The organism is Desulfomonile tiedjei DSM 6799 (assembly GCF_000266945.1).
GTDB lineage: Bacteria > Desulfobacterota > Desulfomonilia > Desulfomonilales > Desulfomonilaceae > Desulfomonile > Desulfomonile tiedjei.
In genome coordinates, this window is sequence record NC_018025.1 from 749,730 (window position 1) to 807,400 (window position 57,671).

A 57,671-nucleotide genomic window follows, 5' to 3' on the forward strand; every position below is an offset into this window, starting at 1 on the left:
CGCGAGTATTCCCGAGGCTGTCATCTGGCTCAAGCAAGGAGGAGCCGATTACCTTGCCGTCCCTTTTGCGGCGGACCAGCTCGTCCGAGCAGTGGATGAGGCCCTCCGTGGGCTTCGAGCGTCAGAGGGTCCGCCTAAATCCGACCGTTTGAAGACCAGTACTGCTCTGGACGCAATAATCGCAGCGAGCCGCCCTATCCTCAAGCTGAAGAGGGTTTTGCCCAAAGTGGGCCGCACCGACGCGAGCGTCCTTATCCGCGGCGAGACGGGCACGGGCAAGGAACTCCTTGCAAAAGCAATACATGAGTTGTCCCCGAGACGATCTGCCCTGTTCTTGCCGGTGGACTGTGCAGCCCTGCCTCCGACCCTTTTGGAGAGCGAACTCTTCGGACACGAGAAGGGAGCGTTTACAGGAGCAGACAGATCTCGATTCGGACTCTTTGAAGTTGCCAATCACGGAACAGTTTTCCTCGATGAAATCGGAGAACTCGATGTGGCTACGCAATCCAAGTTGTTCAGGGTCCTCCAGGAAGGGCAGATCCGTCAAATTGGAGGGAGACGGAGCACGCCGATTGACGTTCGAATCATCGCCGCGACCAATCGAGATCTGGAGGGGGGGATTCAGCAGGGGTTGTTTCGTCCCGAACTCTATTTTAGGTTGAACGTAGTCTCGCTCACCATCCCGCCATTGAGACAGAGGAAGGAGGACATCTCCCTGCTTTGTGAACATTTCTTCACGCTATTCAGGCGTACCCACGAGCGACAAGATCTTGCAGGCTGCGATTCAGGCTTTATTGAAGGACTTATGGAGTACACTTGGCCTGGGAACATCCGGGAACTGATGAACGCTGTCGAACAAGCAGTGGTGCTGTCTGATGGCCCCAACCTGACGAGGACAGATCTTCCGGCGGCCTTGTTACAAAATCAGCCTGGTCCCAGCGGTCGCGACAGAGACGTAGACAAAGAGACTCTCGATTATGCGACAGCAAGGGAGCAACTAATTGATGCTTTCGATCAAGAATTCCTCAATCGTCTCCTATCTGTTTGCCAGGGAAATCTTTCGGAGGCAGCTCGAAGATCGGGTCTAGCTCGTAAGACCCTGTATAATAAACTGAAACGCATCGGCGTCCTACCCTTCGACGTCAACGAGATCGATTCAACAAGCGAAGATGTATCCTGACATACACACGTTAGATTATCGCTCTATTTCCCATCCTTGAGAACTCTTCGTTGCTTATTCCTCGTAAGATGTTTCTTCGGTTACACAGTTGTGACGATCGAGACCGCGATGAGAAATCCCTACCAATCAGCTTGGTAAAAACCAAAAGACTAAGCATCACAGCATGTTCATGACCACTGCTTTGCATGGGTCGTTGTTGGCGCGGAACTTGCTAAGGCCCGGATGAGCATTTCTAGATTCATTGTGCCAGTGAGTTTCGCCGTCATGAGTATCCGTGTCAGACTGAACCGCCTCGAAGATTACTCCCTCAAGGTACCTTGCAGGGAGGCATGCCCCGTACACACTGATGCAGGGAGCTACGTCCGTGCTATAGCCCGTGGACGATACGAGGAGGGCTACCGGCTGGCGAGGAACCCTAATCCGCTGGCATCGGTCTGTGCGCGGGTATGCGCCGCTCCGTGTGAGGACAAATGCAGGCGAGGCACCATAGACTCTCCTATAACCATCCGAGCCTTGAAACGGTTTGTCTGTGAGAAACACGAGGCTTCGTTCCCCCCGGAGTTCCATCCGCCTCGACCCGAAGATCGGGCTGCCTTGTCGCATTACAAAGTCGCCGTCATCGGTGCCGGGCCTGCGGGGATGGCCTGCGCGGACACTCTCCTTGACTGGGGCTATCCAGTGACTCTGTTTGAAGCGACCGAAATGGTTGGCGGAGCATTGTGGCAGTTCATCCCTGAGTACAGGTTGCCGCGCTCGGTGTTGGATCTCGAAACACGTGCGCTATTGGAAAAAGGACTCGACCTCCGCCTTGAGGTACCGTTGAACGACAAAGTCACTCTCTCGTCTCTCCGTGAGCAAGGTTACAAGGCTTTCTTCTTGGCCTGCGGCGCCGCGAGGGGACTTGATCTTGCCATTGAAGGTCGGGACGCGGACGGCATCTTCAGAGCTGTCGACTATCTCCTCAACGTGAACAGAGGATACCGGGTAGATCTTGGGAAGAAAGTGGTAGCCATCGGAGGGGGCAGCGTAGCTGTTGACGTTGCACGCACTGCACTGAGACCTGCTTACCGAGAAGGCGCTGAGGTTTTTCCATCGACCGAAGAAGGGCTCACAGGGCTCGATGCCGCGCGGTCAGCATTGCGAGGCGGAGCGGAGTCCGTGACTATGGTGAGCCTGGAGTCACTAGAAGACCTGCCTGCCGCCCGTAGCCAGCAGGGAAAAGAGGAACTCGCCGAAGCTCTCGATGAGGGTGTAAAGCTTGAGGCGGGGTTCGGCCCGAAAAGGATTCTTGTGGAAAACGGTAAAGTTGTCGGTGTCGAATTCCTGCAAGTCGACCGTCTGTTTGACGAGGAAGGGCGCTTTCATCCCTCTTTCAAGCCAGGGACTGAGTCCACTCTGGAAGCCGATGCGGTAATCCTGGCAATCGGTCAGTCGCCAGAACTCTCTTTTCTCAAGGAAGAAGACGCCATAGAGCTTACGTCCAGGGGGACCATCAAAGTTGACCCCGTCACCATGGCCACGACTGCCCCCGGAATATTCGCCGGAGGAGATGTAGCTTTTGGTCCCCGCATTATCATTGATGCGGTCGCGAATGGCAAAAGAGCGGCGAATTCCATTGACAAGTTTCTCCGGGGTGTCTCGATGAGAGAATGCAGGAACGTCGTTGTCGAGGAGCTGAACCCCGATATATTTCGACGCGATCCGCATTATGATGTAATCAACAGGGAGACTCCGCCTCTTGAGTCTTCTGACCGCAGGATAGGAGCTACGGAGGTTGAGAGAGTTTACGACGAGTATACGGCAAGCAATCAGGCTCTCCGATGTTTGGATTGCTACGTCCACACAATCTATGACCCTGAGCTGTGTATTCTCTGTGGTAGGTGCACAAACACGTGCCCCACACGCTGCATCACTTTTGTCTCAGCCGACCTTCTCGAATCAGACCACGAATCTACTCGCGATTTTCTCGCGGCCAAATCAGTAATAGATAAGACAGCGCTCATCAAAGATGACGACTTGTGTATCCGCTGCGGGTTGTGTGCACACGTGTGCCCGACGAATGCCATGACTCTCGAGCGGTTCCAGGTGGAAGAGCAGATTCTTTGTAATCAGGAGGGGACACTTTGAACAACACGAATAAGCCAGGATCCACCAGGCGTTCATTTCTTGCCAGGCTTTCTCTCTGGATCGGTGGCCTGGCAGCCGGAGGCAGCGTTTTCGCCGCAGTGAGATCGCTGATCCCCAACGTGCTGTACGAGCCGTCCAAGAAAGTCAAGATCGGGACGGTTGATTTCATTCCGGAAGGCGTGACCCTTTACAAGGACGCGAAGACGTTCATCTGCAAACACAGCGCTGGAGGGAAGACGAAGATTCACGCCATATCAGCCATCTGTACACATCTGGGCTGCATTGTTCAACATACGGAGAGCGAAGAAGGAAAGGCCGGAATAAGAGACAAATCTACCGTAGGATTTTCCTGCGCATGTCATGGGAGTCAGTTCACCATCGACGGCGATGTGATCAAGGGACCCGCTCCGGAGCCGCTGCCGTGGTTGGGAGTATCGATATCTCCTGATGACGGCCAATTAGTTGTGGACACCAGCAAGATCGTCGAAAGGCAGAAGTCCCTCCTCGTACTGAAGCCCAAAGATTCCAACGTCAGGAAGGTTTGACCATGGAAGTGTTCCAAAGGAGCCGTCGTTTCTTCTGGTCATACTCTCCGCAGTCTGCTCGTGAGGCGTCGGATTCAGTGGTCAGGAATTTTCTGCTCCACGTCTTCCCAGCCTACGTCACAAAGAAAACCCTGAGTCTTGCCACGACCTTCTGGTTGGGGACTATCACGTGGGTCCTGTTTATGATCCTGACGATCACCGGAGTGATCCTCATGTTCGTGTACGTTCCCTCTGTTGAACGGGCGTATCAGAGCATGAAAGACATTGAATTTGTGGTCAGCTATGGATCGATCCTCCGATCTATGCATCGAATGGCTGCTCACGGTATGGTGGCTCTTGCATTCTTACACATGATCAGGATCTGGTACACCAAGGCGTACAGCGGTCCCCGAAAACATGGAAGCAAAAGGGAGATTAACTGGCTGATCGGTCTTATTCTTTTCGTGCTCACCCTGGCATTGTCCTACACAGGGTATCTCCTTCCCTGGGACCAATTGGCGTACTGGGCGCTTGTCATCGGGGCCAACGTCGCGAAGAGCGCTCCTCTCGTGGGCGACAAGATGCGCGAAATCCTCATTGGAGGAACCGAAATCGGCCAAAATACCCTCATCCGATTCTACATTCTCCACTGCGTGGCCCTGCCAATTCTCCTCGTCGTCGTGGGGGCTTATCATATGTGGCGCCTTAGAAGAGATGGAGGGTTGGCAGTCACCGATCGTTTGACCCTGCTCCACGATGCCCAGGGAGAAGAATTGAAGCCGAGTCCCACCAAGACGTACACCTTGCTCGGCATCAAGGAAGGAACGACACTTTCGGTGCGAAGCAGCGCCCTGCCGGATTCTCTGCTGGCCCGAGCTAATCCGGAGTTGACCACACGGCTTCTCATTGTGATTTTGCTAACCCATGTGGTGGTCTTGGGTGTTTCACTATACGTCACGGCCCCGCTGGAGGCGCCTGCCAATCCGTTGGCTCCTCCGAATCCCGCGAAGGCTCCCTGGTATTTCCTTTGGCTGCAAGAACTCATAGCGGACACTACCCTAAAAGTCGGCAACTACGTGATAAACGGGGGCTTCGTAGGAGGAATCCTGATCCCTACGATTGCACTGGTTGTTCTCGCAGTCTGGCCCTTCTTGGACAGGAGTCCGGACGCTGCCATCGGCGTGTGGTTCCACCGGTCCAGGTGGGTGCAAAACGCGATCTTCACTATAGCCGTTATCGCTATCATCGGGCTCATCATCGTGGCTGCGTACCTCAGGGGGCCATTCTGGAACCTCTATTGGTTCGGCGAACCATGGCCGCAGGTCCCCAAATTGTACTGAAATGAGGAACCATGAGAGAACTGCCTTTATATTCTTCCCGCAAGCTTCAGTTGATTGTCTTGATACTGGTTGTGGCCCTCGCAGTACTGGTAGCGCTTCTGATTCGCACCGACTTCATCCAGGGCTGGCGGACCCATCAGGCGAAATTCAAGAGTGTCATAGCGGAAAAATTCGGGCCGGAGAAAGCGGCCGAAGTAGAGACAGGGATTCTCCAAATCTGGGTCCCTGATCTGGAGACTGCTGACCGATGCATCACCTGTCATATGGGAGTGACGTGGAAGGGACTTGAAGACCAATACATACCGTATTCCAGTCACTCACGCCCTGAACTGATGAAGAAACATCCGATTAACAAGTTCGGATGTACAACCTGTCATGGCGGCCAGGGCTATGCTACCGACATGAAGGAAGCGCATGGCTGGGTGGAACATTGGGAGGATCCGAGACCCGATCTTCAGTTGGCCGAGAGCTATTTGCTCAAAGACACCAGCGGATTCATCCAGATGAAGTGCAACTACTGCCACCGGTACGAAGAGAAGGTTCCCGGTATGGAGTTTATCGACCACGCGAAAGAGCTCGTGAAGAAGAAAGGGTGTAAGGCCTGCCATGTAATCAGTGGCACTGGTGGGAACATCGGACCGGATCTCACGTACGAAGGTGACAAAGGTAGAGAAGAATACGATTTTTCCTCCGGGGCCGTCAGCTCTCCTACTATCTTCAACTGGCACATGACCCATTACAAAAATCCGAAAACAGTAGTACCAACGTCGATCATGCCTGAATTCCAGTTTTCGACTCAGGATCTCCAGTCTCTGACCCTTTTGACCCTGAGCTGGAAGAAGAAGAAACTTGCAACACACTATTTACCCCACGTGAAAGCTATTCCTGAGAGAGCACCGGAGGATCTGGCCAAAGAGGAAGCGATGCTCAAGGGCGCGGGAGCCTTTTTCGTGAAAAAAAGATGTTTCATCTGCCACTCAATTTCAAGCCTCGACGTCGATTCCCCAACCAATATCGGTCCTGATTTGGCACTGGCGGTCAAGAATGTCCCTAAGAAGCACCTTATGGAAGTTGATAAATTCCTCTTTGAACCCAAAGGGACTATGGCAGTGATTCTCGCTACCCCTCAGTACAGTTTGACCGACGAAGAGAAGAAACAGGCGACGACACTCCTGAAGGAGGCCTTCGACAAGGCTCCCGAGGAAGTCAAGAAGTGAAGATAAACCGGGATATGTCAGATATCGGATTGAGCTGGCGACCTGTCGTCCGACTCTAGTCTGTGGGAAAAGGAGGTGGAAGGAGAATATTCTGCCGAGGTTTGAGCAACACCGGTATTGGTATCCATCCAAGGCGGACCTTAGGACACTTTGGCAGGGAGTCTGAGGGATTCGACTTGGTAGTGGATGATGTGAACCATGAGACTCTGGAGGTAACACAAAATGAATTGGAAGAGGATGATTTTCTTCGTGGGCCTTGGGATTGCGGCTCTGGCCATGATCGGCCTGACGAGCGATCCCGCATGCGCCCAGCAGCGTCGTGAAAGAGTAAAAGAAGGCGCTCCGGCGAAAGCCGACATAGGGGAGAACGCCCTAAAGGTGTACGTGCCACCGGGAGACCTGGATGAATACTATGCATTCTTGTCAGGAGGTCACAGCGGTCAGCTTTACGTTTTCGGGCTGCCTTCCATGCGTCACATACGAACGATCCCCGTCTTCACCCCGTATCCCGCCACGGGTTACGGTTACGACGATGAGTCGAAAAAGATGTTGGGTGGACTCACCTGGGGTGACACTCATCACCCGGGTCTCTCCGAGACTAAGGGCGAATATGACGGGCGATGGCTGTTCATCAATGACAACGCTCATGGGCGGGTCGCTCGCATCGATTTGAGAGACTTCAAAACCAAACAGATATTCGGCCCTATCCCCAATCTGGCTGGAAATCATGCGTCCGTGTACCTGACCTGGAATACAGAGTACCTCTTTGGGGCAACTCGGTTCTCGATTCCGATTCCCAAAGGGACCGCGGCAGACGTGAAAGATTACAAGGAGAAATATAAGGGAGTCATCTCGGCCATCGCGGTGGATCCCAAGGACGGCACCATGAGCCTTGGCTGGCAGATCGTGATGCCGCCCTGGAATTACGACGTGGCCGATGCCGGCAAGCTCGTCTCCGGTGATTGGTGGTTTGTGACAACGTACAACACCGAAGCCGAATTCATTGACGGCAAACCGCTTGAGATCACCGCGTCGCAAAGAGACAAAGATTATATCATAGCCGTCAACTGGAAGGGAGTGGAAGGCGAAATAAAAAAGGGCAATTTCACGGAGATCGACGGAGCAAAGGTCTTTGATCCCGTCAAGACCCCAGGGTTCGTGTTCGCCGTGCCTTGTGCCAAGTCTCCCCACGGAGTGGACGTTTCGCCTGACGGCAAATGGTTCATTGGAAACGGCAAGCTGTCCCCAACGGTGTCCATCTTCAGTTTCGAAAAACTCCAGAAGGCCATCCAAGAGAAAAACTTCGCTCAGCACGATATGGGAATTCCTGTGGTGAAGTTCGAGGCGGTGACCGAAGCAGACATCCCCGTCGGCCTTGGTCCGCTCCACACAGTATTTGACGACAAGGGTTTCGCATACACATCGCTCTTCGTCGAAAGCGCAGTTGCCAAATGGCAATGGGGTGGCGGCGGACGTGAATGGAAGATGGTGGACAAGATTCCTATCCAGTACAACATCGGCCATATCGCTTCCTGTGAAGGCGACACGGTCTCGCCAAAGGGCAAGTGGGTGTTCGCACTTAACAAGCTCTCCAAGGGCACCCATCTTCCCGTAGGACCGGATCAGCCGGAGAGCGGCCAACTGATTGACATCAGCGGCCCTAAGATGAAGCTGATAGCTCAAGCCTTTCCTGAGCCTGAACCTCACTATGCCCAGATTATCAAAACCGACAAGATCAAGAACGTCATCGAGGTGTACGCCAAGGCGGAAAATAAGAACCCGAACGCTGTCTGGGACCCGAAGGATGCCAAGGTTGTGCGTGAAGGAAATACCGTGAAGGTGTGGATGACGCAGATCAGATCCTCCCTCATGCCGAACGTTGTTCGCTGTAATGAAGGAGACAAAGTAATTATGCACGTCACCAACATCGAAGAGATGCGGGATGAACTGCATGGGTTCGGGATCTGCGGATATGACATCAACGGTGTGCCTTCGCCCGGCGAGACACTCTCCTATGAGTTCATCGCAGACAAACCCGGCGTGTGGCCATACTACTGCACAAACTTCTGCTCGGCTCTCCACCAGGAGATGCAAGGCTATCTGATCGTGAATCCAAAAAAATAGCGATATACGGAGATGATCATGAAACCAGTGGCTGTTGCACGGTTCTTGATTCTGGTCGCGGCTGCGGCGCTCATTATCGTCAGCATGCGTTACCCCATGTGGTACATGTATCTCGATTCCAATAATTTTCCCAATGGCATCGGGATGTCGGTCTGGGCTACTCATCCGGGCGATCCGGAAGACATTGCCCAGTTGGACGGTGGCCTCAAGGAGGTTAACGTTCTCAATCATTTCATTGGAATGAAAGAGATCTCCAAAGAGACCATGCTGATCTTCACTGTCCTGCCCGTCGTGCTGGTGATAGCAGCGATTGCCTGTGTTGCTGCCGCATTGTTTCGGAGGAAGTGGACCAGTCTTGCGGTAGTCATTCTCTTCGCAGCTATCTCTGTTGGCGGAGTGATTGTACTGGTCTATAGTCTCTATTCCTTTGGACACCATCTGGACCCAACAGCCGCTATCAAGATTGACCCCTTCATGCCCGGCATTTACGGAGAGCACCAGTTGGCCCAGTTCACCACCTATTCAAACTTCTACTGGGGGACCTATCTTCTGGTAATCGCGTTCCTTCTCATACTGGCGGCTTGGGTCATCGACATCATTTCCTTTCGCCGCGAGCGTGAAGGGCTCACTGCCCCACCTGGGGAGTGAAAGGAAACACCATGAAAAAGCTTAAGGCTGCAAAATCCGTTCTCGGAATGATTACGGCGTTAATTTTCGTTTTAGTGGCTGGTTCGGTCTGTGCTCAGGAACAGGCCATAAAGATGGAAGACCTCGAAAAACTCGCTAAGGAAGCTCTCGCGAATGCAGAAGGCACCAGGAAGATCGTCGCAGGCGTGATTGAAAAAGTGGAAAAGGAGATGCCCAAAGACGCAAGCAGTCTCCTTAAGGGCGAAGTCGACGGCGCCAAAATGTGGTTCAAGAAAGGCGATGATCTGCTGGCCAAATGTAAGAAACAGATCGAAGAGAAGAAGTTCACGAAAGAACTTGTTATCGATCTCAACCAGGCCTGGCGATGGCTGGTAGAGGCCGGATCGGAAATCGTAAGGGCGTCCATGATGGAATAGCCCATCTAGTATCCATTCAGTTATTCGTGGGTAAAATCCCCCCTGCCCCCCTTTAAAAAAGGGGGGTAAAGAAGCAACTTGCAATTCCCCCCTTAATAAAGGGGGGTTAGGAGGGATTTATAATGTCGGAGGGACCCTGATGCAGGGAAGGTACTCTCTACCCCCTGTAACTAAATAGCTACCTCATCTATCAACAAGCCCTCACTTTCCTTCTCCCGGTTAGCTCGCCGGGAGAAGGCCTACCTGGGCGGGAGCGAACCGGATGCGAGGAGGATACAACTATTCGGGACTCATGAGAGGGTTTGTCATTGCTGCGGTGACTGCTTTTGTCGCGATAGTGGTCTCGCCGCTCTGGGCTGCTGTCATTACTGTCGGCAGACCCGCTGACGGAGAGAGCTTCGACTCCATTCAAGAAGCCCTCGACAAGGCGTCGCCGGGCGACGAGATCCGCGTATATCCCGGTATCTACCACGGTAACATCCAAATCAGAACAAATGGCATCGTCATGGAAGGAATCGACCGGCCGGTGATCCAGGGTGAGAAGACCGGCAACGCCGTCACGCTGGAGGCGGACGGTGTGACCTTCAAAGGCTTCTTGATTCGCGGGGGAGGTCGGGATCTCCTCAAGGACGATGCCGGCATCAAGTTCGTGAAAGCGAAAGAATGCCTCGTAACTGAAAACCGGTTGGAAGACAACCTTTATGGAATGTATCTGTCACAGGCCGAGAAGTGTGTGATCACTCATAATGTCATACGAGGAAGGACCTACGATTTTCAAGAAGACCGAGGCAACGGAATCCACACCTGGGATTCACCCTTCAACAGGATCGAGCACAACGATATCGCCGACGCACGTGACGGCTTTTACATTTCGTTCTCACACTTTTGCACGATTGATCATAACAAGGTTCACAGGACACGCTACGGGCTTCATTACATGTATTCAAACAACAACTCGTTTTCATACAACACACTCATCGACAATGTGGCTGGAGCCGCCGTAATGTATGCGAAGGGATTCAAATTTTCCGGGAACGTGTTCGCTCATAACCGCGGGTTCAGGGCGTATGGTGTCCTGTGGCAGGATGTAAGGCATTCGGACTGCTTCGATAATCTCGTATTTGACAACACGATCGGTTTCTACTTCGATCAAGCCGGGATGTCCAAAGTACACAATAACCTGGTCATATCCAACGACGTTGCCAGTGTCATCCTGGAGAACTCGGAGGATAACGTCATCTTCGAGAACAACTTCGTCAACAACCTTTCTCTCTTAAGATTACGAGGCGCAACTCAGGCAGGTCGAAACAACGTCTTTTATAAAGACGGCAAAGGAAACTATTGGAGCGACTATCGGGGATATGATCTCGACGGGGATGGTGTCGGGGACCGATCGTACAAGCTGGAAGGGATTTTCGATGCTTTGGAAGCTGACATACCAGAGCTTCGGTTATTCTTGTTCAGCCCGTTGACTGCCGCCCTGGAGTTGGCAGAGAGGGCATTCCCTATCATCGAAGTCACAGTTACGGCCGAAGACAAATTCCCTCTCATGAAACCTGTCAAGATCGGTGGACCGCCTCCCGAAGCCATCGCCAAGAGCCGCGTGGGGAGTGCTGAAGCATTCGAACGTGTCTTTGTCGGCCTATTTTCGTCGGTTCTTCTCGGCGTTTGTCTCCTGATGGCAAAGAAAGGACGTGCTGTCGGATGATCACGTTACGCAACCTCCAGAAGAGATTTGGCCCCGTCAAAGCCCTGGACGGTCTCGAATTCGATTGTGACGCTGGAGAAATCGTTGCGTTGGTAGGACCCAATGGCAGCGGTAAATCGACAGCACTGAGGATACTTGCGGGCATTATGGGAGCCAGCGGCGGAGAAGCGCGGATTGGGTCGGATAAGATAGACATGTCATCGGTCAGATTACGCAACAGGTTATCTTATCTGCCACAGCGGATCGAGTTCCCGCGTCAGATTACGGCGAAAGAAGTGCTTACCTTTTTTGCCGGGATCAGGCAGATTTCCGCAGAAAGAGTCGCTCAGTCCATATCCAGGTTCGGATTTCATGGATTCGAGAAGAAGAAGGTTGGAGAGCTCTCTGGCGGTATGCTACAGAGACTGGCCCTTGCCGTGGTGTTCCTCCCTTGTGCTGATGCGTATGTGTTGGACGAACCTACGAACAATCTGGATGCCGAGGGCCTTGCACGCTTCCGAGAACAGACAACCGAAGCCGCAGGCCGCGGGGCATCGGTGATCATGTCAACGCATATTTTAAGAGAGGTCGAACACTTGGCGCACAGAATAGTCGTCATGGCGAACGGGAAGAATTTGTTCACTAAAAGAATTGAACAGTTCTCCAGTGACCTTAGCCAATCCCGGAAGATGTGGCTCACCATAGACAATCTCTCTGAAGCCCATCGGTCCATTGCACTTCAGTCAGGTGCAGAAAAGGTGGTGATGAATTGCAACACCATAACCGTGGAATGTGGGCAAACACTCAGAATTCCCATTCTGAACTCCCTTTTTCAGGCAGGAGCAGCGATAAGGCAGTTCGGGCTGTGCGAGCCTTCCCTTGAAGACATGTACAAGCAAGTCCTGGAGTCTGAGAAGATGGATTCGCATGATCAAGGCTCGTCCTTGCAGCGATTGTCATCTTGCTAACGCAAGGAACCTCTGCATTCCCTGGAGGAATGTGCATCATGCGTAGACTGGTACTGCTCACAATGATATTACTCTTGTGCGGCTCTTCCCCAGCTCTTCCAGGGAACACGGCTAAGGCAGTGAAGATTGTGTTTTTGTCGGCATTCACCGCCGAGGACTCTGTAACGGCAGGTTTGCCCAGACAGGGAGCCGAAACTGCCCTCAAGGATATTAATCCACCCAACGGAACAGGTATATCCGGTAGAATCATCCAAGGCATCTTCGTGCACCTCGATACTGCACAGGAGATACCTACACCGACTTTTGAAGCACTGGCGTCCGGGAAGGATGTTGATCTGATTGTTGCCTTTCTGTCCGAGGATTTCGCCACCGAGGTATCCGGCCTTGCTAAACGGCTGGGGGTTCCCTTGATAATCACCAACTGCCTCAGCAGAGAACTTGCACTGGGGAAATCCAACCGTTACACGTTCAATATCGGATGGAATTCCTGCCAGATTGCGAAGTCGGCGGCCATCACCGCGGCCAATACGGGAAAGAAAAAGTGGACAAGCGTGACTCCCTACAAAGGTACCGGCAGAGAAGTCTGGGATCTTTTCAAGGAATTTATCAAGAGGATATCGCCCACCACCGAAGTCGCCAATGACGACGAAGTCGCATTCATTGAACGCGGCGCAACCGACTGGTCAGGGGCCATATCGCATGTTGCGAAATCAGGAGCGGAGGGTATATTGGTGACCCTTCGGGGAAGCGATCTGACAAGTTTTCTTTCGCGAGCCACCGACATCGGGCTGTTTGGTGAACGTCGCGAAATCGTCATTCCCTTCGGAGGATCCATAGCCGTTCTTGCATCTGCAAGAGCACGCATGCCTGTGGGGGCAAGAATCGGTGCGCCATACTGGTACGAAGCCAAGCCCACGTCCATTAACCAGCAGTTTGTCGAGACTTACATCCAGGAGTTCGGATTTCCTCCGTCGTATGAGGCAGAAAGAGCATACGCCGCTGTTCGGCTTTACCAGATGGCCGTGACCAAGGTCGGCGGTACGGACAAGGAGGGCATCGTTAATGCGCTGAAGACAATCTCGACGGAGGATGATTCTTTGCCCGCTGGCGCTTTTAGCATGAGACCGGAAGATCATCAAGGCATTTTCAACATCGTATGGGGACGCATGTCCCGGCACATGCGAGCCATCGGCCCTAGGAATCGTCATGTCATGCGGTCGCTGGAGGACATTCGGGTTCTGTCACCCAGCGATTTGGCTCTACCCACTGGCGACTGTAGGGGTAAGTAGATTGTCATGTGTAACGTTTAGCCGAATCGGTTGTTCAATCGCTGCAGGAAACGGCGTAGTGCAGTGGTGGGGTCAAAATGAACTTGGCAGAGAGAATTCCCGGATGAAGTACAAGTGTAAAGAGATGCTGATCTTGCTCTGTGTGGGTATGGCTTTTGTATCGTGCGGCGGCACAGACCCGGTTCCGGTGGAAATCTATCCTGAAGAGGACGTTTGTGAAACATGCCGCATGCTGATCACGGATCAACGATTTGCGTCTGAGTGCCTCATGAAGAAAGGGCGGGCCAAGAAATTTGACGATGTCATCTGCATGATCCGCTATTTCGACATGGCAGCGACTCTCGGGATTGCCAAGAGAGAAGATGTCAGAGCCTATTTTGTCAAGGATTATGACTCCAAAGAGTGGGTCGACGCAAGGAAAGCTCATTTCGTGAAAGCAAATGTAGTCACAGTTATGGGATACGGAGTCGTGGCGTTCAAGAATTCGGATCGCGCGGCTCAATTCGCTAGGGACTTTTCCGGACAGCTCCTCACGTTCGATGGACTCTGGGAAATCTATAAAAGGCCGAATGCCGAGAAAGAGATCACCATCAAGGATGGAGTTATGAATCCGGACGTGGTTACCGTGAAGTTTGGAGATCTGGTGGAAATACGGCTGAATGTAGAAGATGACAAATCCTACCGAATCGCTGTGAAGGGTTACGACAATGAAGGAGTCTTCCCCATTGCCTCAAAGGGACACCCGGCTTTCCTGAGACTCAACGCGGTGCGGCCGGGCGCGGACTTTGCGTTCATCGAAATGGAATCAGGCGGCATACTCGGAAAATTCCGAGTCGAGGGCGCCCATTTTCAGGAGGAGTTGAAGAGAAAGTGAGCACACGATGAAGACCCGAGCCATCGCTGAAATAGCAAAACTTGAGTTCCGAATCCAAGTCAGAGGCCGATGGATGCTGGGTTTTGGCGTTCTATTCGCGGCACTCGTCTCCGGAGTCTCCTATTATGGCTTGACTTTCCTGGGTTACGAGGCAAAGTTCCAGGATTTTTATCGCACCACAGCGACTATGCTCAATCTCGTGATGATCATTGTGCCTGTTGTGGCGCTTGTGGCTGGTGGACAAAGTCTCTGTGGGGACCCGGGTTACTTCGAATTCCTGGCGTCACAACCTCTGGGACGCACTGACATTCTTCTTGGAAAAGTTCTGGGACTGTTTGCCGCTCTCGCTGTCATGACGATACTCGGCTTTGGGCTTGGCGGGCTAATCATAGCTTTGAAAACCCAATCAGCAGGCATGTGGAAATACTTCATTTTTGTTGGCGTATCATTGGCGCTGGGGCTCGTTTTCGTGGCACTAGCCGCTCTTTTGTCCATAATGGCTCACCGGAAACCGATGGCTATCGTGACGGGGCTGATTCTTTGGCTTTTTTTTCTCTTCATCTACGATCTGATAGTGCTATCGGCCTCTTATTATGCCGATGAAGCCTATCTGAGGAAGATACTTTATTTCTCGCTCTTAGGAAACCCCATTGATATTGCACGTGTGGTGGTCTTGATGTCCGTGGGCGGTGAGTCTGCCCTGGGTGCTGCTGGAGCCGGGCTCCTGCGGATGTTTGGGGGAGGAGTGACGTCGGCGATTTCGGCCGCAGGCCTCTTCATCATATGGATCGTAGCGCCGCTGACAGCGGCCGCACTGATGTTCAGGCGACAGGATATGACGTAACCATGTGTGCTCTTCACAATATGCGTGCTCATGGAAGTATGGTTGGATTCGGATGGGCTGTAGTCATATGCGTGCTTCTATCGTCGTGTGTCAGCCAAAAAGGAGCTGACCTTGGTGACCGAGCGCCTGCGTTTGAGACAAGAGTCCTGGAAGGAGACTCGCTCATCTTCAATCCTGTTTCAGGCAAAGTGCATCTCCTATACTTTTGGGCAGACTGGTGCCCTCGGTGTGAAGACGACTTCCACCTCATGGAAAAACTGTACCAGCAATGGTCAAATCAGGCAAATGCTCCCCGCTTCCTTGCCATCGACGTCGGTCAGAGCGAGGAGCACGTGAAAAATTTCGTAAAGAGGATGAAAATATCCTTTCCCATTTGCATGGATCACGATGGAAAAGCGGCCAGGAGCTATGGAGTGAAAGGGTTACCCACGTACTTCCTGATCGATAAACAAGGTGCAATCAGGCACATAATCCTCGGCTGGGCGGAGGAGAAGACGTTGCTCGCCGAGATCGAGAAAATCCAGTAGCCTGCTTCGTCAGTCACCTCGGGCGGACCTGCGAGATACAATGTCTTTCAGGCTTTCATCAAGGGAGAGACGGGAACCATGACCGGCAAGTTTGTCATAAAGACTTTGACCAAGACCCGCCCCCTGTTTGCCATGCTGTTTGTTCCGGTGGTGGTACTGCACCTCGCGTGGATTACCCCCGTGGTGGAATGGTCTTGCTTTTGCCCCAACGATGAGCCAAATCATCGATGCTGCTGCAATTGCCCAAGATGCGTAGAGAACCGAGGTGGTTTCAAGAGCTTTTGTCACGTGAGACCGGAGATGGTCGACGAAACTCAGATTGCCAAGCGGGGACCAATCGCCGGCCTGCTCTCCAGTCAGGATAATGCATTGGTGTCCGAAAGCTCTCACCATAGCCGGGAACTGTCTATCTGCCAATGCGATTCCCACATTAAGAAGATCTCACTGGATATTAAACCATTCCTTCCCCAGGCGCTGTTCAACTGCGCCCGTCCATTTCCGGTCGTCAGAATCATCGCAACTGACGAGCGGCGGCCTCCAGAGGCCATTCCCTGCCAACCCAACCCGCCGGGATAACTTCCATTTCTCCTCAGTAAGAAGCGTAAATTAGATGAGCCAGGTTGGAATCAACCCTGTAATACGATTTTGCATTCAAGATGCTAATGCACTGACCTGACTGCGCAGGTCCGTGCTGTCGCCCCAATGAGGCCTATCTTGATTGCAGGTCCGTATAAATGGTCGATGCATACCAATGCGCTTTCACATAGAGAATATTGAGATGAGCATATTTCGGTCACGCCGGCACTGAGACCGGTGGATGAAGGAGGTTCGCATGCGACTCTGTTCTCGTCGCGAATTCAATCTGATAGCTTTGGCAGTCATAACGCTGGTCCTCTTGCAGGCAGGTCCGCTACTTGCAGATGACCCATGTGCGGTTCAACATCCGTTCATGCCGCCCAAGGCAGAGTTCGTCGGGCAGTGCCCGAACTGCGGGATGATGCGCGGCATGTGGGCGCGTACGTGGATGGAGTTTGAAAACTCCTCTGGAAAACACGGGGTTTGCTCGATTCATTGCCTGGCCCACATGGCGATCAAAGCGGGAGAAAAACCTCGATCCGTACAAACGGCGCTCTACATGGCTCCTGAGAAAATGGTTCCGGCTAACACCGCATGGTTTGTGGTTGGCTCCAAGGCCAAAGGCACCATGACCATGAACAGCAAGATCGCTTTTCCGTCCAAGGACGAGGCGGAAGCTTTCGCCAGATCCTGCGAAGGGAAGGTCTCGAGTTTTCAGGACACCTTCGCTCTTGCCAGGGCGGATCTACCGAAAGAAAACGCCATGATAGCGGAAAAGCGTGTCAAGGACGGCAAGATAATCGAACCGATCGACAACAAGGACGAGTGCGCTGTCTGCCGCATGTACCCAGCCAGGTATTCAAAACACAAATGTCAGCTCATCGACAAAGACAAGAAGGTCCATCATTTCTGTTCGACTCAATGTCTCTTTCGGTTCCTCGGTAATCCGCGAGAGTTCGTCAACAACGACACGAAACCCGCAATGATCTGGGTAACTGACTACCAGTCCGGCTCGTGGATCAGCGCCAAAACGGCATACTATCTCGTGGGCTCGAGAATCCAAGGACCGATGGGACATGAAGCTCTCGCGTTTGACAAGAATGCCGAGGCATTGTCCACGGCCCACCAGCAAGGCGGGGACGTGCTCGTGTTTTCGGAAGTGGGCATCCAGAGGATCGAAGCAAAGGAATGACAATTGATCCACGCGAAGGTTTATGGAGCAATCCTGGCTGTCCTCATGCTTCTCTTCTGTGGGATGCTTGCGGACAGACTATTTCGAGGCCACTCTGCTATTGGGTTGGGAGACCTGAAAGCCATCTCCAGAGTGCTCCCATCAGCGGACCCCGGGATGGATAATTCAGCCCGCTATATACGCCATTGGGCGCATAGCACTCCAGGGGCGGCTTTTCCGGATTACCCCGGACAGCCGGATTATCTGCCATCGGGCATGATGTGGCCGCCTCCACCCTTCTTCGTGGGATCGGCGCCGCAAGGGCCTTTATTTCAGGTGGTGGAATCCGCAGATGAGGGAGCGGGGAAATGAGAGCGCTCCTATATACCATTGACTTTGCTTTGAAAGCACTGCTTCGCCAGAAGACCAAGAACTTGTCGATCGTTGCTCTGTTTGGGTTGATTGTCTTTCTCTTTTCCGGGATCGATTTCATGTCCAACGCACTGTACCATGAGACGTTGAAGGCCCTCGCCTTTCAGCCTTCCCTCATCATCCAGGACGTTCGAGCGGGTCGGCAAGTTCCCATTAGCTTGGCTCATGTAGAAGATATTGCACAGATTCCTGGAGTCTCCTCAGTCAAAGGACGCGTGTGGGGATATTACTTCGATCCCTTCACTGGAGCGAACTACACGATTGTAGGAGATTCCGAGGATCTCACGGAGTTATGGGATCTGAGGGTGATTTCACCTGAGCCGGCTCCCTCGGATGCGGGGACACAGCCCATAAAGGGTGGAGAGGCTCTCGTGGGCGAGGGGGTCATCAAGTTACGGCGTACTCGTGTAGGAGGAGTCCTGAACTTTCAGGATTATGCCGGCCACCCAGTCCCGTTGAAAGTTCGAGGAACTTTTTCCTCGAGTGTTTCATTGTGGGCTCACGATCTCATTCTCCTGACAGAAGAGGACGCTCGCAGACTATTCGGTCTGGACCCCGGAAGCGCTTGGGACCTGGCCGTGTATGTGCCCAATGAATTTGAAGTCCCAAAGGTCGGTGAGAAGATTCTCCGAATTATCCCGGGCGCTCGCGTCATTGCCACAAATCAACTCAAGCGCACCTATGGCAGTTCATACGGGTTTCGAAGCGGTCTTGTTCTGTCTCTCAACATGACGTGTCTGCTTGCCTTTCTCATTTTGGCGTACGATCGAGTGGCCAGTCCTTCTCAGGAAGAGCAGCGTGAGATAGCGATTCTCAAGGCAACCGGATGGCAGACAAGTGACGTGATCCGCCTTAACATGCTCCAGAGCCTGATCCTCTCTTTGACTGGTTTTCTGGTCGGGGTCGTTGCGTCATACTGTCATGTGTTTATTGCCGGAGCTCCGCTCCTGAGGATTGTGTTTGCCGGATGGTCCGTCCTCTATCCTCCGCATCCGATACCTCCATCGTTCGATATTTCAAAAGTCTTCGGTCTTATGTTTCTCACAGTGGTTCCCTACATCGCAGTGGGAATTCTCCCGGTGTGGCGAGCTGCGGTCAGAGATCCGGAGGAGGTCTTTCGCTCGTGAGCATCATCACTTTGGAAACGGTGTCAAAGACCTACAATCCCGGCAGGCCCAACGAGTTTGTCGCACTCCACGAGATCTCAGTAGAAATAGCTTCAGGGCAGTGCGCGATACTGGCAGGACCCAGTGGGTCGGGCAAGACCACACTACTATCACTGATGGGTCTGATGAGTCGGCCGAGCTCCGGACGAATAGCTATTCTCGATAGGGAAACTACGCTCTTGGCGGAAAACTTCAGGACCTTATTTCGCCGAAGGCACATTGGGTTCATTTTTCAGCATTTTCAACTGATCGCCGATTTAACTGTGAACGATAACCTCGATCTCGTGCTCTATCCCGAAGGAACCTCCTTCGACACTATACGAGAAAGGCGTACAAGCCTGCTCGAGCGGTTCGGGTTGATCTCCAAGGGAGCTGAGAAGACTTCAATTTTATCCGGCGGTGAGCAGCAACGTCTCGCCATCGCCAGGGCTCTCATGAACAATCCCGAAATCCTCCTGGTGGATGAGCCGACGGCGCATCTCGATACAGCACTTTCCGAGCATGTGATTGCTCTGTTTAGGGATCTGAAGAAGGATGGGAAAACACTTGTAATAACCTCGCACGATCCGTTGGTTCTCGCAAGCGGCCTGGCAGAGAAGGTAATTCATCTTCGAGACGGTCGCATAATCAAGCAGGTGTGAATGATCTGGAACGCGTGGGTCCTGGGATTGATTATAGGTCAAATGGCGACCGCTGCGATCACTGCGGTAGCGTTCGCTAATGCCCTAAGGATTGTTCGCAATTGGGATACGAAATCGATGCTTCCAATGCAACTGGACCTGGAGCACCGTTCGGAGTTAATCGCCACGATTGTCTCATGGAGTCTGCTCTTTCAAGTCTTCTCGCTGATTGTTTTCGAGATAACGGCAAGATCTTTGGCTCCTTTTGTGCCCGGAGCTATGTGTACGGTAGGGATACTCGAAGCTCAGCCTCTCGGTTGGCCGGTTCTGTTTCTCAAGACGGCAGCTCTGTTCTTGTACGGTTGGTGGATCGTGCTCAACCACTTGGACAACCGGGTGGAAGGGTTTCTGCTCACTACTTTTAAGAGTTGGTATTTGATCGTGCTTTTTCCCTTGATTCTCACCGATCTTGCATTGCAGATCGGCTTCTTCACACATCTTGATCCTGCCGTAATAACATCCTGTTGCGGTGTTGTGTTCGAGGTTGAGGGAGAAGGGTTCGGCTCCTCGGTCGCCTCGCTGCCGCCAAAGCTCACGATGGTCGGACTTGTCGGGCTCATAACTGCCCTGGTCCTATTTTCATTCGTACTGAGGCGACGAAGCTCACAAAGTGGCTGCATTGCGTATGCGTTGGGTTCCGCTGTGGGGTTCGTCCTGGGAATTGCGGGCGTGATTTCGTTCGTTGCGCCGTACGTGTACACTATGCCCGCACTGCACTGCCCTTTCATCTTTCTGGATGAAGAACACCTCAATTATGGTTACCTGGTTTACCTTCCGCTTTTTGCTGCTTCCTTTTTTGGCATCTCGGCTGGGATTCTCGTTGCGATCGAGCGCCGATTCCCGCTTCTGGTCACCGTTTCCCACAATATCAGGATGCAATATGTCCGTTGGTCCGGGTTGTTGTGGGTGGTGTTCCTGGCTGCTGCCTACGGACCTGTAATCGAATTTTGGTTGGCAACAGGAGGCAAGGCCGACCTGTTTCAAGTGGGCTACTAACCCTACTAGAGCGTCTGTACGCCACTCGTGGAACGATCGGAGGCTTAACATCAATTTGCATTCAAAATCCCCCCATTCCCCCCTTTAATAAAGGGGGGTTAGAGGCATAGGCGTTAAAATAACGTGCTTGATTCACCAAAATCCCCCTAACCCCCTTTAGAAAAGGGGGCGGAAAGCCAACTTCTGCTCCCCCCTTTGGTAAAGGGGGGCGAGGGGGGATTTTTCTAACCCATTGATTTTGATATGGCTCCATTCTTATTTTAACGCCTATGGGGGTTAGAGGGGATTTTCGTATAACTTTGAGATCAAATTGGCTTAACACGTGACAAATTGAACGGCCATCCTTGTAGGAGGATTCATGCTGATGGAAAGAAGATCTTTCTTCAAGTCTGTCGGAGTGCTTTGTGGGTTCTTATGGCTCCCTGCAACACATAGCCTATCATCTGGAGAGGGTTTCCCCAAACCGGGGAAAGACGATCGCTGTCCCGTATGTGGTATGTTTGTAAACAAGTATCCCAAATGGGCTGCCGGCTTCGTGTTTCACTCTGGGGCACGATACTTTCACTGCTGTCCCAAATGCATGGTCCATAACCTTCTCAGCGTGCCAAAGTATCAACCTGGCGAAACACGCGAGAATATTCGCCAGATCTGGATCACGGAGTACTATACGACCAGGCAAAGGGACGCTCGCGAGGTATTCTTTATTGCGGGCACGAGTCTCGTGGGTCCTATGGGCCTCGATCTGATACCGGTAGCAGGCGACCGTGCTGCGGAGACTCTAAAGCGAGATTATAATGGTGAATCTATCTTGCGCCTCGATCAAATTACACCTGACATATTGGATAAGGCGCGGAGAGGTCAGTTGAAATAGACCCCACCACGATGCAGATTGCAGTGCGCCGTCGAATCCTGGTCCTGGCAAGTCTCCTCCGCTGCGAAGGGCGGGGCCGATACGAGTTCGCAATCAAAGAAGGAAAATCGGGGAGGAACTTCTTGTAATCTCGCTATAGCGGAACTCCCCGAACCCCACCTCAAGGACTTCTAACACTTGCCGGAACTCGAATTTCCCTCCAGGAAATTCGAGTTCCGGCGAATGATTCCAGCAGACAGACCTACTTACATTCCTTGCAGTTGCTGACGACCCTTCCACCCTCCTTTTCGCATTCATCCTTGGTGTGCAGCTTATCACATTTTCCTTTTTCAGGGCCTTTCTCATGGCAGCAATAGACCCTCTCAGCTTTTGTCGACTTCGTCGATTTTTCATGAGCAATCGTCAGAGGTGGAATCGCCGCAAAGGCCAACAAGGCGACTACGAGAAAAAAAGCTTTCATATAAATCTCCATGCCGAAATATTTACCCCGGGTAAAGCCCGCGGTTTTGCACTCCATCCGAATCGGAGCTATGGCCGGTTCTGATGGCTATTCCGTGAAATCATCGCTAATCCATAATCGAGGTGTCATCTGGAACCGATCGTCTTTCTACCAGGGAATAGAGCGCCGGTAGGACCATGAGCGTAAGGACGGTACTCGATATGAGTCCGCCTATCACGACGGTAGCGAGAGGCTTCTGAACTTCAGCGCCCGTCCCCGTAGCAATGGCCATGGGAACAAAACCGAGTGAGGCGACGAGAGCTGTCATGAGGACCGGACGGAGCCGTGTCAGTGCACCCTGTATTATCGCTTCATCGACCGATTTCCCTTCGCTCCTCAATTTGTTGATAAAGGTTATCATTACGAGTCCGTTCAACACAGCGACTCCCGAGAGTGCAATAAAACCGACTGCCGCCGAGATCGAGAGCGGTATATCGCGTAGCCACAGTGCTATTATTCCCCCTGTCAGTGCAAGAGGCACACCGGTGAAAACCAGCAATGCATATCCGAGGGATCCGAAAGCAGCGAAGAGCAGGGCAAGAATAAGAAACAAAGCAAGGGGTACCACTATTTCCAAACGTTTTGCTGCCGAGAGCAACTGCTCGAACTCACCGCCCCAGGTTATCCAATAACCCGCCGGGAGTTTCATGTTATTCTTCACAGTCTTTTGCGCTTCATCCACAAATGAACCGAGGTCCCGATCCCTGACATTGCAGGTCACTACCACTCGACGTTTCCCGTCTTCTCGGCTGATTTGATTGGGACCTGTCACGACGGCCACATCGGCAATCGATTCCAGGCTCACAAACGATCTTTGTTTGCGTTCCTCGCTTACATTGGTCGTGGCCCTGACCAATTCAAAGCCGGTTTCCTGTCGAGGGAGAGGAATAGGTAAGCGCTTAAGAGCCTCCACATCGGCTCTCAGTTTCTCCGGCAGTCGAACAACTATGTCAAACCGGCGGTCACCCTCGAAGACCTGGCCTGCCGATTTGCCTCCTACGGCTATCTCCACAATGTCCTGAACTTCTGAGACGTTCAATCCGTAACGGGCCATCTCACCCCGTTTCAACTGCACCGTGAGTATCGGCAACCCGGTTACCTGCTCAACTTTCACATGCGATGCTCCGGGAATTTTGCGCACCAACTCCGCTGCATCTTCGGCGTTGCGAAGGAGAGTATCCATGTCATCGCCAAAAACTTTTACGGCTACATCGCTGAAAACGCCCGACAGAAGATGATTGAACCGCATGCGAATGGGTTGGCTGAACTCGAAGTTGCTCCCCAACAGTTTACTTGCCTCTTCTTCGATCTCTTTCACTAAATCTGCTTTAGACAGGTTCGGGTCAGGCCACCGATCCCGTGGCTTTATCACGAGTGTGTTGTCTCCTACGCTTGGAGGATGAGGTTCGGTGGCGATTTCTGAAGTGCCGACCCGTCCTACGATTGTCTCGATTTGCGGAAATTTCTCTTTGAGGGTTTTTTCCAGAATCGACTGCAGTTCAAGCGCCTGAGACAAGCTCGTGTCAGGAAGCCGCATAGTGTGGATAGCTGCATCTCCTTCGTCGAGCGTAGGGATGAACTCCCTTCCCATCAACGTGGCGGCAACCGCTGTGACCGCTACGAGAACCAGTGCGGTGACCACAACCAGTACTCGGTATTTGAGCACGAGTTGCAGCAGAGGACGATAAATCTGTTTAGTGCTTCTTGTTATCAAGTTCTCCCTGTGCGAGATCTGACTCGATAAAAAGACTGCAACAGCGGAGGGAACGAACGTGAATGACAGTATCAAGGCTCCGGTGAGTGCTAATAGAACCGTAAGAGCCATAGGAGTAAACATCTTTCCCTCTACTCCGGTCAACGTAAGTATGGGAAGGTAGACGATTATGATAATGAGTTCCCCGAACAGCATGGGTTTGCGGACTTCTTGAGAGGCTTCCCAAATCACGTCGATTCGTTCACTCTCAGTGAGAGCTCGTCCAATATCTTGTCGTGCATCGGTTAGCTTACGAGCACAGTTTTCAACGATAACCACAGCACCGTCCACAATAATCCCGAAATCGATGGCTCCCAGGCTCATGAGGTTCGCTGTCAACTTGCTTGTGACCATGCCTGTAACGGTGAACAACATGGAAAGGGGAATCACCAAAGCGGTGATGAACGCTGCTCGGATATTACCGAGGAAAATGAAGAGGATGATGACGACGAGTATCGCTCCCTCAGCCAGGCTTTTAGTCACCGTTTTGATAGTCTTATCCACGAGAGTTGTGCGGTCATAGACTGCTTTAGCCTCCACACCCTCAGGCAGTGTTCGGTTCACTTCCTCGAGTTTACGGGCGGCTCTTTGAGCAACCTCTCGGCTGTTTTCTCCCATGAGCATAAACACTGTCCCAAGAACCGTTTCTTCCCCGTTCTTGGTCGCCGCTCCCAGTCGCAGCTCTTTTCCAAACTGAACAGTCGCCACGTCCCGTATGAAGATGGGGGTTCCGTGGACGCTCTTGAGCGTGATATTCCGAATGTCTTCCAGGTCAGTCACCTGTCCGGGAACCCTCACGAGGTACTGCCCGCTGCTGCGCTCGATGTACCCGGCCCCTACATTTGCATTATTCGCGGAAAGTGCCGATATCACATCTCCAAAAGTTAATCCGTGCGAAATGAGTTTATACGGGTCGGGCGTCACGTGGAATTGCTTTTCATACCCACCTATGGTGTTGATCTCCGTCACGCCGGGAGTGTTTCTGAGCTGCGGTCGGATGATCCACTCTTGAATCGTACGCAAATCGGTAAGGGTGTACGGGGTGCCGTCGGGTTTCTTGGCCCCTTCCACAGCTTCCACCGTCCACATGAAAATCTCCCCCAACCCAGTGGAGATCGGCCCCATTGCAGGTTCTATTCCTGGGGGCAATTTTCCCTTGATCTCCTGAATTCGCTCGCTCACAAGCCTTCGAGCAAAGTAGATATCAGTCCCTTCCTCGAATATAACGGTAATGAGCGTAATGCCATATTGTGAGAGAGACCTGGTTCTTACCAACCGAGGTAGCCCCGCCATCCCTGTCTCAAGAGGAAAGGTGATCCGTTGCTCCATTTCAAGAGCTGATAGACCTGGAGCCTGAGCACTGACCTGAACTTGTATGTTCGTGATGTCCGGCACTGCATCGATGTTGAGACGGGTTACATTGTATGCGCCCAAGCCGACCATAATCAGCGTCAGAGCCAGCATTATCCATCGATGCTGAATCGAAAATTTAAGAATTTCTCCGATCATGATCAAATCCTAATGTTCATGGGACATTCCGGCTTTGCCCATCTCAGCTTTGAGGATGTAACTGTTCCTCGTGACGTAACGCTCACCCGGGACGAGACCCTTGAGAATTTCCGAGAACTTGTCGTTCGATCTTCCCACGGTCACAGGACGAGCCTCGTATTGGTCGTCATATTGAACAAAAACAACCGATTTATTCTGATGGGTCTGAATTGCTTCATTCCGTATGACCATAGGTGGTGAAGCATTATGCTGCACGAGTTCCACTTTGGCGAACAATCCGGGACGCCATCTGCCATCGGTATTCGGGATAACAATGCGGGCTTTGGCTGTACGGGTGTCCTCGCCTACGAGCGGACCGACGTAGGATACTGTTCCGACCGCTTCAAGACCGCACGAATCGGCCTTTACGGTAGCCTTCTGATTCAGATGAACAGACTCTGTGTCCCTCGCGTAAACGATAATCTCTACCCATACCGTCGAGAGATCGGCAATCACATAGATCTCTTGATCCTCTTTTATCCATTCTCCTTGTGACAAATGTTTTCTGGTGATAATGCCGTTAAAGGGAGCCCGAATGACAAAATGCGTTAGTGTGCTATCGTCTTCATTCGAGAGATTACTCAAGTCTTGTTTGCTTAAGCCCAAAGCGATCAGCTTGCGAGCTGCCGCGGCCAGCTCTATCTTTTCTTCCAGGTAGCTTTTTTTTGCGGTGAGAAACTCCTTCTCTGCAACGGTCTGAGCTTCCCATAGACGCTGGATTCGTTCAAAGTTGTAGCTTGCGAGCTTTTCCCGCTCAACTGCAACAAGGTATCTACTTTTCGCATCCCCGAGGTCACGGCTGTCGATGACCGCAATAGCCTCTCCTGCTTGCACCATGTCTCCCTGGTTCTTCCGCGATTCCAGGACAACACCTGCGACACGTGGAGTTACGTGTGAAACCATGTCAGCATTCAGAGCAATTTCGCCGGGCAATTCAAGGACCGAGATCACCGTGCCCGGACCGGCGGTTTCCGTTTCAAAGCCCATCTTCCTGGCCAAATCCGGCGGAACGGTCAGTCGGTTTTCATATTGGGAGTATTCCCAATCAAATTGCTCGCCCTTGTATTCTGCCAAGACTTTGATGAAGAAAGAGTGAGGCTCCTCGATTTCCTGTTCGCTATAGAGAAACTCACCTGTGGGTTTAAAAGTAAACCTGTCCGTCTTTTCTCCAAGTCTTTCAAGCTCCACATTCATTGTCACGTCTTTGGGGTCGGCGGGTTTGTGATTGTGGTAAGGGTATATCCGAAAGTGAGGAGGCACGCCCTTTTCAAAAATGACCACCTCCAGCTCAAACTCTCCCTCGGTCAACATCTTACCGCCGTGTGGCCCCTGGGACCCCGAATGATCGTGGCCATGATCATGAGATTCTGCCCCATGACCGTGTCCGTGATGGTCATGAGTCGTGCCTTGCGCCTTCTTTCCAAAGAAGATCATCATGGCTATGGCGAGTATCCCCACTGCCATCACGGTGCAAATGCTAATGAGTTCCTTTTTCGGCATCTCTTACCCTCTTTTTCCAAAACGTGGAATTTTCTTGGGTTCATCCAATGAGTTCGTCAGTCACTGTTCTTCTGGGTCGATGTCACCGACGCGGCGAAACATACGGACTACCAAGCGAATCAATTCATGACTTAATTGGTGTAGAATGTGTGAAAAGCTGTCAAATCAGGAGTATGGTAGTGTGGATAGACGGAAAGATGAATGCAGTACCGGGATTGTTCAATAGATAGAGTGAGCCTGTGCCTGGAACGACAGCCGGAACGTCGAGGCTTACGGAAGCAACTGCGCTTGGGAAGTTCAAGGGCTTGGGTGCATGAGACTTCGCAATCAGATGGGGCGGGAAGCCGGGGGTTTGTCCCCCTTGTTCTACACAACAACAATGCTTGGGGCCTACACGCTGGGTGTTCTCGGGTACCACAGAATGTGACAAAGCATGTACCACGAACAGGACTTTGGAATGCGAGTGTTCTTGAGTCGAATGTTCGTCAGAGGCGTGTGCTGCCTCGATTCGGCAACAACCTGAGTCCAGCATGTCTCCACATGCAATGAGTGTGTATGAAATTAAGACTAACCAGACTGCCGCACGCTTCATATCATTCATTATCCTGCTTACAGAGCCTGAGAGGCTGTCGCAAAACCTCACCGGTTCTGTCAACATTGGATAACGCAATCAGGAATTGCTGTCAAGACTTCCCTGCGCGGCGATTTTGGTCTTGCCGAATCTGAAGCTTTGCGTTAGGTGCATTCTGCTCTGAGATCATGCCTGACCAACTTAAACGAAACCACGAGTAAAGCTGCAGATCGATTTACAGAATCATCTTTTTTCCAATTTACGATTCTCCCGGTCCATGGCCTTCCAAAATCTGCGCTCGCATTTCAAAATACAGTCAGCATGTCCGACCGGGGCTCTTTTTGAAGGAAAAATGTCCAGTCCGCCATAAGCTTCGTTGCAGTCTATCTTGCACTGCTCAAATGCATCGAATATTTCATTACTCGCACTCCATGACACTGGCACTGCAGTTACCAATACAATTAATGATGCCAGCAAGATAGCGCTTCCCAAATAGATCTTTCGTCTTTCCATCTCACTGCTCCTCTATCCCAGGCTATTTTAAACCTTCGACCGGAAAAAGTTCGGTCCGGATCTTTTCCAGACTCATCTTCTACATCCTTATTATTTTAACTCAATATTTCGAATCCACGTGTTTGTCAAATTTATGCACCAGGAAAGGTCCCGCGATATTCCCTTTGATTGGAAAATGGCATCCCGAAGGGTCCCGAAGCGTTTCAAGGGAAGACAGTTCGGGATCGCGGATTATTCGATCGGTCGGCGCGGGATTTTTCTTGACATGTCACATGTGGTGTGTGATATATCACATCCTAAGGAGGGTGCATGGAAGACGATCTTGGACTCGCAACTGTAGAGCAGCCGGCTCAACTCGCCGCATTGGCCTACGAATCACTTCACAGGTCTATACTCAGCGGCCGCTTGAAAGTCGGCTCCCTCCACAATGAGATGAAGCTGGCAAGGGAACTCGGCATATCTAGAACCCCAGTCAGGGAGGCCCTCCTTGAATTGGCTTCCCGGGGCCTCGTAGAAATTCTCCCCCGTAAGGGAATTCGCGTTAAGCTTTTCACTGAAAAGGATGTTCACGAAGTATTTCAGATCCGAGAGATCATGGAAGTGGGTCTCATCGAATCGGTGGTAAGGCAAGGATGTGCGGGGCGATTGTCGGATCTTGAGGCAGCGCTGGAGCAGCAGCAGTCAGAGGCCGACAAAGGCAATCACCAGGGATTTCTCACGGCCGATCGATTATTTCACAGCACTCTGTGTCAGCTCGCAGATAATAACCGTTTATCGGCTATCCTGGAGAACCTTCGCGATCTTATCCACGTCATGGGAGCCGAAGCACTTCTGCAGCAGGGAAGATTCAACGAGGTCGTCGCGGAGCATCGTGAAATTTGCCAGTATCTCAAAATGGGAAACGCGGAAGAAGCACGAGGTGCCGTGGTCCGACACTTGCTGCGATCCAAGAATGCCGTACTAGAACAATACCGCCAGCATCACACCATCACCGAGGATTCTCGTTAGCCGATCCATCCCTTGTCTCACCAGGGTCGGCCCAGGAGTGAACAATGAGGATTCGTTCGTTTGAGTATCATTCGTGCTCCAACGTCCAGGAGGCACTCGAATTTCTTAACGAGTATGGGTCAGACGCAAGAGTACTCGCCGGGGGCACTGACCTGGTTCTCGCCTTAAAAGCCAAAAAAATCAGACCTCCTCATGTTGTAAATATCGTCGATATTCCCGATCTGGATTACATCAGCAATTCGTCCGGAGCCATACGCATTGGTGCCCTGGCAAAACATGCGAGGATCACGTCGAGTTCCTTGCTGAAGGAGCATCTGTCTGCTCTTGGCAATGCCGCTGGGCTCATAGGTTCATGGCAACTCCGGAATGTCGGCACCATCGGGGGCAATCTGTGTAACGCCTCGCCGTCTGCGGATTCGGCTCCGCCATTGCTTGCCGCTGAAGCTGAAGCAGTCGTTCTTGATTCCAGAGGTGAATATCGGATTCCGATGAAGGATTTCTTTGTCGGTCCGGGGACCACTCGAATGAAGCCGACTCAGCTTCTCAAGGAAATCGTGATTCCGCTTAAGCAGGGAGGGGCGTGTCATAGCGTCTATCTGAAACTCAAAAGGAAAAAGGCGGTCGATCTAGCGCTGGTAGGCGTCTGCGTGCAAGCGCAACTCGATGAAGTCGGAGGCACGTTAAAGAGCGTCACAATCGCTCTTGGCGGAGTTGCTCCCACTCCTGTTCGAGCAGATGAGGCGGAAAAGATGCTCGTTGGTGTCACTCTGAAGCAAGCTCTTGAGATGCTGCCGGAGGTAGCCGAAGCAGCGATAGCCGTTACGCGCCCCATAAGCGACGTGCGCGCAACTGCCGCATATCGCAAAGACATGGTACGAGTCTATGTGAGCAGAGCAGCCGGGGAGGTGTTCCAGTGCCTATCAGCGAGGATGGAGGACCAATGAAAACGCGGATTTCTGTAACAGTCAACGGTGAGAAACACGAACTGGAGATTAAACCGAATCGGACTCTCGCCGATCTCATACGTATCGACTTGGGGTTGACTGGAACCAAGAAAGGATGCGGCCAAGGGAAGTGCGGAACCTGCACTGTGCTGCTTGAAGGAAAACCGGTCAACTCGTGTCTTATTCTGGCTCCTCAGGTAAATGGGAAGTCGGTTGTAACCATCGAAGGTTTGGCGAACGGTGAAAAACACCCCCTGCAGAGGGCCTTTGCGGAAAAAGGAGCCATCCAATGCGGATTTTGCACTCCCGGCATGATCATGACCGCAAAGGCGCTCCTCGACCAGAACCCTCATCCCACTGAGATGCAGATCAAAGAGGCAATTGGCGGGAACCTTTGTCGTTGCACCGGATATGCAAAGATTGTGGATGCGATCGATGCTGCGGCCGACATTATGAATGATGCTGCAGTCGAAATTGGAGGCCGCGATGTCTGAATTCAGAGTTGTCGGCAAGTCGCTTCCCCAGATTGACGCTCTTCAAAAAGCCATCGGTGAAACAAGGTACGTCTCGGACATCACATTACCGAGGATGCTATACGGTCGTATTCTTCGTAGCCCTTATCCCCACGCTCGGATCCGAAATATTGACGTGTCTCGGGCTGAAGCGCTTCCTGGCGTAAAATCTGTCATCACCTATGCTGACACGCCCGCAGTAAGATTTGGCCCGCGATCCGAAGACTGGACGATCCTGGCGAATACCAAAGCGATCTTCGAAGGTGATGAAATAGCCGCTGTGGCCGCTGTTGACGAAGATGTCGCCGAAGAAGCTTTGGAGCTCATCACGGTTGATTACGAACCGATTCCCGGCGTTTTCGATCCTCTGGATGCGATGGCTCCAGATGCTCCTCTTGTTCACGACGACAAACCCGGAAACATTGCCGCTGAGTTTTCCATTCAGGCAGGTGATGTGGACGATGCTCTCAAGCGTTCTCATTTCGTTTATGAGGCACGCTACTTCACCAACCAGGTGTACCAGGCATACCTGGAACCTATGGGAGCTGTCGCTCAAACAGATATATCAGGGCGTCTTACGCTGTGGGTCGGCACCCAGATCCCCAACATGATGCGGATGAGCTATGCCAAAGCTTTGAGTATGGCTCCGGAAGACATTCGCATTGTCGTGCCGGATTATGGCGGAGCTTTCGGCGCCAAAATGGAAAACAATTCACATCTGGTGGCTGCTGTTCTCGCCAGGAAATCCGGACGACCTGTTAAGGTGATCAATCCCCGCCAGGATGATTTCCTCGCCGGAAATCCCCGTGTCCCCATGTATATCGACATAAAGCTGGGGGTGGATTCCGACGGTATTCTCACCGGTAAAGACGTCAAAATTGTCGGTGGAAACGGCGCCCGCACCGTGTATGGGCCTGCCATTGTCTCCACCGCGTGCTATCGAGTCGATTCACTTTATCGTTTCAAGCACGTCCGGGCCAAAGGCTACACCGTCTATACGAACACGATTCCCACTGGCTGTTTCAGGGGTTTCGGTAATTCTCAATCAACATTCGCTTTGGAATCTTCGCTGGACGCGATCGCAGAAGAATTGAGCATGGATCCCATCGAGCTGCGGATGAAGAATGCGATAGGCCCGAATGAAGTAAGCGTCCATGGCTGGAAAATAGGGAGTAACGGCCTCCGAGAATGCATGACGAGAGCAGCGGAAAGCGCACAATGGTCCGAAAAACGGTCCCAAAAGAAACCTTTCAGAGGCATTGGCCTTGCATGCTGTAATCACGTGTCAGGAAACAGGGCTTTTGCCAGAGAATTCGATGGAGGCTCAGGAATCATCCGAGTGGGACGTGACGGCCGAGTCACCCTTTATCATGGCGAGTCCGATATGGGGCAAGGTCAAAAGACTGCATTCGCTCAGATCGCTGCTGAAAAACTCGGCATCTCTCTTGAGCAAATCGAAGTCGCCGTTGTCGATACCGACGTATCTCCTTTCGGGCTGGGAAGCTTCGCCACCAGAGGGACTACCATCGGCGGTAATGGCGTGCTCTCTGCCGCAACGGAAGCTTTTCGTCAATTGGCGGGCGTCGCCGCGGACATGTTGGAGGCCAACGAGGACGACATTGTCGCTGCGAACGGTAAGTTCTTCGTCAAGGGGTCACCCGAAAAATACATTTTGTTCAAGGAAGTGGCAAATCAGGCATCGACGAGTAGAGGAGGGGCGCCTCTGATTGCAGTAGGCAGTTACATTCCCCCGACGCAACTTCCCGACCCCGTAACAAAATACGGCAATATATCGCCTGCTTACCCCTTTGGGTGCCACATCGCCGAAGTTGAAGTCGATCCGGAGACAGGGGAGATAACCGTGGTGAACTTTGTGGCAGCCCACGATGTAGGTAGAGCCATCAATCCTATGGCAACAGAGGGACAGATCGAAGGTGGTGTGGTTCAGGGACTGGGTTGGACGTTAATGGAGAAGATGGTGGTAGAAAACGGCCATCTTGTTAACCCGAGCTTTCTTGACTACGAAATACCAGGCCCTCTCGATGTCCCTAAAATAACTCCTTTACTGATTGAGTCCATTGAACCCGAAGGACCTTACGGTGCCAAGGGAATAGGGGAACCGGCGCTCAACCCGAGCATGGCTGCCATAACCAATGCCATTTATAATGCCACCGGCGTGCGCATTCTCGCTCTTCCGGTCACTGCGGAAAAGTTGCTAAGCGAGTTGCACAAGCTAAGTGCGAATAAGTGAATTTTACCTAGCTTACAGTTTATTCTCAGCGTTTCACTCCTGACCGCCATGCGTACGTGGGTGCAAGACCCACGATAACTATTAATCGTATATTTTCCTGAGAAATGGTTTGGCAACATTGCCCACTTTGGAAATCTGAACAGAAGGGCATCCAGACGAGAGGAGTAGGAAATGAGAAGAAGGTGCGTTGTAGTGTTGGCGGTCTGTGCAGCCGTCACGATGCTGTTAGCTCTAATGGTAGGCCCGGTCTCGGCCGCGGACAAGACGTTTAAATGGCGTATGCAGACTTATGCATCATCGGGAACACCCGGGTTCCAGTCTCAGAAGATCGCACTGGAACACTTGAAAAAAGCTACGAACGGAAGACTTGACGTGACGCTTTTTGGGGTTGGTACCCTGGTCGGTCTCAGCGAGATGTTGGAAGCCATCGGGAAGCGGAATTTCGAAGTGGGCCACAATGTGGACGCGTTCTTTGCAGGTAAAGATCCCGGTTTTGCTCCGATCTTTAGCGCCATTGGTCTCTGGACGGACCCGAGGGAAGTTCGGGTATGGATCGAGGCCTTTGGTGGTAAGGAGCTCATGAAAAAGGCTTACGCCAAGTACAATGTTCATTATGCGGGGTCGACACTGATCGGAGCCGAACCGATCATGTCGAAAAAACCGTTGAAGACCCTTGAGGACTTCAAAGGCTTGAAGATTAGAACACCCAGTGGTCTGACGGCCATGCTGTTCGAGAAACTTGGAGCGGTCCCTGTGGCTCTGGCTGGTAGCGAAATATATTCAGCTCTGGATACCAACGTGATTGACGCTGCCGAATTCACCACACTTGGTGAGAATGTTCAAATGGGTCTTCATGAAGTCACCAAGTACGTTCTTTATCCGTCTTTTCACGGTCCTATAGCGGTGGTCAATATCGGCGTCAATATGGATGCCTGGAAAAGTCTGCCACCGGATCTTCAGGTCGCGTTCGAGATGATGGTGAAGGAAGCTGATTACCTGTATGACATACTTTCAGCCGCATCCGACTATAAAGCTCTGGCCGAGATCAAGAAGAAGGGCCTGCAGGTCGACAATCTTTCTCCGCAGGATATGGAAAAAGCCAAGCTTCTTTCGATGGAAGTGGCCCTTGAATTTGCCAAGAAAAGTGAACTGTCAAAAGAGGTCATAGATTCCATTCTCAACTTCCTTCGAGTGGGAGACAAAATCAAGTAGGTTTGAACACCCCACTCGGACTATTCCTCGGACACGCGTACCAACCGTTTTACGCTGCTGTCCGTCAGTGCTGGGCCTTGGCACTCTTTCAAGGCCTGGCACGCCAAGAACCGGGCTGTCTCAGCGTGTCAGTGGAATAGTGACAAAGTGATGTGAGGTAAATATGGAGAAACTTGTCTCGGCAATAGACCACATTAGTGAGTGTCAAGGGAAAATCTTTTCCGTACTCTTGCTCGTGGTGACTCTACAAGTGTGTTACGAGGTTTTGCGGCGGTATTTTTTCGGATCCCCGACAATATGGGGACTTGAACTCACCGAGTTTCTCTGTGCAATCATGTATATCATGGGTGGAGCATATGCCTCTGTAACAGATGCTCACATCAAGGTGGATGTGTTCTCTTCCCTGTGGTCGCCTAAAACGAGGGCACTAATAGACGTGTTCGTCACTGATGTGGTCTTCTTTCTGTTTTGCGGTGTGCTCGTTTGGCAAAGTGCTGTGTGGGCATGGGAAGCAATCGCATCAGGAATTACTACCGGCAGCATGTGGGACCCTCCTGTCTGGCCTGCTCGTGGAATCCTCTTTCTGGGCTCTGTAACTCTCTTTCTGCAGGGTTTTGCCAAGTTCGTCAGAGATATCCAGGTAGCTCTAGGCAAAAGGAGCGTGACATGAGTCCGGCTGAAATCACCATCCTGATGTTCGGTTCCTTCTTTATCCTACTCATGGTCGGAGTGCCACTTGCATGGACCACGGCTGCTCTGGGACTGTTTTTCACCTATTTCCTCTGGGGAGTGGGGAACCTCAATATCATCGTATTGCGCATTTACGATGTCATGGGTAGTTTCAGCCTTGTCGCCATACCTCTATTCGTCTTCATGGGCAACATACTCCAACAGTCTGGAATAGCGGAAGATCTCTTTCATGCGATTCACGTCTGGCTCGGTCGCCTAAAAGGAGGTTTGGCAGCAGCTACTATCGTCCTATGTTGCATCTTGGGAGCGATGATCGGCACCGCCGGAGCGGATATCACTATTACCGGACTCATATGTCTTCCTTTCATGCTTCAGCGCGGATATGACCGTAAGATGGCTCTAGGAGCTATCGCTTCGGGTGGCGCTCTCGGTGTCCTTATTCCGCCGAGCATCATGTTTATCATCTACGGCGTCACCACCGGTCAATCTATCGGCAAACTCTTCATGGGCGGTATCGGACCGGGATTGCTGTTCGGGGGGCTCTATATTGTTTACATTTTGACCAAATGTCATCTGAATCCAACTGCGGGGCCTCCGGCGACAGAAGATGAAAGAAACATGACGTTTCGCGAAAAATTGGGCCTGACCCGATCGTTGTTACTACCGATCCTCCTGATCATTGCAGTAATGGGAGCGATATTTTTCGGAGTAGCCACCCCTGGCGAAGCATCAGGAATAGGTGCACTCGGAGCGTTAGTCTGTGCAGCAGTACGGAAGACGTTGACCTGGGGCAACCTGAAGCAAAGTCTTTTTGCAACTATGAAGACTGTTGGACTGATTATGTGGATCGTATTCGGAGCAATGGTGTTCATCTGCACGTACACGCTTGCCGGCGGCGCCGAATTCGTCAGAGAGAGCTTGACAGCGCTTCCCCTCGGCCCATGGGGAATCCTCATTCTGATGCAACTCATTCTCCTGGCTCTCGGCATGGTTCTGGACATCATTGGAATTACCGTATTGTTTGCTCCCATGTTCGTTCCAGTAATCAAGGAGTTGGGATTCGATCCTTTGTGGTTCGGGGTTCTATTCAATTTGAACTTGCAGATAGCATATCTTTCGCCACCATTCGGCTACTCCCTGTTTTATCTCAAAGGAGTTGCCCCGTCTGACGTTACAATGACAGAGTTGTACAAGTCAGCTCTACCGTTCATGCTTCTGCAAGTGATTGGCATGATAATCTGTATGCTGTTTCCCCCGGTTATCACCTGGTTACCCAGCGTGATGATTAAATAAGAGAGCGTCAGGCACACGCAACCTTATTGTGGGATCGTTAGACAAACCAGCCGGGCGTGAGCTGTCCGGCCCAGGACTCCCTGAGGAGTGAGAATACTGAAGTCGAAAATTCAAGGAGGAGCTTGACTAATGCCTAAACCCGAAATCGAATTCATCGATTGCGACCTGAAGTACGAGTGGCGCCCCGTGGAAGGGGATAAATATGGCATTATGGAAAAAATCCTGTCCCACGATCCGGAAACCGGCGACTATACTCGTTTGCTAAAATTTCCTCCAGGTACTGAAACCGAAGAAACGCTGGTTCATGATTTCTGGGAAGAAGTTTGGATCGTGGAGGGTTCGTTGTACGATATCGCTAAGGAGCAAACCTTCCTGGCCGGTTATTATGCATGTCGACCCCCGGGAATGATTCATGGACCCTACAGGATTCCTTACGGCTGTGTCACTTTCGAGCAGCGGTATTACAAATGATGGGGCCAGTGCACTCCATTGGTAACCGAAGCCTTAAATCCGCAGCAAGGATTTGGCCTGCTGATGGATATAAAGGGGGGTTTTCTTGAACATAGTAATAGATGTGATCCATGGCGGTGAAGCTCATCAGTGGAGTTTCGAATTCTCACGAATGGTGAATGCCGGATATGTCGGCCGCAACCAGGATGAAGTGAGACGCCATATCGAAGAATTGGCAGTGAAGGGAATACCGGGTCCAAAGAAGACGCCAACTCTCTACCCTGTTATCACCAGAGCACTGCAAACCGATCCGTTGGTGGAGGTTTACGGTGCCGCAACTTCCGGCGAAATTGAATATGTGTTGCTGGTGGAGAATGAAGAAAAAGTCTTGGTAGGGCTCGGTAGCGACCATACAGACAGGCATCTGGAAGAGACGGATATCCCCAGGGCCAAGCAGATCTGCCCAAATATCATGAGCAAGCAAGTCTGGCTACTCTCAGATGTGGAAGATCACTGGGACGATCTCATTATGCGGAGCCGGGCTGTGTCCGAAGGCAAGGAAGTTCCTTATCAGGAAGGTCGCCTTGGGCTACTCATGAGTCCAAGACAGTTGATGGCCTTTATCAAGTCGGAAATAGGTCCCCTGGATAACACAGTTATCTTCTCCGGTACACTGGGCATGCTCACCGGCGACTTCGTTTGCGGTGAACGCTTCCTGGGAGAACTCGTAGATGAACGACTGAACAGGCGTTTAACGCTTGAATATGAAGTCAGCAAGCTTGACTATGTAAATCTGGACTAGTCATTTGAGGAGATGGTCGGCCATGAAGGTCTCATCAATACAGATGGCGGTTGTTGAAGGAAATAAAACCGCCACCATCGAAAAAGCTTTGGAACTGATCCGCAAGGAACGAGAAGCCGATCTCATTATTCTACCTGAACTGTGGAATGTAGGATTTATGAGCTTCGACCGATATGTCCCGGAGGCGGAAACCAAAGACGGACCGTTGTTAAATACGTTGAAAGACCTGGCGAGGGAGATGCAGGTTCATCTCCATACGGGTAGCTTCGTCGAAGAAGATAATGGACGCTACTACAATTCGAGTTATCTCTTATCGCCTGGTGGAGAGATCTTGGCCAACTATCGCAAGATCCATCTCTTCGGTTTTAACTCAAAAGAAACACAGATCCTGAGCCCAGGCCACGAGGTAGTGGTGGCCGATACGAAGCTCGGAAAGCTGGGTATGGCGACATGTTACGACTTGAGATTCCCCGAACTCTTCCGTCGTATGGCTTTCATGGGCGCCGAGCTCTTTCTCGTGTGTTCTGCTTGGCCATACCCACGCCTCGAGCATTGGATAATGTTGAATCGAGTGCGAGCCTTGGAAAACCTTTGCTTTCTCGTCTCATCCAACTCGGTTGGTCCCAATGCAGGAGCAAACTTCATGGGACACAGCATGATGGTGGACCCAATGGGAATAATCCTGACAAGCGGCGGTGACGAGGAAGTCACGCTCAGATACGATCTTGAGTTAAAGGATGTGGACAGGCATAGAGGCAGTTTTCCTGCTTTTTCAGACCGAGTGGATTGGTTGAATCCAGTGGGCTCGCAATAGGACTCTGTTTCAAACCAATCGAAACAGAGGGAGTAACGAGGAGTTTAGAACATGGCTGATCTATCAGTCCAATTTTGTGGAGTACGTATCAAGAATCCCGTATTAGCAGCATCCGCCGAACCTACTTTAAATGCCGGCAATATGAACAAGTGCATCGAAGCAGGTGCCGGTGGTGTAATCGCTAAGACAATGACAGACTCACCTGCGATGCGTGAGCTCACAACTCGCTCCAAATGGCGTTTTCTTGACCAACGTCATGAGGTGTGTCATGGCAAAGTTCCGCGAGCGTTCAGTCTATACGGGCGAAGCGGCCTGGCGCTTGAAACCCCGGAGGAGTTTCTGCCGGAAATACGGAAAACACTTAAGTTTGCTGCTGACAATGATGCAGTCGTGGTCGGTAGTATCGGTTCCACCGAGATATCCGGATGGGTCGAACTGGCAAAGCAGATGGAAGACGTAGGCGTACCTCTGCTCGAGTGCAACTTCGGATGCCCTCACCCCAAAATGATGCCCGGAGTCAGAACCGGTATGAATGTAGGCCAGGATTTCAATTATGCCTGCGAGATCACCCAGGCGGTCGCAGAAGCAGTGCGCATACCAGTGATGATCAAGGTGACACCCCAGGTGAACGATCTCGTCGGATTCTCGGGCCGTCTCCTTGATGTAGGGGCGAAAGCGGTCACATTGACGAACCGATTTATCGGATTTGTGCCTGATATTGAGAGCGGAAAGCCACTCATTTGGGGTCAAGCGGGAATCGGCGGACCGTGGGTAAAACCCCTCACCCTTAGATGGATACGAGAAGTCTACCTGGCATACAAGGAGCGAGTGGCTATTGCAGGCACGAACGGCGCGTACGACTGGCGTGACATTGTCATGTTCGTCATGAGTGGAGCGGATATCGTGGAGATGTGCTCTGCCGTCATGGTTTACGGCTATGAGTGGTTGGGCAAGCAGGTCAAGGGGCTCGAAGAATGGATGGATGCTAAAGGATATAAGAGCCTGGCCCAAATGAAGGGAATCGCAGCGGAAGCAGCTTTACCGTATGCGAACATGCCCTCCGAAAAAGCTCGAGTTATCGAAGACGCCTGCATCGGCTGTAAACGCTGTTTGGACGCATGTTTCTATAACGCCATGCAAGATGGTGGCGAAAAAACACACGTGCTTGAAGAAAATTGCATCGGCTGTGGCGGATGTCTCTCAGTCTGCCCCCAAGCAGGAGCAATCGAAATAAACGTCGTGTGAACCGGGCCTAGTCCCAATGAGGTTTACGAACGTGCGCTGGCAAAACTATCACGTGATGAGCAACCTTCCTGAGTTGCTCGAGAGCCTTGGCCAACTTGATGGCCGAGGCAGAGTGGTCGCAGGCGGAACCGATCTGATCGTGCGGCTGAAAGAAACGGATATGCCTTCGCAGCCGCTGACCTTGCTGGATGTCACCAGAATCGATGCCATGCGAGGAATCAAGCAGATTGGTGACGACATCCATATCGGGGCCGCAACAACCATTTCAGAGATCTCAAACTCACCGCTTATCGGGTTAAAAGCTCGGGCTCTGGCGCAAGGAGCCGGCTGGTTAGGATCGCCTCAAATAAGAACCGTTGCCACCATCGGCGGCAATGTCGTTAACGCTCTCCCTGCAGCGGATACGTCGGTTCCTCTGGTGGCTCTCGGCGCTCGCGCTCGTATCGTGTCCGCGCGTGGCGAGAGGATAGCACTCGTTGAAGATCTTTTCCGTCGGGTCGGCGAGAGCGCGATAGATCCGACTCGTGAGGTGGTCACAGAATTTATCGTAAAGGCCGATCTTGCTCCCTGTGGGGCCAGTGCCATGACCCGTATGGCCAAACGCAAAGCATTCACCCTTCCGATTCTCTCAGCAGCGGTTTGGATAGATCTGGACAAAGCAGGCGAGCGCTTCCAGGCTGTTCGCATCGTTGCGGCTCCGGTCGCTCCTGTTCCGTGGCGAGCCAAACGTGCGGAAGAGGTTATCTCGGGACGAGAAATCTCGAGCAGGAGTATTGAAGAAGCAGCCGCTCTGGCTGGCGAGGATGCGAAGCCTGGTAGTTCGTTACGCGGTGGCTCGGCGTACCGCAAGGATATGGTCGTTGTCCTGGTGCGGAGGGCTCTACGGGATGCTTTGAAGCAAGTGGATAGAGTGCCCCATGAATGAAACTACAATAACTTTCAGCGTCAACAATGTGATGCGCACGGTCAGAGTGGCCGAAGACGCCCTGTTACTGGAAATCCTGCGGGACGACCTGAAATTGACCGGAACCAAGGAAGGCTGTGGAAACGGCGAATGCGGAGCCTGCACGGTGCTGATCGATGGAGAACCTGTGGCATCTTGCATCTACCCGGCCAAGGCAATCCATGGGCGAAGTGTGGAAACCATCGAGGGCCTGGGAGCGCAGAATCGACTGCATCCACTCCAGAGTTGGTTTCTGAAGCTCGGGGCAATCCAGTGCGGGTTTTGTACTCCAGGCCTGTTGATGACGTGCAAGTCGTTCCTTGACCGAAATCCCAACCCCACTCCGGAAGAGGTGAAAGAAGCAATCACCGGCAATCTTTGTCGATGTACCGGTTACACCAAAGTTGTCAAGGCCGTGATGGCTGCCGCGGCAGAGCTGAGAGGAGAAACCCCGGAAGCTCCTGAAGATGCTCCCGGATGCCCTCCTGTCGGTCGCTCTTTGATCAAAGTAGATGGATTGCCCAAGGTGCTAGGCGCGGCGAAGTTTGCAGCAGATATCGGCAGAGCCGATATGCTCCACGCCGCTATGGCGGTCAGTCCGTACCCTCATGCCAGGATACTCTCCATTGATCCGGGGGCCGCTCTGGCTATGGCCGGAGTACATAGGGTCATTACCGGTCATGATATCCAGGGAGAGACCTTGTACGGCGTGAACATAAAGGATCAGCCATTCCTGACCCGTGAGGTCGTGCGGTTCGCCGGTGAGCCTGTTGCTATTGTTGTGGCTGAGACCAGAAGGTTGGCGCGGCTTGCCGTGAACGCGGTGCATGTCACTTACGAAGAGCTTCCGGCTGTCTTCGACCCCAGGGAGGCTATGAGCCCCGATGCCGTGAAGGTGCATGACAACGGAAACGTGCTGCTCTACCGCAAAATGAGAAAGGGCGACATCGATAAAGGATTTGCCGAGGCCCATGTGATTGTGGAGCGCAGTTTCACGACTCAGTCTGTGGATCATGCTTATATCGAACCGGAGGCGGCTCTTGCTTATTGGGATGGTGAGATGCTCGTGGTGGAATGCTGCAGTCAGGGGCCGCACTACCTGCGCCATGAAATCGCTCGTATGTTGAAGTTCCCCATCAGCCGGATCAGGGTGATACAGGCTACAACGGGCGCCGGATTCGGCGGTAAGATAGATTTGCTCCTGCAGCACTTCGTCGCGTTGGGTACCTATCTGACCGGCCGACCTGTCAAGATGGTGTGGAGCCGGGAAGAGTCGCTGCGTACCAGCACCAAGCGCCATGCGTTTTACCTTCAGTACACTTTTGGAGCCACAAGAGAGGGAAGGCTCACTGCAGCAAAGGCCGAAATCATCGGGAATACCGGCGCTTATGCATCATTCGGACCGGCGGTGCTTACTCGCTCGGCCACTATGGCCCTTGGTCCGTACGATTGCCCGAACGTGTGGGTCGATTCATATGCCGTGTACACCAACACTCCTATTGCCGGCGCGATGCGTGGCTTTGGGGCACCTCAGATGTCTCCTTGCCATGAGCCACTCATGGATGAGATTGGCCGAAGATGCGGGCTTTCCGCTGTTGAAATACGCAGGATCAACATGGTGCGTCCGGGGTCGTCCACTGTCACCCAACAAGTTTTGGAGGCCGGCGTAGGAGCCCTGGAAACTCTGGAGCGAGTGACCGGCCACCTCCCTTCACGGGAAATGGAGGGATAAGATGAAGAAGCGCGGAGTAGGTCTTGCTTGCATTTACTTTGGTATGGGCAATACAGCGAAACCCAATCCATCCAGCGCGTACGTGGAGTTGCTGGAGGACGGTTCTTGTCTTGTGCGTTGCGGAGCAGCCGACCTGGGGCAGGGTTCGGACACGGTACTGGTCCAGATCGCCGCGATGGCGCTGGGCTTGAAGCCTGAAGTAGTGTTCATCGAATCCGCAGACACGCTCACAACCCCTGAGGCCGGTATGAGCTCCGCCAGTCGGCAGACGTATGTGTCGGGAAATGCGGTGCGCATTGCAGCAGAAAAAGTGAAGGAGCTAATTCTGAAGCAAGCAGAGGATGACTTAGAGGCCAGGGGAGAGGATCTCGTCATATTTGACGGCCTGGTGTACGTTCAGGGGGCTCCCGATTCCGGCACCACGGTCGAACACATTTGCCGTAATCTGCGTGCCCGAGGCATTCTAACCTCTGCATGGGGCTCCTTCAACCCGCCAACTCCGGAGATGCTGGATCAGGAAACTGGAGCCGGCATCCCTTACGGAGCTTATTCGTACGCTGCTCAAGCGGTGGAAGTTGAAGTAGACACCGAGACTGGCGAGTTTGACATCATCCGTGTCATAGCAGCGCATGATGTGGGAAAGGCCGTCAATCCCATGGGAGTAGAAGGGCAGATTGAGGGAGGAGTGGTAATGGGCCTCGGATACGGGACCATGGAGGAATTGGTGTACAAGGATGGTCAGTTAACTACGACCGGCTTTGGCACGTACCTTCTTCCGACTGCGCTCGATGCTCCTCCCGTCGTGCCAATCATCGTCGAAGAGCCGGAACCCACGGGGCCGTTCGGCGCAAAGGGCACCGGAGAACCGCCTGCCTGCCCGACTGCAGCAGCTCTTCTCAATGCCATATATGATGCCGTGGGCGTGAACATTACCTCGCTACCCGTGACAGCCGAGAAGGTCTATGAAGGTCTTCGCACTCTTGAAAAGGATCGAAATGAGATTGGCCGAAATGGTAGCAATTAATGCCAATTTGCTCTCAAGTTAAACGAAAATCCCCTCTAACCCCTTTTTATTAAAGGGGGGAATGGGGGGATTTTGAATCAAATTGGTATAAGCAGGAGCTTGAAGAAATGGGTCTTACGTTAATGGACGGCAACGAGGCTGTCGCGTGGGGAGCTCTCGACGCCGGATGTCGTTTTTTCGCCGGATATCCGATTACTCCGGCGACCACAATATTCGAGACTATGATCAGGATTTTGCCTCCTTCCGGCGGCATAGTGCTGCAAGGAGAAGACGAAATCGCTTCCCTGGGATACTGCCTGGGAGCGTCCATGGCTGGGTTCAAGTCGCTGACAGCCACGTCAGGTCCAGGAATCAGTCTTTACAGCGAGCACATCTCCTTCGCAATAGGATCTGAAATACCCGTAGTAATCGCTGATGTTCAACGACTGGGGCCCAGCACCGGCTATGCTACTATGGGTGCAGACGGCGATATCCAGTTCCTGCGCTGGGGAAATTCCGGTGGATTGCCTGTGATCGTCCTTTCCCCGGTGGACGTGCGGGACTGCTACATTCTCACCATACATGCATTCAATTTGGCTGAGACATTGAGATGTCCGGTATTTATTGCCTCAAGTAAGGAAATTGGCATGACCCGCGAGTCCGTAGACTTTGAGGCTTTTGAACCACCTGCATTAGTGGAAAGGGTCTACAACCCCAAAGGGTCTGAGTACGCTCCTTTCAGGGCGGCACCAGGCACTCACGTTCCGTATTTCGCACCGATCGGAGATGACGTAATTTCCCGCCAAACTTCTTCCATGCATGGCGAGAATGGCTACATTACTGCGGATGCGGTTCAGATTGCGGCCCAGGTGGAGCGGTTAAAGCAAAAGTTGGAAGCCGAAATCGACACATTCACGTTCCACGAGGCCCACATGCGGGCAGGAGCCGACACTCTGGTTATAACGTATGGGATTACGACTCGTGCGGCTCGCCAGGCTTGTCGGGAACTCGATGAATTGGGCACGCCTGTCTCGCACCTGGTGCTCAAGACCCTGTGGCCTGTTCCTGAAAAATTGATTCAGGAGACTGCCGTAGCATTCAGGCGAGTCGTGGTGATTGAAGCCAACCTGGGACAATACGTGCATGAAGTGCAAAGAGTGCTGAGAGACAAACGAGTAGAATTCTACGGGAAGATGGATGGCCACTTGATTTCCCCAGATCGCATCAAGGAGGTAATCCATGGCTGAACGGACACTTCTCAATCATGAGCGGCCACCCATATTCTGCCCTGGTTGCTCCCACGATAAGGTGCTCAGAGTTCTGGACAAGACCCTTGTGAAAATGGGCCTTCAGGGTAACGAGATTTGCATTGTGACCGATATAGGCTGCTCGGGTTTTTTCGACGTTTTCTTGAACACCCATGCTTTCCATGGCGTTCATGGTCGAGCCCTGACATACGCTGCGGGTATTAAGCTATGCCGGCCCGATCTCACTGTGATAGTGACTATGGGAGACGGTGGGCTCGGTATCGGTGGCGCACATATTCTATCAGCTTGTCGGCGAAACCTCGATCTCACGCTTCTCGTTCTGAATAACTTCAACTTTGGCATGACAGGCGGTCAGTGCTCGGTAACCACTCCGAACGAAGCTGTGGTGGCTTCGGGATTCTTGAACAGACTGGACAAGCCACTTGAAATAACATCAGTGGCTGCAAGTGCAGGTGCTCCGTTCGTATGCGATTGTTCTGCATACCAACCGGACCTCGGAGATATACTGGAGCGTGCCATCCGTTTCAAAGGTTTTTCCGTTGTAGATATACTCGAGCTTTGTCCCGGCAGGTACACGCGGCGCAACAAACTGACGGTCAAACATCTTGAAGAATCGTTGAAAGCTAAGGGTGCGTCCTGCAGCGAGGTTCCTCAAAATCAACGACCGGAATACGGACAGCAGTATCGATTTGAGGCAGCCCAACAGCGATCCGTGAAACGGCCTAAGACGGTGGATGTGCGCTTCAAGCGCCACCAGGCAGGGCGCGAGGAAGTCGTCATCCTTGGAGCAGCCGGGCAACGGGTTGTCACTGCCGGCGAATTGCTCACCATAGCCGGTGTCACTGCAGGAATGTACTGCAGTCAGAAGAACGAATACGACGTCACTGTGTTGCGTGGTCCTTCTATCAGTGAGGTCATTCTTTCAGCTCACCCTATAGAGTATAACGGCTCTACAAGTCCAAAGGCGGTTATCGCCCTGGCCAACGAAGGAGTGAATCGACGTGTCAAACTCTTGAAGAATCTGCCGGAAGATGCCTTTGTGCTCGCCGCGGCCGGAATAGACCTTCCGGAAACCGCTGCCGCAGTGCACCGGGTGGATTTCCGGTCCATGGGGATCAAACGGGAGGACTGGGCACTGGCCTCACTGGGTGTCCTGGCGAGTCGCGGGGAAGTCCTGTCCCGGGAGGAGCTTGATGCAGCGACCGAGTTCCGTTTCCAGGGCGAAACATTGCGACTTGTAAGAGAGTTACTGACTGGAATCCGTAGCCTTTGATGCCAATTTGCAGTCAAAATCCCCCCATTCCCCCCTTTAATAAAGGGGGGTTAGAGGGGATTTTTATCTAACTTTGAAAGCAAAATTGGTATGACTCTCGGGAATCCTGCTCTCCTGTAAACTGAACAAAATGTCGAGGAAGAATGACCGACCTCCCGCATTCTTCCTCGTGCAAACACCAGGCGATGAACCAGCCGTTCCCGCTCCGGGTCGGACAACCGGCCGATCTGAGGTCGCTTCTCATTCTCTCCTCCGATTCTTCTCTTTTGGTATTGACAGGTCAGGAACTCCTCTTCACAATGTATCGTCGATCCAGAGACAGAGGGCGACAGAAATAAGAGCTGGAATAAGGATGCTCAGCAGGTTACGTAATTTCATGAATATCAAGCCGGAAGAATTCGTCTTCTCGGGATTTCAGATAGTACTTTTGTTGCTTTTCCTTGTCATTGCGGGTCAGTCGATAACATGGCCTGTAGTCGATGATTTAGCGTACCTGCAATACTGCGGTTATCTCTTCGCGGAACATGGATTAACACCCTACAAAGATTTTTACGACTTCCAAATGCCCGGCACACATCTGCTCTTTTCTGCTCTGGTGTGGCTTGTCGGAGTTTCGGCATTAAAATGGCGACTTCTTGATATCGCACTGACTTCTCTGCTGTTGACAGTGACCGCCCTTTGGATGAGGAAAAAATTCAACTGGCAAGTAGCGTTATTCGGTTCTCAGTTGGTCGGTTTCATGTACTTTAGTTTCGGACCGAACTGGTCACTGCAGAGAGATTTCATCATGCTTTTGCCTATCAGCCTGGCCCTGGTGCTTTTGGCTGCTGTAAAGCACAAATCTCTGTACAGAACCTGTTGGTGCATCGGGCTTTTGTTCGGACTATCTGCCGCAATAAAGCCGCAGGCGGCTATTGGGCTGCCGGTGGTGCTTTTCATGGCAGAACTAGAGGCTCGAGAGAAAGATGCTTACCGAAAAGGATCCTTCCTGAGGCTTATATACGTATCCCTGTCAGGTTTTTTTGGCTTTCTGTTGCCTCTGGCTCTCATTTTTTTGTGGTTATACCATACTGATGCGTTTTACCCGTTTCTTGACATTTGGACCAAATACTTGCCCTGCTATAATTCTTTGTTAGGATGGGACGTTTGTGGATCAACCTACGAAAGGATAGCTTTCATAGCCAAGAATTATGTCAAGTTTGGTGGGTTCGCCATTTTGATCGCTCCGCTAACCTTAAGCCTTTATTTCACATTATTCTTCTCTTCGGCACCAAGATCGCAGAAAAGGTGGTCATTATTTCTTACTGCTCTGGCATTTGTTTACAGCGTCAATGTTGCGATGGCAGGGAAATTTTTCCCATATCATTGGCTGCCGGTTTTCTATTTCTTTGTTCTCGTCGCCTCCCTCTGTATAGCGGCACTGAGTCAGGAAATGGCGAGGTCGGCAAAGACATTTCCAATTATGGTTTTGCTAATATCCAGCGCAATTCTCTTTCGCCCGTCCGGTTTTACACTGCGACCTCTTATCGGACATCCGGTATCGATTGAAAGGGATTTGGTTCAAATGGTGAGATGTCTGACAACAGGAGGGGACACTCCTCACAGTGTGCAAGTGCTCGCACATAATGGTACAGCGCATCGAGCCGCAATCTTGTCGAAATCTATTTCAGGTTCTCGTTTTCTTACAGACACTATTTTTTACGTAAATGAGCAATCCCCGACTGTTCAAGAATTGCGACAACGTTTTCTCAAAGAATTTCTCGCAAATAAACCGGAGTTCATACTCGAAGGCGGCTGTCAAGTAAGATCCAAAACGACCGATGGATTTCCCGCCTTGCAACGAGCCATCAGAGAAAACTACTCCATTGTATGCGAAAAAGATGATTTCAAAGTGTGGAGACGATCATTCTGTAGCAGATGACATAATTTCTGACCTTTTGAACGCATTGTTCTTTAAAAGAACAGTAGGGGCCGGCGTCCCAGCCGGCCCGAATCGGTTGATTTTTATTTGAAAAATGTGCCGGCACGGAGGCACGGCACCTACCAATTGCCGAGAAGTGCTTTTCGCAATTGGACATTGTTTTATACACTTGCTATAAATGCTGGTTCTGCTATCGGATCATTCATAAAAACTGTACGTTGCCGAAAGACCTGCTGACCCTGAGGAAAAACGAAAAGAAACCGCATCCACCAACGCTGTGAACTGCCCGGGCGTAAGTTCATACGTGAACGTTCCGCTTCCGCTGCCTATGTCAGGCGCTCCCTGATCGTAGAAAGCATTCGAGCCCGCGTTTCCCAAACCAATTCTTAGACTTGTAAACGAAGTGCCGCTGACGTTCAATCGGACAATGATTTTTCTGGCGGAATTGGCCACATTCTGCGGAATTGAAGACTGGCCGATTCCCGTAAGAGGCATGAGAATTGACCCATTTGCCCCTGCGTTCAGAGTAACGGCAAAGTTCCGCTGTGCAACAAGCGTCATGGATCTTTCTGCTGCTGAGGATCTGGAAAGTATGACTGCTGACGGCTGATGCCAGTTTCGACGAACTTTGGCAGTGAGATTCCTCTCCATATTGCGGGAATTCTTGAAAACGGGCTCCGGTAATGTGAAAGGATTTTCCCAGTTCAGGAGGTTTTGCGAGTCGAAGGCCAGGTTTATGTACGCACCGATACTATCGTACGATTGATCGATCCTGTCACGGCCGTGTTCATAGCGCAATGTAGCCAGACCATCGCGTGTTGTGAGTTCCGCAGTCCCTCGCCAACCCCAGTGCCGGTCATCTGACACAAACATGTACCCGTCGACACCAAGCCGGAGATCCAATCTCTCATCAAAAAGCGACATCGAATATCCACCGCCGAAATCAAGGCTAGTCCCTTGCGCCCGAAATGCGTTCAGGAATGCATGGCGCCGAAACAAATTTCCGTACTGGTTGAAATGCAAGTCTATTGCCGAATCGTAAGGACCTGTCGCACAATATTCCAGGCCCCATCCCCACGAAGAATACCAATTATTGTAAAGGCGAGATGCGTCGAAAAAGGAATTGAAGCCTACCAGAGTGGAATCGGCTAACAATCTTCGATATCCTCCACCAAAAGAAAAGTCATACCGGTTCGGGTACGAATCGACCATAGAGCTGGTTAACAGTTCGACAGGTACACCGGAAGGGAGTTCGGATTGAGTCTGTGCGGTAGATTTTGTTCTTCGGTACCCCAGGTATTCCGTATGGGCCTCAAGGAAGAAGCTTTCCTGCGGGCTTCGGTGTAATGGCAATAAATAATCCGCGGAATATACTCCGGTCGTAAGCGAATCACTAAAAACAATGTTAAAGCCGTAATCCAAGTTTACCCATTTAGGAAGGATGTTTCGCACCAATGCGTCCGAAATATTCAAAGACTCGCCGAACCCGGAGAAGGGTCCCATTCCCCGATCGAAAGCATCCTCTTGCTTATATCTTTGGATCGCAGTGTCCGTATTGCTTTTCTGTGTCAGAGTCCTATTATCGGTCACAGCAAAGAGTGATTGGGCCAAAGTTGAAGACGGGCGGAACAACACAATTGAGACAATTGGGACGAGAAAAATGAAGGTTGCAGCAAATCGTAACCAAACCCGAACGTACATTGCAAAATCGCCTCTGGAGCTAGGCAGAGATTCACTCCTGACTTGAACTGAAGGCATTTTGCTACTGAGAATACTGTGCCGGTTACTATTCGGTCAACCACATTTTTTGAGGGCCAGAGACGCCGTACATTTCGCGGAGTGCTTCGTACATCAGAAAAATGCGCTGGAACTCTCAAGAAATGAAGCCATTACAAATGCAAACCGAATCTGAGTGAAATAGTGACACTAAAATTAACAGCATCGTTTCCGGAGTTCGTGGGCCGTTACCATCTGCCTTGTGTGAATGGCGGGAGGAGCAATACCAATTGAGAAGTGCTATAGTGTCCGCCGGAATCTCGCTCAAGGACATGTTCTCAAAGCCTTGATCGATTCCAGTCACTGATTCTGTAAAGGAGTTTTGAATGCGCGCCGACGCTCCCTCTCCAAGAACTTTTAACCTCAAAGTGCTATTCATTTTGTCTTTCGGGCATTTCGCCACTGATGTTTGCCAGAGTGCGTTACCGGCCATCTTGCCCTTTCTCAAAGCAAAACTTCTCCTGTCGTACACCATGGCCGGTGTGATCATGCTGGCTTCGAATGTTACATCTTCAGTAATTCAGCCTCTTTTCGGATATTTTTCCGATAAAAGAGAAAAGGCATTTTTGCTTCCTGCTGGCTGCCTGTGTGCAGGACTGGGATTGTCCTTGCTGTCTCTTCCGAATCACTACATCTTGGTTCTCGCACTGGTGGTGCTCAGTGGACTCGGAATCGCTTCGTACCATCCCGAAGGGTTCAAGACAGCCCATTTCTTTACTGGCGACAAAATGGCGACCGGATTGGCGGTATTTACCGTGGGTGGAAATTTGGGCCTGGCACTAGGTCCGGTAGCTCCAACCTTCATTGCCACCTATTTCGGGTTTGATTATCTCCCGTTAATGCTCATATTTTCCGTGGCATTCCTTTTGTTGCTGACTCAAAGCTGGGGCTTGCTGGCTCAGGCCCGTACCGAATCAGTTGCAAGAGGAAGCTCAGGGACCAAACCGCCAAAGGCTGCATTGATTTCAGTTGGTCTGATCGTCGCGGCAGTGGTCATGAGATCGTGGATCCACTTCGGTCTGATGGCGTACATTCCATTCTACTACATCGATTTCGAAAAGGGAGATCCTCTTTACGCGGGCACACTGGTATCGGTTTTCCTCCTCGGAGGGGCAATCGGCACACTGGTGGGGTCGCCCCTTGCCGATCGTTGGGGGTACAAACGGTTCCTCATTTTTTCCATGGCCATGACCAGCCTTCTGCTTCCGCTGATTCTCATGACGCACGGTGCCATGCTATTCGTGGCTCTGGGCATAATCGGTATGGTGCTCATTTCCAGTTTCACGGTAACCATCGTCATGGCTCAACAGTTGCTACCAAACAATTTGGGCATCGCTTCCGGACTCATGGCCGGGTTTGCAATCGGAACAGGGGGGATTGGTGTAACGCTCCTGGGAGTAATTGCCGATCGGTTCGGTGTGCCGGCTGCACTGCAATCCATTATGGTGCTACCACTGATTGGACTCATCATAAGTATCTTTATAAAGTTTCCCGGAAATCGTCGAACATTGATAGGGCCATAGAGCCGATCTCGTTGTCGCCCCGGCTATGGCAAGTCCAAGAGAATCAGGGCGAGAATTATGCTCGAAACTCTTGACTCGTGCTACGAATTGAGGTAGCGTAGTACCTTATTTCCCATTGCCCAAAGATTCTTTCAGTGTGAAAGGAGGAAAATATGAAGAGGTTTCTCGGACTCTGTGCTCTTTGTATGTTGCTTATTTCGGCCATGGTGACCGCAACTTCAGCTCATTTCGCAATGATAATTCCTTCCAAGGATGTGGTTGGAAAGGATGACAAGAAGGAGATTGGATTTCTAATACAGTTCACTCACCCGTTTGAGGGTGGTCCTCTGATGCAGATGGATAAACCGGAGAAATTCGGCGTTGTTATTGGCGAACAGAAGGTCGATCTACTGGGGGTGCTGAAAGAAAAGAAAATAGAAGGAAAGTCTACCTGGGATGCTAATTTCAAAATCACGAAACCCGCGGATTACATCTTTTTTCTGCAACCTAAGCCATATTGGGAGCCGGCTGAAGATAAGTTCATCGTCCATGTGACAAAAGTCATCGTGGACGCGTTGGGAGCGGAGGAAGGCTGGGATAAACCGATTGCTGAAAAAGTGGGCATTCCCGTGGAGATCGTTCCTCTGACCCGTCCGTACAGCCTCTATGCAGGCAACCTTTTCAAGGGCCAAGTGCTTAAGAACGGCAAACCTGTTCCTGATGTGGACATTGAGGTGGAATTTTGGGGAAAAGGTAAGACCAAGGCCCCGACCGACGCGCATGTCACTCAGGTGGTAAAAGCCGACTCCAACGGCGTCTTTTCCTTTGCCATGCCCAAGGCGGGCTGGTGGGGATTTGCCGCGCTCATGGAAGGCGACAAACCGATGAAGCACGAAGGACAGGACAAAAAGGTGGAAGTTGGCGCGGTGCTCTGGGTTCACGCGTATCCCATGGAGTAGGGCAGGTATGCACATTTCTGAAGGTGTTCTTACCGCTCCGGTGCTTGGGGCCGGGGCGATCCTCACCGTCGCGGGGCTCGCGATAGGGCTCAAGAAAATGGACTACGAGAAGTTGCCTGAAGTGGCAGTTTTATCTTCCGTTTTTTTTGTAGCCTCGCTCATACATGTTCCAATCGGGCCTTCCGCTGCTCATCTGATACTCAATGGGATTTGTGGACTGTTGCTGGGCTGGCTCGCGTTTCCTGCCATATTTGTCGGCCTGACGCTTCAGGCGATTCTCTTTGAATTCGGTGGACTGACGACGCTGGGGATAAACACGTTCAATATGGCATTTCCCGCTGTAATTCTGGGTTATGCATGTCGTCGTTTCATCAAGAGCCCGCAGACGGCAGTGCGTGCAGTGGCCGAATTCCTGACGGGAGCGGGAGCGGTTTTGCTATCCGGGTTCATGGTTGCAGTCTCTCTTGTGCTGGCTCTCGGTGAATCTATCGATACCGCCGCGAAGCTGATAGTGGTGGCACATATTCCGGTCATGATTTTGGAAGGGATAATAACCATCTTCATTATCGAGTTCATCCGAAAAGTCAGGCCGGAGATGCTTTGAAATCGACCGGGAAGAGTTTTTGCGATCGTTGGAGAGGCGCACTGATACCGATTTGCTTTCAGAGTTAGACGAAAAACCCCTCTGCCCCCCTTTTATTAAAGAGGGGGAATGGGGGGGTTGAATGCAAATTAGTATGGCCAGGAGAGTTCCTCTCCGAGATCGGAAACTCTGTGACCAGGATCGATGATTTCAAACAGGAGGACGAGAGTGAAGGCACTCAAGATCTATTCCGTCATAGAACCAAAGATATTTGCGGTCTGCATAGCTTTCGTGTTGGGAATTGTTTTTATGACGGTACCGGTTCATGCCCACAAAGTGAACCTGTTTGCCTATGTTGAAGGAGACCGGGTGGTCGTGGAAGGTTACTTTAGCGCTAAATCAAAGGCCCAGGATTCTGTGGTCGAAGTTTTCGATGAAACCGGTAAAAAGATACATGAGGGCAAAACCGGTAAAGACGGGATCTATTCCTTTAAGCTTGCAGACCTGCCGGCATTCACGGGCGGGTTGAAATTTGTGCTTGAGGCCGGTATGGGGCACAAGGCCGAATATACTCTAAGTTCATCGGACCTCCCCAGTTCTCCAAAGAAAGCGAAACCAGCGAAGGAAGTGGAACCGGCGCAGGAACAAGCTCCCAGGGACCGGTCAGAGGCTGTACCCGAGCCTGCAAAAGCAGCCTCCGTTCAAGTCCTGGACCAGGCTGCCCTTTCGGCAGTCCTGGAATCGGCTATGGACAAGAAGCTTGAACCCCTTGTGAGAATGCTGGGAAGACAAGAAAAGCTCTTGTTGGAAGAGAAGAATAGCGGCCCCAGAATCAACGACATCGTTGGAGGCATCGGATGGATTGTGGGTATAGTCGGTATCGCAGCCTTTTTCTGGGGTCGCAACCGGTCAGGTAAGAATTAAACTTATAAGAGGATGCATTTATATGGAACTGGAAGAATTCGCGCTCGGAGACTCCTGGGTTCACAACCTGGACCCCCGTGCAAAGATACTAGTGACTTTTATCTTCTCCGTTGTAGTGGCGCTGAATCAGCATTTGCCTGGGACTGCGTTGAGTCTGGTATTGCCGTTGATTCTGCTTGCATGTGCCCGGGTCAGTTTTGGAAAAGTGTTGTCTCGCCTGGCAATTGTGAATGGTTTCATTGTGTTCATCTGGTTTTTCCTTCCCTTCACCACACCGGGTCACACGATCTACACCCTGGGGCCTCTCACTGTCCAAAGCGAAGGCATACTCGCTGCATTGCTCATCACGTTAAAGTCTAATTCCATTATTCTCATGGTCATCGCTCTCCTCGGTACATCCTCGATATTTACGCTGGTGCACGCTCTAAGCCACTTGTGGGTACCCGATAAGCTTGTGCATCTGTTCTTCTTCTGTTTTCGTTACATACATGTCATCCACGAGGAATATCATCGTCTGGTAAATGCCATGAAGATGAGGGGCTTCAAACCCAAGACAGATATGCACACGTATCGAGCTTATGCCTACCTGGTAGGAATGCTTCTGGTGAGGAGCTTCGATCGCTCCAAGAGAATCCTTCAATCCATGAGATGCAGAGGTTTTAGGGGAAAATTCTACATCCTGCACCATTATGAGATGAAGCGCTCCGACTATGCTCTTGCCGGCACCAGTGTGGTTTTTTCCGTTTTACTTTTAGCAGCGAGATAATCCGGATTTATTGCAAAAAATGTCTCGCGCCTGGACCCTGAACCCTTTTCTCTCTTTTCGTCGTCTAAAGCATAAGATGATGCAGTGGAGGTGCAAGCATGACCGAGATGACAGAAGAACAGAAAAAGAGAGCCGAATCGGAAAGAAAAGCGGAAGAGATCTATGCAGAATGTAACAGGATTGACGATCCGGTCAGGAGAGGACTTTGCAAGGTTTGTGGAACCCCGGTGGCTGGCGCATTACCATTCTGCCAGCAGCACGAGCCACCTGTGCCATAATCCCCAGGGACAGGCATTTTCACCATCCTTGCCATTGCCTGATCTTTCCGTACTCCTCTTAGCAGTTTACCGAACGAGAGGGGATGACGATGACGATCAGCGTAGCTTTCTTTCTATCCCCAGCAGGGGACATCGCTCGCATGCCTCTGATACTATTTTGCATTCAAGATGCGAACTACACTGACCTGGCTCCGCAGGTCAGTGGCACCCCCGTACCGAGACTGACAGCAGTTTTGGGTGCCACGGACCTGCCCTGCAGGTCCGTGCTTCCGCTTCAGTAAGAACTATCTTCATCGCAAGTCCGTATGAGACCGCGGTACGCAGGAACGGGAACCGGATTTCTGAGCCAAAGCAATCCCGAAAAAAGCAACGGTCCTCGTCCTTGGTAGTAAGGGCTTCCACTGGCGATTAGAAAGCCTTATCAGGCTTCCAGACCTTCCACACGTTTCCCACCAGTTCGGGGCCTGGTTTTAAGGTCGGCTTTCCCGGCTGCCAACCGGATGGGGTAGCCTCTCCTGACTGTCGCACGTGCTGAAATGCTTTTACCTGTCGGATCAGTTCAGAAACATTTCGTCCCACTGACGGGGTTAAGATTTCCATTGCCTGGATTGTTCCATCCGGGTCAATTATAAATCTTCCACGAATGTTGACCCCGGACTCCTGGTCATAAATCCCGTAAATCTTGCCGATCAGTCCTCCCGCATCTGACAGCATTGGAAATGGAACGCCGCCGGGGATCATCTTGGACAGCTCGGTTTCCTGCCATATCTTGTGCGAGAAACGACTATCAGTGCTGAGAGCCAGCACTTCGACGCCCAGTGACTTGAGTTCATCGTATTTCGCGGCAACTGCCGTGAGTTCCGTCGGTCAAACGAAGGTGAAATCCCCAGGATAGAAGCAGAGCGCCACCCATTTACCCTTAAGGTCGGACAGCTTGATGTTCTTGAACTGACCGTTGACAAACGCATTGGCCTCGAAGTCGGGCGCAGGTTTGCCGACCTTCGCAATAGGCTGCGTTGGTGTCATAGGAGTCTGAATCTGACCACCAGCCGACTCCTGCGCCATGGCGAGGATGGGACCTCGGGCGGGAGCAACGCACGAACTCGACACTTCTTCACTGGTCGCGGCGAAACCAGTGAGGGAAGTGACGACGATGAGCAGAAGAATGGCAACCATGAGCGGACTTATTAAGGATCGTTTCATCTGAACCCTCCTGTTTTGTGACATAATTTTGGTTTGTTAATAATTTCCCAAGACGGATCCGCATCCATTGCTGAATCACCGCATGAGTTCAATCACGTGGCTTAGTAACGATCTCTGTCAGGATACCCCCGATTAACTCCAATCGCAACCTCTGAACGTTGTCGCCGTCGACTGTCGCCACGGGGCAGGACTGTTGGACGTTGACGTCCGCAATCTTCAAGAATCGTAAAGGCTATCTTATGTGCATAGCTGCGAAGTGGTATGAGATATCTCATCTTCATGCGCCGTTGTCTCAAACCGGAACTTCGTTCAAGCAGTTTTACGCCGGAGAATTAGCTGGTAGGATTTCCGGTCTGACCTTCCGGATAAACTCCACACAGAATACAGTAAGAATGCCTTCAATTCCCGCAACCGGCAAATGAGCGAGAATCACCAAGGTGGCTGCAGAAGCAAAAGATTCACCTGTGGCTGTTAAACAGATTGCCACACACACAGCCGTGAGCAGGACTGAGCATGCTCCGCAGGCAAAAACGCACACACAGCGCACCAAAGTGAAATCCGAATGTAAGCAATTCCGGCAGAGTCCTCCGAGAAGGACAGCCGGAAACGCGACGTTAAAAGTGTTCACTCCCAGAACGGTGAGCCCTCCGAACTGAAATAGGACTGCCTGGAGAACAAGACCTACCAAAATGGCCGGAAAAGCGCTCCATCCCAGGAGAAGTCCGCAAATTCCATTGAGTATGAGATGAACGGAGGAAGGCCCCAGGGGGACATGAATGAGCGAAGCGACGAAAAAAACTGAGGCGAAGAGACCTAACGTGGGAAGCTGGTCGTAATCTATTTTCTTGAGTCCGACAGCCGTACCAACAGCAGTAAGCCCTGCTCCCGTGAGCAATACCGGTGCACTGAGAACTCCTTCGGAAATATGCATGATTAACTCCCTGAGAACGCACTGAGCGCAGGTTGTGGAGTGTGCTTTGAAAAAGCAAACCGCAGCGACACCCTTGATTGGACCGCACGGAATGCACGGCCAAAATCGAACATCGAATATTTTCCTTCGTTAGAACAACAAAACCCTCTCGCCCAGTGGGCTTGAGGGTCAATCGACGGTACACCCTCTCTCGCCCGCGCAAGAAACATAGGGCACGCGGAAATTCGGGTATTCTGGCTCCCGTTTCTTCCTACTCTCCGTGCCTTCCCGGAGAAAAAACGCTCCAGTGGCTCATTACGGATTTCGTCTACGGTTACAGCTGCGGGGCAGCGACGGCCTTTCACCGTCTTCCCCGAAGATCCGGTTTAGGACAATCTGTTGTTCAACCAGATCGGAGAATAGACGGACCGACCTCACCATGTCAAGGACTTCTCGGTTTGATAATATGAACTGCTCCTCATCCCACCAAACCGTAAGTTCGATTAGTTCGTTCTTCTTCTCAGAGAAGATGCAATTTGAGGATCATCGTAACGATTCAGTTACTCGGGGTAGAGAGAATCTTTTCTCGGATCACAGTCCTTCCAACTTTCCAAATCCCCCCAAACCCCCCTTTACTAAGGGGGGAATTTCGGGTTGCTTCTTTACCCCCCTTTTATAAAGGGGGGGGAGGGGGGATTTTCCCCACGTATAACTGAATGGATCCGGATCATCACACATTTTACTTGACACGAAAACGAACAAAGTGCTACGCCAATACTATAATCTTAGAAAATTGTACCTGATTGCATTGTAATAGGAGGACGGACCATGCGAGGGACGAGATGTCTCCTTCCAGTAGTACTTTTCGTGGGTTGTCTCTGTCTTTTTTCTAATCCCCCGGCAATGGCGTGGGAATTCGAGCTGGCGGGATCTTTTAACTGGACGTACGAGTGGTACAATCAGACCGGTCACAAAGGCTTTTTCGGGCAGTACAATGTGGATAACGGCGGAGCGACCAGAGCCGCCAATCTCAACTTCTGGAATGGCGGCCAGTTCGATACGAATATAACCACCTCGGCCGAGGCGAGGTGGTCTTACTTCAATGTGGGATTTCAACCGGTTATCAAGATCAACCCTGCGATAAAGATAACCGGTTTGTACCGATTAGGGACGTACGGCGACCCGTTTGCTTCCGATTATCACACTCAGGATGCCCCTGGCACGAAAAACGCTTTCAGTGAAGGACAGTGGACACTCTTCTGGGTGACAGCGCAGACACCGATCGGTGTATTCGGCATCGGGAAGAGGCCCTGGACCTTCGGAAATGCATTGCAGTACGATGGAGAGGACGCCGCGAGCACCGAATCC

General features: G+C 51.8%; 53 protein-coding genes and 1 riboswitch (2 of these 54 cut by a window edge). Of the genes, 46 read left to right on the plus strand and 7 right to left on the minus strand.

From position 1 onward, the window contains the following. The 21 genes from DESTI_RS03230 to DESTI_RS03335 all read left to right on the plus strand — a co-directional run. Positions 1-1,180, plus strand: partial view of a sigma-54-dependent transcriptional regulator gene (locus DESTI_RS03230; RefSeq protein ID WP_014808534.1) — the 3' portion only. The gene continues 254 nt to the left of window position 1, outside the view; only the last 1,180 of its 1,434 coding nucleotides appear in the window; its start codon lies off the left edge, out of view; its stop codon occupies positions 1,178-1,180. A 264-nt stretch (positions 1,181-1,444) separates the two neighbouring features. Beyond that, entirely contained in the window at positions 1,445-3,307 is a 1,863-nt protein-coding gene (locus DESTI_RS03235; protein WP_041285923.1) for an FAD-dependent oxidoreductase, read from the plus strand. After that, entirely contained in the window at positions 3,304-3,852 is a 549-nt protein-coding gene (locus DESTI_RS03240) for a QcrA and Rieske domain-containing protein (RefSeq protein ID WP_014808536.1), read from the plus strand. Before DESTI_RS03235 ends, DESTI_RS03240 begins: the two co-directional genes overlap by 4 nt. Before the next feature lie 2 nt (positions 3,853-3,854). After that, positions 3,855-5,171, plus strand: a complete 1,317-nt coding sequence (locus DESTI_RS03245; RefSeq protein WP_014808537.1) for a cytochrome b N-terminal domain-containing protein — start codon at positions 3,855-3,857, stop codon at positions 5,169-5,171. 11 nt (positions 5,172-5,182) lie between these two features. Beyond that, positions 5,183-6,388 (plus strand): c-type cytochrome, encoded by a 1,206-nt coding sequence (locus DESTI_RS03250; RefSeq protein WP_014808538.1) that lies wholly within the window; start codon positions 5,183-5,185, stop codon positions 6,386-6,388. A gap of 222 nt (positions 6,389-6,610) precedes the next feature. Continuing rightward, positions 6,611-8,512 (plus strand): Sec-dependent nitrous-oxide reductase, encoded by a 1,902-nt coding sequence (gene nosZ, locus DESTI_RS03255; RefSeq protein ID WP_014808539.1) that lies wholly within the window; start codon positions 6,611-6,613, stop codon positions 8,510-8,512. Positions 8,513-8,530: 18 nt separating this feature from the next. Continuing rightward, positions 8,531-9,160: a hypothetical protein gene (locus tag DESTI_RS03260; RefSeq protein ID WP_014808540.1), complete on the plus strand. Its 630-nt coding sequence runs from the start codon at positions 8,531-8,533 to the stop codon at positions 9,158-9,160. Positions 9,161-9,171: 11 nt separating this feature from the next. Beyond that, entirely contained in the window at positions 9,172-9,576 is a 405-nt protein-coding gene (locus DESTI_RS03265) for a hypothetical protein (RefSeq protein WP_014808541.1), read from the plus strand. 262 nt (positions 9,577-9,838) lie between these two features. Then, positions 9,839-11,284 carry a nitrous oxide reductase family maturation protein NosD gene (gene nosD / locus DESTI_RS03270; protein ID WP_014808542.1) on the plus strand — a complete coding sequence of 482 codons (1,446 nt, stop codon included), beginning with the start codon at positions 9,839-9,841 and terminating at the stop codon, positions 11,282-11,284. Further along, positions 11,281-12,231, plus strand: coding sequence for an ABC transporter ATP-binding protein (locus DESTI_RS03275; protein ID WP_014808543.1), 951 nt, complete (start codon positions 11,281-11,283; stop codon positions 12,229-12,231). The genes nosD and DESTI_RS03275 overlap by 4 nt, the downstream gene beginning before the upstream one ends. Positions 12,232-12,269: 38 nt before the next feature. Next, positions 12,270-13,520, plus strand: a complete 1,251-nt coding sequence (locus DESTI_RS03280; RefSeq protein WP_014808544.1) for an ABC transporter substrate-binding protein — start codon at positions 12,270-12,272, stop codon at positions 13,518-13,520. A gap of 103 nt (positions 13,521-13,623) precedes the next feature. Continuing rightward, entirely contained in the window at positions 13,624-14,394 is a 771-nt protein-coding gene (locus tag DESTI_RS03285) for a nitrous oxide reductase accessory protein NosL (RefSeq protein ID WP_157212087.1), read from the plus strand. A gap of 7 nt (positions 14,395-14,401) precedes the next feature. Continuing rightward, positions 14,402-15,238 carry an ABC transporter permease gene (locus DESTI_RS03290; RefSeq protein ID WP_014808546.1) on the plus strand — a complete coding sequence of 279 codons (837 nt, stop codon included), beginning with the start codon at positions 14,402-14,404 and terminating at the stop codon, positions 15,236-15,238. 2 nt (positions 15,239-15,240) lie between these two features. Beyond that, a complete protein-coding gene (locus tag DESTI_RS28355) occupies positions 15,241-15,765 on the plus strand; it encodes a TlpA family protein disulfide reductase (RefSeq protein WP_052315989.1) in 525 nt (174 codons plus the stop codon). A 78-nt stretch (positions 15,766-15,843) separates the two neighbouring features. After that, positions 15,844-16,341 carry a hypothetical protein gene (locus DESTI_RS30565; RefSeq protein ID WP_014808548.1) on the plus strand — a complete coding sequence of 166 codons (498 nt, stop codon included), beginning with the start codon at positions 15,844-15,846 and terminating at the stop codon, positions 16,339-16,341. A gap of 256 nt (positions 16,342-16,597) precedes the next feature. After that, the gene (locus DESTI_RS28360) at positions 16,598-17,533 is read left to right on the plus strand and encodes a nitrous oxide reductase accessory protein NosL (protein ID WP_014808549.1); all 936 of its coding nucleotides are present in this window, start codon (positions 16,598-16,600) and stop codon (positions 17,531-17,533) included. Between the two features lie 3 nt (positions 17,534-17,536). Continuing rightward, positions 17,537-17,884 carry a hypothetical protein gene (locus tag DESTI_RS03315; RefSeq protein ID WP_014808550.1) on the plus strand — a complete coding sequence of 116 codons (348 nt, stop codon included), beginning with the start codon at positions 17,537-17,539 and terminating at the stop codon, positions 17,882-17,884. Then, positions 17,881-19,071, plus strand: coding sequence for an ABC transporter permease (locus DESTI_RS03320; protein ID WP_014808551.1), 1,191 nt, complete (start codon positions 17,881-17,883; stop codon positions 19,069-19,071). Before DESTI_RS03315 ends, DESTI_RS03320 begins: the two co-directional genes overlap by 4 nt. Continuing rightward, positions 19,068-19,751 (plus strand): ABC transporter ATP-binding protein, encoded by a 684-nt coding sequence (locus DESTI_RS03325; protein WP_014808552.1) that lies wholly within the window; start codon positions 19,068-19,070, stop codon positions 19,749-19,751. Before DESTI_RS03320 ends, DESTI_RS03325 begins: the two co-directional genes overlap by 4 nt. Further along, a complete protein-coding gene (locus DESTI_RS03330) occupies positions 19,752-20,786 on the plus strand; it encodes a hypothetical protein (RefSeq protein ID WP_014808553.1) in 1,035 nt (344 codons plus the stop codon). A 364-nt stretch (positions 20,787-21,150) separates the two neighbouring features. Continuing rightward, the gene (locus tag DESTI_RS03335; protein WP_014808554.1) at positions 21,151-21,657 is read left to right on the plus strand and encodes a nitrous oxide reductase accessory protein NosL; all 507 of its coding nucleotides are present in this window, start codon (positions 21,151-21,153) and stop codon (positions 21,655-21,657) included. Positions 21,658-21,898: 241 nt separating this feature from the next. Here the strand turns inward: DESTI_RS03335 and DESTI_RS03340 are convergent, their stop codons facing one another. From DESTI_RS03340 to DESTI_RS03355, 4 genes are all read right to left on the minus strand, one after another. Then, positions 21,899-22,117 (minus strand): hypothetical protein, encoded by a 219-nt coding sequence (locus DESTI_RS03340; RefSeq protein ID WP_014808555.1) that lies wholly within the window; start codon positions 22,115-22,117, stop codon positions 21,899-21,901. A 106-nt stretch (positions 22,118-22,223) separates the two neighbouring features. Next, positions 22,224-25,418, minus strand: coding sequence for an efflux RND transporter permease subunit (locus DESTI_RS03345; protein WP_014808556.1), 3,195 nt, complete (start codon positions 25,416-25,418; stop codon positions 22,224-22,226). Positions 25,419-25,427: 9 nt separating this feature from the next. After that, complete coding sequence (locus DESTI_RS03350) at positions 25,428-26,957, minus strand: efflux RND transporter periplasmic adaptor subunit (protein ID WP_014808557.1); 1,530 nt, start codon at positions 26,955-26,957, stop codon at positions 25,428-25,430. An 814-nt stretch (positions 26,958-27,771) separates the two neighbouring features. Then, entirely contained in the window at positions 27,772-28,041 is a 270-nt protein-coding gene (locus DESTI_RS03355; RefSeq protein ID WP_014808559.1) for a hypothetical protein, read from the minus strand. 309 nt (positions 28,042-28,350) lie between these two features. On the opposite strand from DESTI_RS03355, the gene DESTI_RS03360 reads away from it, so the two are divergent. The 17 genes from DESTI_RS03360 to DESTI_RS03445 all read left to right on the plus strand — a co-directional run bounded on the left by DESTI_RS03360 (position 28,351) and on the right by DESTI_RS03445 (position 47,402). Further along, a complete protein-coding gene (locus DESTI_RS03360) occupies positions 28,351-29,049 on the plus strand; it encodes a GntR family transcriptional regulator (RefSeq protein ID WP_014808560.1) in 699 nt (232 codons plus the stop codon). A 44-nt stretch (positions 29,050-29,093) separates the two neighbouring features. Next, a complete protein-coding gene (locus tag DESTI_RS03365; RefSeq protein WP_014808561.1) occupies positions 29,094-29,993 on the plus strand; it encodes an FAD binding domain-containing protein in 900 nt (299 codons plus the stop codon). After that, complete coding sequence (locus DESTI_RS03370) at positions 29,990-30,487, plus strand: (2Fe-2S)-binding protein (protein WP_014808562.1); 498 nt, start codon at positions 29,990-29,992, stop codon at positions 30,485-30,487. The genes DESTI_RS03365 and DESTI_RS03370 overlap by 4 nt, the downstream gene beginning before the upstream one ends. Next, a complete protein-coding gene (locus DESTI_RS03375) occupies positions 30,480-32,756 on the plus strand; it encodes a xanthine dehydrogenase family protein molybdopterin-binding subunit (RefSeq protein WP_014808563.1) in 2,277 nt (758 codons plus the stop codon). Before DESTI_RS03370 ends, DESTI_RS03375 begins: the two co-directional genes overlap by 8 nt. Positions 32,757-32,927: 171 nt before the next feature. After that, the gene (locus tag DESTI_RS03380) at positions 32,928-33,968 is read left to right on the plus strand and encodes a TRAP transporter substrate-binding protein (RefSeq protein WP_014808564.1); all 1,041 of its coding nucleotides are present in this window, start codon (positions 32,928-32,930) and stop codon (positions 33,966-33,968) included. A 163-nt stretch (positions 33,969-34,131) separates the two neighbouring features. Beyond that, entirely contained in the window at positions 34,132-34,638 is a 507-nt protein-coding gene (locus tag DESTI_RS03385; RefSeq protein WP_014808565.1) for a TRAP transporter small permease subunit, read from the plus strand. Beyond that, positions 34,635-35,951: a TRAP transporter large permease gene (locus tag DESTI_RS03390; protein WP_014808566.1), complete on the plus strand. Its 1,317-nt coding sequence runs from the start codon at positions 34,635-34,637 to the stop codon at positions 35,949-35,951. The genes DESTI_RS03385 and DESTI_RS03390 overlap by 4 nt, the downstream gene beginning before the upstream one ends. Before the next feature lie 129 nt (positions 35,952-36,080). Continuing rightward, positions 36,081-36,422 (plus strand): cupin domain-containing protein, encoded by a 342-nt coding sequence (locus DESTI_RS03395; protein WP_014808567.1) that lies wholly within the window; start codon positions 36,081-36,083, stop codon positions 36,420-36,422. 85 nt (positions 36,423-36,507) lie between these two features. Continuing rightward, a complete protein-coding gene (locus DESTI_RS03400; RefSeq protein ID WP_014808568.1) occupies positions 36,508-37,203 on the plus strand; it encodes a DUF2848 family protein in 696 nt (231 codons plus the stop codon). A 22-nt stretch (positions 37,204-37,225) separates the two neighbouring features. Continuing rightward, positions 37,226-38,017: a carbon-nitrogen family hydrolase gene (locus DESTI_RS03405; RefSeq protein WP_014808569.1), complete on the plus strand. Its 792-nt coding sequence runs from the start codon at positions 37,226-37,228 to the stop codon at positions 38,015-38,017. Between the two features lie 51 nt (positions 38,018-38,068). After that, on the plus strand, positions 38,069-39,262 hold the full coding sequence (locus DESTI_RS03410; protein ID WP_014808570.1) for a 4Fe-4S dicluster-binding protein: 1,194 nt from the start codon (positions 38,069-38,071) through the stop codon (positions 39,260-39,262). Positions 39,263-39,293: 31 nt separating this feature from the next. Further along, a complete protein-coding gene (locus DESTI_RS03415; RefSeq protein ID WP_014808571.1) occupies positions 39,294-40,187 on the plus strand; it encodes an FAD binding domain-containing protein in 894 nt (297 codons plus the stop codon). Then, entirely contained in the window at positions 40,180-41,937 is a 1,758-nt protein-coding gene (locus tag DESTI_RS31570; RefSeq protein ID WP_014808572.1) for a molybdopterin cofactor-binding domain-containing protein, read from the plus strand. The genes DESTI_RS03415 and DESTI_RS31570 overlap by 8 nt, the downstream gene beginning before the upstream one ends. A 1-nt stretch (position 41,938) precedes the next feature. Then, positions 41,939-42,961 carry a xanthine dehydrogenase family protein molybdopterin-binding subunit gene (locus DESTI_RS31575; protein ID WP_014808573.1) on the plus strand — a complete coding sequence of 341 codons (1,023 nt, stop codon included), beginning with the start codon at positions 41,939-41,941 and terminating at the stop codon, positions 42,959-42,961. 107 nt (positions 42,962-43,068) lie between these two features. Further along, the gene (locus DESTI_RS03430; protein WP_014808574.1) at positions 43,069-44,187 is read left to right on the plus strand and encodes a transketolase C-terminal domain-containing protein; all 1,119 of its coding nucleotides are present in this window, start codon (positions 43,069-43,071) and stop codon (positions 44,185-44,187) included. Further along, complete coding sequence (locus DESTI_RS28365) at positions 44,180-45,481, plus strand: thiamine pyrophosphate-dependent enzyme (RefSeq protein WP_014808575.1); 1,302 nt, start codon at positions 44,180-44,182, stop codon at positions 45,479-45,481. The genes DESTI_RS03430 and DESTI_RS28365 overlap by 8 nt, the downstream gene beginning before the upstream one ends. Positions 45,482-45,857: 376 nt before the next feature. Next, positions 45,858-47,402: a glycosyltransferase family protein gene (locus tag DESTI_RS03445; RefSeq protein ID WP_014808576.1), complete on the plus strand. Its 1,545-nt coding sequence runs from the start codon at positions 45,858-45,860 to the stop codon at positions 47,400-47,402. Positions 47,403-47,600: 198 nt separating this feature from the next. On the opposite strand, the gene DESTI_RS03450 is transcribed toward DESTI_RS03445, so the two are convergent. Further along, positions 47,601-48,854, minus strand: a complete 1,254-nt coding sequence (locus DESTI_RS03450; RefSeq protein WP_169316369.1) for a hypothetical protein — start codon at positions 48,852-48,854, stop codon at positions 47,601-47,603. A gap of 650 nt (positions 48,855-49,504) precedes the next feature. Here DESTI_RS03450 and DESTI_RS03455 point away from each other — a divergent pair. The 7 genes from DESTI_RS03455 to DESTI_RS03485 all read left to right on the plus strand — a co-directional run bounded on the left by DESTI_RS03455 (position 49,505) and on the right by DESTI_RS03485 (position 54,471). Further along, positions 49,505-50,701, plus strand: a complete 1,197-nt coding sequence (locus DESTI_RS03455; protein WP_014808578.1) for an MFS transporter — start codon at positions 49,505-49,507, stop codon at positions 50,699-50,701. 152 nt (positions 50,702-50,853) lie between these two features. Then, on the plus strand, positions 50,854-51,639 hold the full coding sequence (locus DESTI_RS03460; RefSeq protein WP_014808579.1) for a DUF4198 domain-containing protein: 786 nt from the start codon (positions 50,854-50,856) through the stop codon (positions 51,637-51,639). A gap of 7 nt (positions 51,640-51,646) precedes the next feature. Next, complete coding sequence (cbiM, locus tag DESTI_RS03465) at positions 51,647-52,243, plus strand: cobalt transporter CbiM (RefSeq protein ID WP_014808580.1); 597 nt, start codon at positions 51,647-51,649, stop codon at positions 52,241-52,243. A gap of 207 nt (positions 52,244-52,450) precedes the next feature. After that, positions 52,451-53,146, plus strand: coding sequence for a NikL family nickel/cobalt ECF transporter subunit (locus DESTI_RS03470; RefSeq protein WP_014808581.1), 696 nt, complete (start codon positions 52,451-52,453; stop codon positions 53,144-53,146). 22 nt (positions 53,147-53,168) lie between these two features. Then, a complete protein-coding gene (gene cbiQ, locus DESTI_RS03475) occupies positions 53,169-53,912 on the plus strand; it encodes a cobalt ECF transporter T component CbiQ (RefSeq protein ID WP_014808582.1) in 744 nt (247 codons plus the stop codon). A 98-nt stretch (positions 53,913-54,010) separates the two neighbouring features. Continuing rightward, positions 54,011-54,190, plus strand: a complete 180-nt coding sequence (locus DESTI_RS03480) for a hypothetical protein (protein WP_014808583.1) — start codon at positions 54,011-54,013, stop codon at positions 54,188-54,190. Positions 54,191-54,279: 89 nt separating this feature from the next. After that, positions 54,280-54,471, plus strand: coding sequence for a hypothetical protein (locus tag DESTI_RS03485; RefSeq protein WP_014808584.1), 192 nt, complete (start codon positions 54,280-54,282; stop codon positions 54,469-54,471). A 127-nt stretch (positions 54,472-54,598) separates the two neighbouring features. On the opposite strand, the gene prxU is transcribed toward DESTI_RS03485, so the two are convergent. Both prxU and cbiM (DESTI_RS03500) read right to left on the minus strand, forming a co-directional pair. Continuing rightward, positions 54,599-55,255, minus strand: a complete 657-nt coding sequence (gene prxU / locus DESTI_RS29705; protein ID WP_237671478.1) for a thioredoxin-dependent peroxiredoxin — start codon at positions 55,253-55,255, stop codon at positions 54,599-54,601. Between the two features lie 457 nt (positions 55,256-55,712). Beyond that, entirely contained in the window at positions 55,713-56,324 is a 612-nt protein-coding gene (cbiM, locus tag DESTI_RS03500; RefSeq protein ID WP_014808586.1) for a cobalt transporter CbiM, read from the minus strand. Positions 56,325-56,550: 226 nt separating this feature from the next. Continuing rightward, positions 56,551-56,678, minus strand: a riboswitch (cobalamin riboswitch). Positions 56,679-57,131: 453 nt separating this feature from the next. Between cbiM (DESTI_RS03500) and DESTI_RS03505 the strand changes: the two genes are divergently transcribed. After that, a protein-coding gene (locus tag DESTI_RS03505) for a hypothetical protein (protein WP_014808587.1) crosses the window boundary here: on the plus strand, positions 57,132-57,671 show its 5' portion. The gene runs 1,212 nt beyond the window's last position; 540 of the gene's 1,752 nt are visible here — the first part of the coding sequence; its start codon is at positions 57,132-57,134; its stop codon lies beyond the right edge, outside the window.

Bases quoted from the DNA above. Each gene is read 5' to 3' on its own strand.
- DESTI_RS03235 (WP_041285923.1), top strand. From the start codon at position 1,445: ATGAGTATCCGTGTCAGACTGAACCGCCTCGAAGATTACTCCCTCAAG.
- DESTI_RS03245 (WP_014808537.1), top strand. From the start codon at position 3,855: ATGGAAGTGTTCCAAAGGAGCCGTCGTTTCTTCTGGTCATACTCTCCG.
- DESTI_RS03250 (WP_014808538.1), top strand. From the start codon at position 5,183: ATGAGAGAACTGCCTTTATATTCTTCCCGCAAGCTTCAGTTGATTGTC.
- nosZ (WP_014808539.1), top strand. From the start codon at position 6,611: ATGAATTGGAAGAGGATGATTTTCTTCGTGGGCCTTGGGATTGCGGCT.
- DESTI_RS03260 (WP_014808540.1), top strand. From the start codon at position 8,531: ATGAAACCAGTGGCTGTTGCACGGTTCTTGATTCTGGTCGCGGCTGCG.
- DESTI_RS03265 (WP_014808541.1), top strand. From the start codon at position 9,172: ATGAAAAAGCTTAAGGCTGCAAAATCCGTTCTCGGAATGATTACGGCG.
- nosD (WP_014808542.1), top strand. From the start codon at position 9,839: ATGCGAGGAGGATACAACTATTCGGGACTCATGAGAGGGTTTGTCATT.
- DESTI_RS03275 (WP_014808543.1), top strand. From the start codon at position 11,281: ATGATCACGTTACGCAACCTCCAGAAGAGATTTGGCCCCGTCAAAGCC.
- DESTI_RS03280 (WP_014808544.1), top strand. From the start codon at position 12,270: ATGCGTAGACTGGTACTGCTCACAATGATATTACTCTTGTGCGGCTCT.
- DESTI_RS03285 (WP_157212087.1), top strand. From the start codon at position 13,624: ATGAAGTACAAGTGTAAAGAGATGCTGATCTTGCTCTGTGTGGGTATG.
- DESTI_RS03290 (WP_014808546.1), top strand. From the start codon at position 14,402: ATGAAGACCCGAGCCATCGCTGAAATAGCAAAACTTGAGTTCCGAATC.
- DESTI_RS28355 (WP_052315989.1), top strand. From the start codon at position 15,241: ATGTGTGCTCTTCACAATATGCGTGCTCATGGAAGTATGGTTGGATTC.
- DESTI_RS30565 (WP_014808548.1), top strand. From the start codon at position 15,844: ATGACCGGCAAGTTTGTCATAAAGACTTTGACCAAGACCCGCCCCCTG.
- DESTI_RS28360 (WP_014808549.1), top strand. From the start codon at position 16,598: ATGCGACTCTGTTCTCGTCGCGAATTCAATCTGATAGCTTTGGCAGTC.
- DESTI_RS03320 (WP_014808551.1), top strand. From the start codon at position 17,881: ATGAGAGCGCTCCTATATACCATTGACTTTGCTTTGAAAGCACTGCTT.
- DESTI_RS03330 (WP_014808553.1), top strand. From the start codon at position 19,752: ATGATCTGGAACGCGTGGGTCCTGGGATTGATTATAGGTCAAATGGCG.
- DESTI_RS03335 (WP_014808554.1), top strand. From the start codon at position 21,151: ATGGAAAGAAGATCTTTCTTCAAGTCTGTCGGAGTGCTTTGTGGGTTC.
- DESTI_RS03340 (WP_014808555.1), bottom strand. From the start codon at position 22,117: ATGAAAGCTTTTTTTCTCGTAGTCGCCTTGTTGGCCTTTGCGGCGATT.
- DESTI_RS03345 (WP_014808556.1), bottom strand. From the start codon at position 25,418: ATGATCGGAGAAATTCTTAAATTTTCGATTCAGCATCGATGGATAATG.
- DESTI_RS03350 (WP_014808557.1), bottom strand. From the start codon at position 26,957: ATGCCGAAAAAGGAACTCATTAGCATTTGCACCGTGATGGCAGTGGGG.
- DESTI_RS03355 (WP_014808559.1), bottom strand. From the start codon at position 28,041: ATGGAAAGACGAAAGATCTATTTGGGAAGCGCTATCTTGCTGGCATCA.
- DESTI_RS03360 (WP_014808560.1), top strand. From the start codon at position 28,351: ATGGAAGACGATCTTGGACTCGCAACTGTAGAGCAGCCGGCTCAACTC.
- DESTI_RS03365 (WP_014808561.1), top strand. From the start codon at position 29,094: ATGAGGATTCGTTCGTTTGAGTATCATTCGTGCTCCAACGTCCAGGAG.
- DESTI_RS03370 (WP_014808562.1), top strand. From the start codon at position 29,990: ATGAAAACGCGGATTTCTGTAACAGTCAACGGTGAGAAACACGAACTG.
- DESTI_RS03375 (WP_014808563.1), top strand. From the start codon at position 30,480: ATGTCTGAATTCAGAGTTGTCGGCAAGTCGCTTCCCCAGATTGACGCT.
- DESTI_RS03380 (WP_014808564.1), top strand. From the start codon at position 32,928: ATGAGAAGAAGGTGCGTTGTAGTGTTGGCGGTCTGTGCAGCCGTCACG.
- DESTI_RS03385 (WP_014808565.1), top strand. From the start codon at position 34,132: ATGGAGAAACTTGTCTCGGCAATAGACCACATTAGTGAGTGTCAAGGG.
- DESTI_RS03390 (WP_014808566.1), top strand. From the start codon at position 34,635: ATGAGTCCGGCTGAAATCACCATCCTGATGTTCGGTTCCTTCTTTATC.
- DESTI_RS03395 (WP_014808567.1), top strand. From the start codon at position 36,081: ATGCCTAAACCCGAAATCGAATTCATCGATTGCGACCTGAAGTACGAG.
- DESTI_RS03405 (WP_014808569.1), top strand. From the start codon at position 37,226: ATGAAGGTCTCATCAATACAGATGGCGGTTGTTGAAGGAAATAAAACC.
- DESTI_RS03410 (WP_014808570.1), top strand. From the start codon at position 38,069: ATGGCTGATCTATCAGTCCAATTTTGTGGAGTACGTATCAAGAATCCC.
- DESTI_RS31570 (WP_014808572.1), top strand. From the start codon at position 40,180: ATGAATGAAACTACAATAACTTTCAGCGTCAACAATGTGATGCGCACG.
- DESTI_RS31575 (WP_014808573.1), top strand. From the start codon at position 41,939: ATGAAGAAGCGCGGAGTAGGTCTTGCTTGCATTTACTTTGGTATGGGC.
- DESTI_RS03430 (WP_014808574.1), top strand. From the start codon at position 43,069: ATGGGTCTTACGTTAATGGACGGCAACGAGGCTGTCGCGTGGGGAGCT.
- DESTI_RS28365 (WP_014808575.1), top strand. From the start codon at position 44,180: ATGGCTGAACGGACACTTCTCAATCATGAGCGGCCACCCATATTCTGC.
- DESTI_RS03445 (WP_014808576.1), top strand. From the start codon at position 45,858: ATGAATATCAAGCCGGAAGAATTCGTCTTCTCGGGATTTCAGATAGTA.
- DESTI_RS03455 (WP_014808578.1), top strand. From the start codon at position 49,505: ATGCGCGCCGACGCTCCCTCTCCAAGAACTTTTAACCTCAAAGTGCTA.
- DESTI_RS03460 (WP_014808579.1), top strand. From the start codon at position 50,854: ATGAAGAGGTTTCTCGGACTCTGTGCTCTTTGTATGTTGCTTATTTCG.
- cbiM (WP_014808580.1), top strand. From the start codon at position 51,647: ATGCACATTTCTGAAGGTGTTCTTACCGCTCCGGTGCTTGGGGCCGGG.
- cbiQ (WP_014808582.1), top strand. From the start codon at position 53,169: ATGGAACTGGAAGAATTCGCGCTCGGAGACTCCTGGGTTCACAACCTG.
- DESTI_RS03480 (WP_014808583.1), top strand. From the start codon at position 54,011: ATGACCGAGATGACAGAAGAACAGAAAAAGAGAGCCGAATCGGAAAGA.
- DESTI_RS03485 (WP_014808584.1), top strand. From the start codon at position 54,280: ATGACGATCAGCGTAGCTTTCTTTCTATCCCCAGCAGGGGACATCGCT.
- cbiM (WP_014808586.1), bottom strand. From the start codon at position 56,324: ATGCATATTTCCGAAGGAGTTCTCAGTGCACCGGTATTGCTCACGGGA.